The sequence below is a fragment of the Priestia veravalensis genome, assembly GCF_001457055.1.
GTDB classification, from domain to species: domain Bacteria; phylum Bacillota; class Bacilli; order Bacillales; family Bacillaceae_H; genus Priestia; species Priestia flexa.
This window is the reverse complement of the sequence record NZ_KQ758633.1, coordinates 1-57,671: the sequence shown is the minus strand read 5'-3', so window position 1 is coordinate 57,671 and position 57,671 is coordinate 1. Positions and strand designations below refer to the sequence as shown.

The following is a 57,671-nucleotide window of genomic DNA, read 5'->3' as shown; positions in this document are numbered from 1 at the left end:
AAAAAGTGAATAACAACAAAAAGCAAAGTATAAAAAACTGGAAGAGAATTAGCGTTAATTAGGATATTATACCATTTAATTGTGAAAAAAATCCCTTTATAACTACATTTTATGATATTATTAGACAGAATCGTGAAAGTGAAAGGATGTCTAATATTTGAAAACTGTAAAGTTTATTATTTTTTTAGTAGGAATAGCTTTGGTAAACTATGTTGGAGGGATACCAACAGACGCACGAAATTTATTTATTTCGCATACTATATTTTTAGCTCCTTTACTTGTCGATTTTTATGGGTTACTTAAAGTTCAAAGCTTACTGAAATGGTTTATAATATTAATTTGGTTAGCAGGTATCTTAACCATTGTATCGAATATATTAGGTGTAGCAGGAGTGTTAACTCTTGTTGAAAAGAAAGTTGTGTTTAACTCTCAATATTACATGCCATTTGACTTAAGTGTGCATGTTCACAGTTATTTGCTGATTGTGAGTTGTGTTTATACCTTTATTTTTATGGGTACAATTACTTTTGACAATATCTTTGCTTTGAACAAAAAAATAATGAAGAAACAAAAAAAGAAAACTGGAAGAGAGGAGATGGTAACAAATGTTCATCCTAGATAACGTTATGATCATCTTAATATTAGTAGCATTTTTATTTATTTTATTTACTTTTTTGACTATCTTAACGTTCAGTAGAGGATTCTTAACTGCTATTTATCTCACTTTTATATTCTTTGATATGTTCTTCAGAATGCCTTTCAAAGCAATACAATCTATGCATAATGATAGAGAAAAAATAATAAAAAATCTTGCGAAGTCTGACAAACTTTCTAATGAACATAAAGAATATATCACTTATATTCTTCAAAAAAGAAGTAGGTTGTTTGTTAGCCTTTATAAAGCTGGTGAATTTTCTTACTCCGAATTAATGGTAAGCTTAGGAACTTGGTATAAAAATCAACCTTTCAAGGTTCGTGTGAACTTTTCTAAACAAAAAAGAAAAAGTTATGAATCTAAATATATCAATAGTTTGAAGAAAGATATCACAGGTTTAGAAATAATAAGCCAGTTCAATTAATATAGCTTAGATCCTTAGAGAGCATTCCAGGAGAGTGCTCTTATTTTAATTGGAGGAAAAAGCAAAGTCCATAGGTTATTTTGTATATATAATATTGAATAAAAATCCCCATTAAGAAAAACTAAAGCACGAGTCGTATTACAAGGTTAGACTCTTTGCTTTAGTTTTGAAGTTGAATTTATTACATCGTTTGTAGTCTTGAAATCATATATCTTGTCATCTCATCTAAATTCATATTGTTAGGGATAGAAGAAATTTCTTCACTGACATCTTTATATGTAATTCTTTTGCCCGTTTGAATTTCTTCAACAAGTTTAGGAATTAAAGAGCTGACGGTCTTATAATAAACCAGGTATTCATTTTCATCTACAGTAACTATTGCGGTATTTACATTATTGTTATACATCCATACGCTTGACACTAGTTTCACCTCCTTATTTCAATTACAATATTCGACAATTAAAAGGTATTTCCTACTAATTGTTGATATAATTAAAAAGAGGGAGGTGATAAAAATGAGAGAAAACGAAAAATTTCTTTATAATGTTTCGTATTTACAAGAAAGGCTAGACGATGCTTTTAGTGATGCTAGGGCATCCTACAAAGTTCTTGAGAAACACGATTCTGATTTGAGGTATCAATTGTCTCTAACTTATATGAATATGTCTTTTCAAAGTTATATAGAGGCTAAAAGAATCTATAAAGAAGCTCATTTAGAGCATCGCGAATTCGAGGGTTTCTTTGAAGCCTATAAAAAATATAAGTTTGAGTTAAAAAAAGTTATTACTGAAAAAGATCAAAATACCTCATGGCTATATTCAAGGTATGAAACCTTATCAAAAGAGAAGAAAGAATTAGATCTCTTTATTAAAGGAGTCTTTCAAAACAGTTAATGAAAATAGGGGATAATATGAGTACAGCAGGACGTTAGAGTCATTTAGACCCAGGTGGCGCTTCACCTGTATTATGTAAAGATCCAGGGGGTACTGCTCCAACATTAGATCCTGGTGGAGTAGTGCCATCAATGGATTCAGGTGTTATTTAAATTTAATAGTTGATAAGGAGAACGCTGAGTAAATTAGTGTTCTTTTTTTGTTGAAATAAAAAACATTTTTGTATAGATTTTCATCAATTAAGTTAACGAACGTCACCTCCTTTTGATATAATTAAAGTATCAAAAGGAGGTGAACAAAGTGGACATGGAAACAGTAGAAAGACTTCTTCGGATGTTAACTTGGCTAACTGGAAGCATCGTTGGAATTATGACGATAGAGAAGGAACTAGCTGAGAGAAGAAAGAAGTCGAAGAAAAAGAAAAAGCGACGCTCTCCTAGCAAAAAGAAACGTCGCAAATAAGCAAGGGAGGTAAGGGGGCAACCCCTTCCTCTTACTAAATATTATATCATGTCCATGAAAAAATATGAAATTCTTCTCTTTTACGTTTTTAATGTCAATCTTGTTCGCTACGCATTTTGCAACAATGGATTATAATAAGCTGCATTGGCTAGACATTACAGCTTCAATTTTAGCTGTCGTGTGGTTAGTGCTGACAATTATTATAATCGTTTTAAAAAGGAGGAACGCTTGAGTTATGAGTGATTCGTTTCACATTAAGACTAGAGAACAGTTAGTGCAATTTCTAGCATCTGAGGTTGTTACGACCTCAGATGCTATAGAGATATTAGGAGTTAGTCGCCAATATGTAAATAAGTTGGTTAAGAACGGCACGATCAATCCTATACGAGAAAGCTCAAAGGAAAAGCTTTTTCTAAAATCTGATATATTAGCAAGGAAGCAAAAAATGGAGAAAAGTAAATGAATGAAACAAAGAGCATCCTGCAGCTAGGGTGCTTTTTGTTTTGCTCATTTATTAGGCGTCTAAAACTTACACCTTTTAGACGGATATTTAAGATGCTGATTTCAAACTCAAAAACCATGCTTTTTTCTCATAAAAACTATCTAAAAGTTAGTATATAATTAACTCTTGGGAAAAATAGCTTTTTTGAGGTTGGTGGAGAATTAAATGAGTGGTGAATTAGTTGGCTATGCAAGAGTAAGTTCTCTTAGTCAAGATTATGCCTTACAGGTGGAAAAGTTAGAGTTATATGGTTGCACAAAAATCTTTTATGAAAAACAACAAGCTAATGCCAAACGTCCAGAGTTTAAAAAAGCTCTCGATTATTTAAAGGAAGGCGACACATTAGTCGTCTATAAGATTGACCGCTTAGCCCGTTCAACGAGAGATTTGCATAATATCGTTCACAGTTTAAAAGAAAAAGGTGTGGGTGTTGTTTTTATTAAAGAACAAATTGATTTCTCAACACCAGCGGGTAAGCTCATGTTTACTATGTTGGGAGCAATAGCAGAATTTGAGAGAGATTTAATCAATGAACGTACAACAGAAGGACGAGAAAGAGCTAAGAAACAAGGTAAACATATAGGGCGTATAGGACAGTCTGAAAAACAAGTACAACAAGCTCTTAAATTGTTTGCTGAACGTGAGGTCAATGAATTAAGCGTTAATGACATTGTAAAGCTTACAGGTGTTCCACGTTCAACTATTTACGCTAAATCTAAACAAATAAGTAAAAAGGATGCTGATTAACAGTGTCCTTTTTATTATGTCTTATAAAATATGTGAGGTGATCAATATGAAAAACGAAGAGATTAGAAAAGTTATTGCTACTATACAAAACGCATTTAGAAATTTAGTTAAAGCTATATATGAGAAGTTCTTAAACAAGTTTAGAGAGTGGATGAACTATAAAGTAAATGTGCAAGAGCAAATACAAAAGCGGAAAGCTATGTATATGAATTGGAAGCGGTCGGTTCCTTATGATACAAGAAAGAGTAACCAAGTGTTATGCAATAAGCCAAGAGTATACATGCCAAAAGGATTGAGTCTTGGGGTAGGAATTCATTATCACAAGAATCTAAATCTATTTGGCAAAAGCTAGGGTTACAACGTGCTTGAATATAAAACAATCCAACAGAAGCGTAAGTTCTATGACAGTGGTGATTGGAAGAGAATACGTGAAAAGATAAAGAAGCGGGACAACTATGAATGCCAGGAATGTAAGCGGCATGGTCGTGTATCAATTGATATGAATGAATATAGTGAGAGTGCAAAGCGTAAGAAGATAAAGCTTGTTGTCCATCACATTAAAGAACTAGAACATTATCCAGAGTTAGCATTAGATAGGAATTAAAAGACATTGACTTATCAGTGTCTTTTTTATTTTGTATTGAATAGGAGATGATTGAGTATGTGTCATAAAATACCTAGTGCAAGACTATTTAAAAGTGGCATAATTGCTGAGCCAACTGATGATTACAACATCGAACCTGTTGTTATTAACGGTGAAACAAAGTGTAGGATTACGATTAAAGATAAGAAAAAAGAGTCATTACTGGTTAGGTTAAAGAAGTTGATTGGTATTGGCTAAGGTCAAAATTATCTACGGAGCGCCAGCATCAGGTAAAAGTACATACGCTAAACAACATATGAGCAATAATGACTTGCTGTTTGACTTTGATGACATTATGCAGAATATATCAGGGCTACCTTATCAAACTACTAATCATAATCTGATTGATTATGTTATGAAGTTTAGAGATTTGATAATTGATAAGGCAAAGCGTGATTTTAATATTGATACCATTTATATTATTACAGTATTTATATCAAAAGATTTACAGAGCAAGCTTGATGGATTAGATGTTGAGTTTATCAGAATGAGTGCAAGCATTGATGAATGCAGAGAACGATTAGCAAAGAGTAGTCGGACTGATAAAGATGAGCTTGAACAAGTTATCGAAGATTGGTTTGCTAAGTATGATTTAGAGTATCAGCAAAGTAAAACTGAGTATGTAACAAAAGAACAGAAGATGAAATTTTACAAATCAAAAGCTTGGCGAGACTTGAGGCAACAAGTATTAAAGCGGGACAACTATGAGTGCCAAGAGTGTAAGCGAAACGGTCTTGTTTATACGGATGCTCATGATCCAGAGAAACACAAGCGGTTAGATGTTGACCATATTAAAGAGATATATACACATCCCGAATTAGCATTAGAGATGGATAACTTACAAACACTTTGTATTCCGTGCCACAACAAAAAGCATAAGCGTTTCTTTTTTAGAAAAAAAGAAAACAGATGGGATGATGAGAAGTGGTAAATAAGAAAGAAGAAGCATCGGTTTTTTCAGTTCTAAGTGAATGTGTAAAAGCAATGCAAGAAATTAAATTTATATGCGAAAGAGCAAAAGCATTCAACGTTGAAGAAAAAGATGTTGATGACATTCTAGAAATTTTAAAAGGAAAAGTATAACATACCCCCCCTAAAATAATTTCATCAAAATTTTTTTGCCTGGGGAACGAGGAGGGGGCTCGATTCCGCAGATTTCTTCGCGCACATAAGGATTTTTAGAATAGATATTGAAAGGAGGGAGGGCATGGGCAAGACGACTATTAGGAAATCGTTATTGGAGCAGCTTGAAAATAGAGGTTTTTCTGGAGAAGTTTATAGAGATTTAGTCAATGATTATATGAATCTCTGGGACAACAAAAACGCTTTGCAAAAGGATATTAAAGAAAGAGGCGTTGTTTTTAAAGACCGTTCTTCTGTAGGTGTTGAGATGTATAAAAACAATCCATCTGTTAAAGATCAATTAGCGGTGAACAAACAAATGCTGCAGATATTAAAGGACTTATCTTTAAATATTCCTGTAGAAGATGATGAAGATGAAGATGATCTAACATGATTAGAAATAAGTATGTGGACCAATACATTCAATCGTATCGAGATGGAAAGATTCTTTTAAATCAGGAGAGAATCGACTTAATTACCTATCTCGAGAAGTATGTTTTGACGCGAGACGATATTTACTTTGATGAAGAACAAATCGAAAACTATATAAAATTTAGTGAGAAATGGTACTTTAAATTAGATCCGTGGGAGAAATTTATTGCACCATTTATTTTTTTATATTTTAAAGAAGATGACGAATTGTTCTTTGAGGAATTTTTTATCACAATGGGCCGTGGTGGAGGGAAAAATGGTTTTATCTCTACACTCGCTCATTATTTTATTAGTCCATTGCATGGAATAAAAAATTATGATGTGTCAGTTGTTGCAAATAGCGAAGACCAGGCAGAAATGAGTTTTAAGGAAGTTTACAATGCAATTGATGAAAGTTCGTCTTTAAAGAAACAGTTTGCTTCAACGAAGCTGAAGATAACCGGAAATAAAACAAAAAGTGTTTTCCGTTTCCGTACATCGAATGCGGGCACCAAAGATGGTGGCCGTGAAGGTTGCGTTATTTATGATGAAATTCATGAGATGGTAGACCGAGAAATTGTCGATGTATTTTCTGGTGGTCTTGGTAAGGTTCGTAACCCGCGTGAATTTTTTATAGGAACAAATGGATTTGTTCGTGAAGGATTTTACGACAAGTTAATGCTTCGTTGTAAAGATGTGCTTAGCGGAGCTGATTTAGAAGATCGAATTTTTCCGTTTATTTGTAAGCTTGATGACAAAGAGGAAGTTAACAGTGAAGATATGTGGGAGAAAGCAAACCCTGCATTTGAAAAGCCTTTAACATCCAGAGCAAAGCGGTTAATGAACAAAGTCAGAAAACAATTCCGTAACAAAGATGGACGCGTTGCTTTTATGACAAAGCGGATGAACTTCCCAGAAAAAGATTTAACAAAGTCTGTTGCATCTTGGGAAGAGATTTTAGCTACTAACCGCCCATTTCCTGATCTATCACATCGTACATGTGTAGGTGGTCTTGATTTTGCCAGTATTAAAGACTTTGCAGCGGTTGGCTTGTTGTTTAAATTCGGTGAGGACTATATTTGGAAAACCCATTCCTTTGTTCGAAAGGGATTCTTAGATACGGTTAGCTTAAAGGTCCCAATAACTGAATGGGAAGCGGATGGGCTTTTAACGATTGTGGATGAGCCGGTTATTGATATACAACATATTGTAAACTGGTTCGTTGAGATGCGTGAACGATATGGTGTAACAACGATTGTAGCAGACACCTTCAGATTAGATTTAGTGAAATCAGCATTAGAGGCTGAGGGTTTTCATTTGCTGTATATACGAAACCCTAAAGCCATTCATTCCTTATTAGCTCCGCGTGTTGAAACATTATTTGCGAAGCGCCAGCTTATATTTGGTGACAACCCATTGATGCGCTGGTATACAAACAATGTATACGTACACATAAAAAAAGACGGAAACAAAGAGTATTTGAAGAAAGATGAGTTTAAACGTAAAACAGATGGATTCCAGGCATTCATTCATGCCTTATGGCAAGCAGATAATATCATTGTTGATGAAGCAGACTTTATATTAGGGGGAATTAAGTTTTAATAAAAACAAAAAAGAGGCTTGGTTTCCCAAAACCTCCCTATAGAAAAAGCAAACAAACGTTCTTGTTAATTATATGCATAGGGGTGGAAAAAGTAAATGAATTTGCGTATCAACACGATTTACAACATGGATTGTTTGAAAGGAATGGAGTTACTACCAGACAAGTCTATCGACATGATTTTGTGTGATCTTCCGTACGGAACTACTAAGTGTAGTTGGGATGAGATTATTCCTTTCGGTAGACTTTGGGAACAATACGAGCGAATTATTAAAGATAATGGCGCTATTGTCTTAACTGCTAGCCAACCGTTTACAACGAAGCTCATCGCAAGTAATATTCGCTTGTTTCGCTATGAGTGGATATGGAAAAAAGGAAGACATTCTACAGGTTTTCCAAATGCAAACCGAATGCCTTTAAAAAACCATGAGAATATTTGTATATTTTATAAAAAGCTCCCTACTTACCATCCGCAAGGATTATTACCTTTAGTGAAAGCACGTAAGAAGTCGAGGAAAACAGTAAGCAGCATCTATGGTAAAAATGAGAAAAGCCTTTTAAATGACTACACACCTAAGTATACAAATTATCCAAAGAGTGTTTTAGATTTCCCTAGAGATAGCAAAACGTTTCACCCAACTCAAAAACCACTCACTCTTTTTGAGTATTTGATTAAAACATACACTAACCCTGGTGACGTGGTGTTGGATAATTGTATGGGGAGCTTTACAACAGCTGTAGCTTGTGACAACACCAAACGAAACTGGATCGGCTTTGAATTAGAAGAGGAATACTGCGAGAAAGGAATAGAGCGCATTAATAGCAACCGTGAACATCTAGGGCTTTCCCAAGTTGAAGTAATTAAAGTCTAAAGATTATGCAATGTAAAGGGGGTGAGGACAATTGGGTGGCTAGATGGGATTTTTAAACGAAATAGTGAACTTGGTTTTATGTTTGATGTGGAAATGTTTATTACAAAGGCAAACCGAGTTCACATGAAAAAGTTAGTTCTGGATACATGTATCGCATTTTTAGGCAGGACAATTAGTCAATCTGAATTTAGAGTGAAGAATGGTTCTTCCTATGTAAAAGACGAACTGTACTACCGGCTAAATGTCCGACCAAACAAGAACATGACAGCCAGTACGTTTTGGGAGACGTTTATTCATAAGCTTGTCTTTGATAATGAATGTTTAATTGTCCAATCGGATGACGGAGATCTTTTACTTGCAGATGACTTCCAACATATTGAGTATGCCGTATATGAGGATGTCTTTGTTAATGTCACCGTTAAAGACTATACGTTTCAGCGGAGCTTTAAACAGAACGAGGTCATTCATTTACGTTATCGAAACGAAAAGTTAACGCCTTTAATTGATAGCCTATTTACTGATTACGGAGATTTATTTGGGAGAATCTTAAATTCTCAAAAACGCAAAAATCAAATCCGCGGTACAGTAGATATGGATATGTTGGCTGCCAAGAGTCCACAGCATCAAGCAAAGCTACAAGAATTCATCGACAACATGTATAAAGCAGTTGGTGAAAAAGATGTAGCTATTATTCCTCAACAACCAGGATTTAAGTATGAGGAAAAGTCGAATGGAGGAAAAACCGGCCAAAGTGTTGATGAAATTAATAAAGTCACAAATGGTTTTTTCAATCAAGTAGCAATGGCGTTAGGGATTCCAACAAGCCTGGTGTATGGAGAGATGGCAGATGTGGAGAAGCAAACAAAAAATTATATGCTTTTTACAGTTAAACCTTTATTAAAAAAACTAGCGGATGAAGCAAACGTGAAGTTTTTTGAGAAAGACGAATATCTAGCTGGGCAAAAGATTGATATTAAATGCATTTCTTATCAAAGCATCTTCGACCTTGCTACAAGTATTGATAAGCTTATTTCTTCTAGTGCATTTACAGGAAATGAAATTCGTCAGGAGGTAGGTTATGACCCTTCCGATGATCCGAAGCTGGACAAGCATTATATTACGAAGAACTATGCTGAAATGAGTCACGATGAAGGAGGTGAGAAACAAAATGACAATGAACATTGATATTAAAGGGCCAATTATTTCTAACGATGAAGCTTGGATTTATGAGTGGTTTGAAATGGACGCTACAAGCCCGCGTATGATTATCGAGCAGTTAGAAAATGCAAATGGAGAAGATATTATTGTATCTATTAACAGCCCAGGTGGTTATGTAGATGATGGTTCAGAAATCTATACAGCTCTTAAAAACTATCCAGGATATGTAGAGACACATATTGTTGGTTTAGCTGCAAGCGCAGCTTCTTTCATTGGAACTGCAGGAGATAAAGTGTTAATTTCACCAACAGCTCAAATTATGATTCACAATGCGTCTATGGGGAACCGTGGTGATCATCGCTCAATGGATAAAGCCTCTGAAATGCTGAAAATCACAGATAGAGCCATTGTAAATGCGTATGTGTTGAAAACAGGTAAAGAGGAGCAAGAGCTATTAGACATGATGGCCAAAGAAACATGGATGGGTGCACAAGAAGCATTAGAGCATGGTTTTGTTGATGAAATTATGTTCACGAACACGAATCAGACATTTAAAGCAACAGCTTCAAGTGCTGTCACGGCAATGATTCCTCAACAAGTCATTGAGGGGTTTCGAAAAGGCAATATGAAAAAAGGACAAGGGATTACAAAAGAGGATTTACAAGCATCACTTGCTGATTTAAAGGCAGAAATCCTAAATGATTTACAGCTTCATAAAAGAAATGAACCGAAAGAGCCTACTCTTCCACCTGTTAACCAGAGGAAATTGAGTAAGCTCTTTTTAAATTTATAAAAATGGAGGAATCACCAATGACAATTAAATTTACGAATAAATCCGAAGCTCTTCAAAATGCAAAGACGAAGTTAACAGCTGCTCTTTCAAGTGAAAATAGCACAGAGCAAGAACAAACAGAAGCGTTTCAAAACTATTTTGATGCGCTGCAGCAAGAAGTAGCATCAAATATCAGTAAGCAAGTAAATAGCGAAATGCTAGATCGTTCAATTTTACAACAACGTGGCCAAAATGTTTTAACATCCGAGGAAACAAAGTTTTTTAATGCAGTTGTGCAAGACGGTGGATTCAAAGATGATTCTATTCTTCCAGAAACAACACAAGAGCGTATTTTTGAAGAGCTAGTAACGGAACACCCTTTACTTGGTGCGCTTGGACTACAAGACTTAGGAGCTGTTACAAAGTTCATTTATTCAGATGCAACAAAAGCTTATGCTTGGGGCGAGTTGTTTGGAGATATCCGTGGGCAAGTCAATGCAGCATTTAGAGAAGAATCTATTGGCCAACTTAAATTAACGGCTTTTGCTGCTATTCCAAACGATATGTTAGAGTTGGGGCCAGTTTGGGTGGAACGTTTTGTTCGTACGGTTTTAATTGAATCGTATACAGTTGGTTTAGAGTTCGGTTTTGTAAATGGCGGTGGAGCTGTTGTTAGTCAACCAGTAGGATTAATGAAAAATGTTGACCCTACTACGGGTGCCATTACAACGAAAGAATCTTCTGGAACATTAACGTTTGCTCCTTCTCAATACGGCGAAACAGTAGCTGGCGAGCTGTATGGAGTGGTAAAAGCTCTTTCCACAAATGCAAAAGGAAAAGCTCGAAAAGTATTAAACAAGATTGTAATGGTGGTCAATCCGATTGATGCGATTGGTGTACAAGCACGAAATACCATTCAAACAGCTAATGGTCAGTGGGTAATGGCTTTACCGTATAACATTCAAGTCGTTGAGTCAGAAGAGGTACCGGTTGGTAAAGCCGTATTCTTTGTGAAAGGTGAATACTTAGCAGCTATTGCTGGTGGATATAAACTTAAAAAGTTCGACCAAACGTTAGCCATTGAAGATGCAACCTTGTACACAATTAAGCAATTTGCAAACGGAAAGCCGAAAGATAACAAAACAGCATTGGTGTATGATCTTAATATTTCATTCGATACGACACCAGCTGTATAAGGTATGAGGTGATGTAATTGGCCATCACAAATGAAATTCTAATGGAATTTAAAGAACGAAATCGACTAGGGAATCATGAGGATGCGAATTTAACGCGCATCCTTTCTGCTTCCGTTACAGCTTTAAAAAGAGTTTGTGGTGATTATGATATTGAACAAGACGAAGAGTTTAAGGAGCTTGTATTTGAGCGCTCTCGTTACGTTTACAATGATGCTTTAGAATACTTTAACGATAATTTCTTAACCGAGATTAATAGTTTAAGTGTTGATAAGGTGCTAGAAACAATGACATTGGAAGATGGTGAAGAGAATGCGTGAGTTTAAATACAAGCCACCACGTCTTCATAACGGAGAGTTACGGACACCTATTCTTTTTTATAGAAATAAACCGAATGTTGGCCCACTACCAGGAGAGTCAAAGGATGAAGAGGTCTTTCGTACATTTGGAAAAGTCGACCGTGTATGGCTAAAAGACTTAGAAATGGCCAAAGCAAACGGTACATTATCAGATGTCACCATTACCATTCGAGATCCATTGACTGAATACCGTCCATCTAATTTGCACTATATTGCGATTGACGAAATCGATTATCAAAATATCAAATACAACATTAAAAGTGTACAACCCAACCTTCAAGATAGGCGGTTTATTGATATTGTCGCAGGAGTGGCAAATGTATGAGTGTGAAGGTTACAGGCCTTAACCAGCTATTAAGTACCTTAGAGAAAAAATATGGACCGGCAGCTGTCCAACGTATCAGTGACCAGGCATTAAAAGAAGGAGCCAAAGCCTTTGTTCGTGAGTTAAAGCTGCAGTTTGAATTGTTTAAAGATACAGGAGGCTCCATCGAAGAGATTACCATATCGAAGCCAATGACGATTGCGGGTGCACGAACGATTAAAGTTCATTGGCGTGGCCCAAAAGGAAGGTATCGTATTATCCACTTAAATGAGTGGGGAACGGTTAAAAATCCTAACCCAAAAGGTAAAGGAGCTATTGCCAGAGCATTACGCAATGCTGAAAAAGCGTATCAAGCAGCGCTACTCAATGCAGTAAGGAGAGGATTGTAGTGCTTTATCAACTATACGATGCATTGCTAACAAGTCCTCTTATTCAGCAAAAGGTTGAGAATCGCATTAAGTTTTATGAGTATCCACCCACTGACAACATGGAGGGTGTATATATTGTCATTGATCCATTAGCAACACCGCGTCCCGGTGATTATGCGGATAATAAGCCGATGACTGATGAATATTTCTATCAAATTGAGGTCTGGTCACAATCTTTAGAGGATACACAGCGTGTAGCAAAAGAAGTACGAATCATTATGACAGAGGTAGTCGGTTTTTCTCCATATGGAGATGGGATAGATGAATATGAACCAGAAACAGCCATTTTTCGCGATGCCAGACGCTATATAGGCAAAGAATACATTGTTGAGATATAAAAGGAGTGGAATAAATGGTTACAAAAAAGAATTATAAATCATTCACTGGTTTAACAGAGTTTCATTACGGTGTATTAAATGCAGATGAAACAGGAATTGTAGAAACTTCACCCGAACGAATTGAATTCGCTCAAGAGATTTCAGTTGATACGCCACAAGAAATTACAAGAGCCTCTGGAGATAATAAAACAGCCGAATTGGCAGTGGCTAATGGGCCTATTTCTGTTGTGACGTCCTTTCATAAAGTGCCAATGGAGGATAAAACAAAAATCTTAGGGTTAAAGACGGTTGGAAGTGGTGTAGCTTATACACCGAATATGACACCGCCTTACGTGGCTTGTGCGTTCGCTCGAACAGCTGAGGATGGTGGAACAGAATGGCTAGGGTTTGCAAAGGGACTCTTCACGATGTCTTCTATTTCTGGTAAGTCAAAAGAAGATGGATCTATTGAGTTTTCAAAAGATGAAGTAAATGGCGAATTCATGCCAAGAAAAGTAGATGGCATCGAGGATGAAGATGAAGGAACAATGTTTGTTTTTTATGATGCGAAAGGGTCAACAACGAACAGAGATTTCTTATTCAATTTAATCTTTGGTAAACCTCATCCAGATGCAACACCTGAAGTATAAGGGAGGAATTGATGATGAGCAAAGTAAAGTATGAAGTCGTACAAAAGTTCAAAGATGTTCAAGATAACGGGAAAGTTTATCAAAGAGGAGACCGTTACCCAAAGCCTCTAAATAAAAAAGTAAGTGAAGAACGATTGAATGAGTTAGCTTCTACGAGCAATAAGTTAGGACAACCCGTTATTAAAGTCATTGGAGAATAGTCAAAGCTATTCTCTTTTTTATATAAAAAATAAAAACGTAAAGGATGGATACACAATGGCAAATTTAAAACGAAATACAATTGAGCTTGTAACCGATGTGAAAGAAGGAGAAATTATCACAGAAACCTTTCTGACACCACCATTTATTCCGTTATCGGTAGTCTATCAAGCAATGGATTTAGCTGCTGAGATGCAAAAAGTGAAAGCCGATAATGAAAAAGAATTGATTGATAAACTTGTAGATTTTGTCGCAAATGAAGTGTATAAAGGGAAATTCACGAAACAAAATCTGATTGACGGTTTACATGCACCACAAGCTGTTGAAACACTTCAAGCTCAAATTGCGTTCATTGCACGAGGTCAACAAACAGATGAAACAAAAAAGTTTTTGGCGAAGAAGAACTGAGTGATGAAGATTTCACATTGGAAAAGCAAAAGGATTACTTAGATAAATTAGTCCGTTCCCTCATGAAAGAAGGAAAAGACATCAACGAAGTATTAAATATGCCTTATCACTTTGTGTTAGACCTATTGGAAGAACAAAACAAGCCGCAACGAGGAAACTCTTTCTTCGAATTAATCTAACCTTATCCATAAAACAGTTCATGCCATGAAGACTTTCTATGTTTAGAGAGTCTTTTTTTATTGGCTTTATGAAGGGAGGGTGAACAATGGAAAGAGTTGAAGGTCTTGCGATAGGACTGAATTTAGACACCTTACAACTTGAGCGAGGATTAACTGGTTTAAAAGACAAACTAAAAACCGTAGATAGCGAAATGAAGGCCAACCTTTCCGCGTTTGATCGTGGTGATAAGTCGATTGAAAAATATGAAACGCGTGTCCAAGGTCTTAATAAAAAACTAGAAGTGCATAAACGTGTTGTCCAACAAGCGAAAGTTGAATATGAAAAGATGGTTCAAGAGCATGGAGAAGGCTCTAAGCAAGCCGAAGCTGCAGCACGAACCTATAACAACCAAGCTGCCTCTTTAAACAACTTACAACGCTCTGTTACCCGTGCCGAAGCTGGCTTATTTGACTTAAAAGAAGAACAGCGACTAGCAACAAGTAATTGGGCTAAGTTCGGCCAAGAAACAGAAAAAGCAGGAGAAAAGCTGAACGGGTTTGGTAGAAGTTTAACAGACATTGGTCAATCTATGAGTATGAGCATTACTGCTCCTGTACTTGGTGCGTTTGCAGCTGTTACGAAAGGAACAGAAGAACTGCGTGGGGATTTGGCTAAATTAGATGCGAACGCCTTTAGTTCAGGGTTTAATGTGGATGTCATGCGGAAAGAGTTAGAGAAAATCAATGCTATTGCACCAGATGTGAATGCGAATGTAGAAGGTCTTTCGAACTTAATGGCTACACCGTTTAGTGAACAAGGTCTTTCACAAGCTGTTGATTTATTATCTGGTGCTTCCATTAAATTCTCTGAAACACTTAAATTTGAGGGATTAGCTGATGGATTACAAGAAACACTAGCAACCGGTGCAGCAATTGGGCCTTTTGCCGAGTTGCTTGAGCGTTCTGGCATTAACCTTGATACGTTTAACGCTGGTTTAACGGATGCCATTAAAAACGGAACAGAAGAGCAGTATGTGTTAAAAACGCTAGCTGATACCGGGCTTGGTGGTTTGAATGAAGAGTTCCGAAAAAACAACGAAGGATTGGTGGAGTCACGACAAGCTTCTATGCAGTTCCAGCAGTCCATTGCTGAGCTAGGGACGACGCTCACTCCAATTGCGACAGAAATCACACAAGGCATTACAGGTGTTGTCGATAAATTTAACAGCTTAGATAGTAGCACGCAAAATACCATTCTTGCATTTGCAGGAATAGCTGCTGTTATGGGGCCTGTTATCACATTTGGTGGCATGTTTACGATGATGCTGAGAAACATTGTATCGGGGATGGCTCCTGTCATAAGTAATATCTCAAAAGCTGGTGGTCTCTTAAAATGGTTACGGTTAGGTTTTACCGCCTTAACAGGACCAGTAGGTCTCACAATTGGAATAATCACGCTACTTGCCACCGGATTTATCGGACTCTATAAAAACTCAGAGACCTTTAGGAATGGTGTTACATCACTAGGATCCAAATTGCAAGAGTTTGGCCAAAATGTGCTAAGTTTTCTAGCGCCAGCTATTGAGTCGGTAAAACAGTTTTTTCTTGAACAGTTTTCGGTGATTAAGCAATTTTGGCAGGACAACTCTTCGACAATTATTCAAGCACTCTCGAATGTAGGAATGATGGCGTCAAAAATCTTTCAAGGGATTTCTTCTGTCATCCAGTTTATCATGCCATTTATACTTGGAATCATCAAATCTGTTTGGGGGAATATCCAAGGAGTTATTTCCGGTTCACTAAATGTCTTGATGGGCCTAGTCAAAGTTTTTTCGGGTCTTTTCACTGGCGATTTCCGAAAAATGTGGGAAGGACTGAAACAGATTTTCTCTGGAGCCATTCAATTTATTTGGAACTTCATTCAACTAAACATGTTTGGGAAAATCCTTTCTTTTGGAAAAGTGTTTGCATCCAGCTTTAAAAATGTCTTTTCGGGCTTATGGACAAACGTAAAAACGATTTTTTCAACAGGCGTATCGAACGTGAAAAACTTCGCTGTTAATGGATTTAATAGTATGAAATCCAGTGTCGGTACTATCATGACCAATATGAAAACATCAGTATCCAAAGTATTTACGGATATTGTTGATGGAGCAAAAGCTCTTCCCGGAAAAATTGGTGATGGAATCAAGTCGATGGCTGGAAAAGTAGTAAGTGGCATTACTTCACTGAAAAACAAAATGGCCGAAACGCTTGGCGAAGGCGTCAATGGAGCCATTGGTGGTGTGAACTGGGTTTTAAAGAAAATTAATGTGAAGGAGCTTCCTCTTTGGCCGATTCCGCAATATGCCAAAGGGACAGATGGGCACCCCGGAGGACTTGCGGTACTAGGTGATGGGAAAATGGAAGAATTATTTGTGACACCTAGTGGCTATATGGGGTTGTCTCCAGACCGAGATACCTTAATGAACTTACCTAAAGGTACACACGTCTTTTCTGGACCACAAACAAAACAGTTGATGGATGAAGGTACAATACCTCAATATTCTGGAGGTACAGTTGGAAAATGGTTTAAGAAGAAGGGACAACAACTTTCAGCTGGTGCTGGTAAATTGAAAGACAAAGCCATTGATACGGCTCAAGCTGGTGCTCAAAAGGTGAAAGATGTAGCGCTTGATGTGTGGTCATACCTTGATAATCCGAAAGAATTGATGAAACAGGTATTCGCAAAGTTTATTCCAAAGTTACCAAACATCGGTGGAGCATTTAATGATGTCATTGGCGGATCAGTGAAGAAGGTTAAAAGTGACTTTGTGGATTATATCAAGAAGAAAATGAAAGACTTAAATCCATTTGGTGGCGGAGCCAGTCCTAGTGGTAAGGGAGCAAAAGCATGGCGACCGGCTATTTTAGCAGCTGCAGCACGAATGAATGAGTCTGTATCTGAAAAAGAGGTACAAGGTATTATTGCTCAGATTCACAGGGAGTCCGGTGGTAACGAGAAGATTGTTCAATCATCGGCTGTATGGGATATTAACACAGCCAACGGAAACCCAGCTCGTGGATTACTGCAGTACATTCCACAAACCTTTAATGCTTACAAGATGAAAGGACATGGGAATATCTATAGCGGATATGACCAACTCTTAGCATTTTTCAATAATACACGTTGGAGAACGGACCTTCCTTATGGAAAACGAGGCTGGGGACCTAGGGGAAAACGCAAATACAAAAACGGCACAAATTTTCATGTTGGTGGAAGTGCAATGTTGGGCGATGGGTGGGAGTATGAACCATTCTTGCTTCCAGATGGACGTTTAGGCCTTAGTCCCGATGTACCAACTGTTTTTAATAACTTACCTGCAGGTACAAAAGTATGGTCGAACATTCAAGACTTTGTGCAATCGACAAACCAAAGTCAAAAAACAGATGCCATGAAGTTACTTGCGTTAGTTGGGAAAAAGCTTGAGCAACAATCTTCTGCACCATCAAATAACGCTCAAACAAGCAGCTATCAGCAATTAGCAGACCATCCGTTCATTCAAAAGATTTTAGCTGTTTTGGAAGAACAAAGTGAGATTCTAAAAGCTATCGCAATGAAAGACCCAATTATCTCAGTTCTATTAAATAATAAAGAAGTAGCCAAAGCCATTTTTAAAGACGTAACAAAACTCCAGGATGAACACAAAGACATCAAGAGACGATTTAAGGGGTGATTTGTATGGGAATGATGTTTAATGGTGAACGCAAACCCTATCTAAAGGTATTGAAAGGAAGGGAGCGTCCGGCTTGGGCGCCTCTGAAACGAAATTTATTAACAGTTCCGAATCGACCAGGTGCACGTCCTAAAAGCACCGATGTCGAACCTAGACCACTAGCTGTTCCTATTGTCATTAAAGGAGTAGATTTAGCAGACTTGCAAAAAATCAAAGAGGACTTAGCCGCATGGCTTGTGACGGATGAGCCATGTCCTTTGATTTTTGACGATGAACCAGACCGTATTTATTACGCTTACGTTGACCAAAGTATTGATTTTGAGGAAATCGTAAAACTAGGGATGGGAAAGCTGAATTTTATTTGTCCAGATCCTTATAAATACTCAAGTGTTTCTAAATATCAGCATTCCATCATTTCTGAAGGTATGTCACTTGTTACACCTTTAAATAAAGGGACAGTCAAAGCAAAGCCTATCTTTGAGATACAAGTTGACAATGACTATACACATATTGATATTTCAAATGGTGATCAAATTAATCGTATTGGTCGGATTGTGAATCTTGAAGAGTATGCTGCAGCGCGTGAAGAACTGGTTTTAAATGATAAGTTAACCTCAGCGCTTGGTTGGGCCAAAACAGAAGGGTCAGTTAATATCGATGGACGAGCTACGGGTGACATGAAATCAGACGGTTATCGGTTTATCGCTGAAAACTTCGGAACCATGTCAGAGGGCTGGCATGGGCCTTTTTATAAAAAGACATTAGGCCAAACCTTAACGGACTTTCGATTAGAGGCGATACTTGAGCTATTAAATACAGGAGAGGACAAGTTTGGGAAGGTTGAAGTGTATCTCTTAGATAACAACAACCTTCCTGTTTGTTCAGTCACTATAAAAGATGTTGATTCCGCAGGGAAGCGCATTTATGCGAATGTTCGACTAGGTGGCGGTGACATTGGCTTTAAAGATGTCATTAGTACACATGGTGAACAAGAGAGCACTTTTTGGAACTTCTACGGTATGCTTCGAATTGAAAAAGTAGGAGAACGATGGACAGGCTATGTAGCTAAAATTAATAAAGAGACAGGTCAACACACAGCTCGTGCATTTGAATTGTTTCATGATCGTGAAAAGCAGTTTTTACGACAACCAACCCAAATTGGCATTTATATTGCACAATACGGCACCCGAAAGGTGCCTTCTTTGCGTGCGGATGATGTTCGAGTCTATAAAATGAATTCGTTAACGGAAAATCAAATTCCGTATGTCGTGCGTGCTGGTGATGTTGTAACCTTTGATCATCAAAGTGAAAACATTTTAATTAATGGTGAGTCGCGTATGGATTTAAAAGCGTTTGGCGGTGAGTTTTTTCACCTTGAACGCGGTGATAATGTCATTATGACAAGTCCAGCACTTCCAACAAAAGCCATGTGGAGGGAGCGATTTAGATGATTCATGTGTTAAACAGCCAATCAGATCATATCGTTGCCTTTTTAAGTCATGGCTTAGAAGCAGCTACACATACAAGGAACAGTAATTTAGAAGAAGTTCTCACCTTTTCCTGGCCGGCTATTGATGAAAAGGCAGCTTTTATCCTGCAGCGCAATAGAGCTGTTATTGAGGATGAGGACGGTCAATATCGAGAATTTATCATTGATGCTGCAGAAAAAGACGGTGATGTACTAGAAGTTACAGCAACCGCCTCTTATTTAGATTTAAAGAAAGCCAAAGCCATTGCACCTATTACCTTAACGGGCCAAACAGCAGCGACAGCTACCTCGTATGTATTAGTCGGCACAGAATGGGAGCCAGGGGTTATTGAGCATGCTGGTGTGCGGAAGGTTGTCTTTGATAAGCACATTAATCCTTATCTAGCTTTACAACAACTTGCCTCAGAGTTTGGTTTAGAGCTTGTGTTTCGTGTTGAAATTAGTGGCAACCGCATTGTTCGTCGTGTTGTTGATTTAGTGACTCGTGTTGGGCGTTTTAAAGGGAAAGAAATTGTCTTCGGTAAAGACCTACTAGGGCTAGTTCGAAAAGAAAAGTCAGATGAGATTGTCACAGCACTTTTATGTCTTGGGCCAGAAAAAGAAGACGGTACGCGTATAACGACGACTGTCGAAGATGAAGAAGCACGGCAACGCTGGGGGCGTAATAACCAGCATCTATGGGATATTTATGAGCCGGAGTCTTCTGACCAAGATATGACGGTTGAACGGCTCAAATCGCTTGGTGAAACTGCTTTAAAAAAACGCATTAATAGTGTTGTAGAATATGAGATTTCACAAGGTGATTTAGAGTCTATTCCTGGTTATGAACATGAGCAAGTTCGCTTTGGTGATACGGTCCGTATTAAAGACCTTCACTATAAGCCCCCTTTGTATATGGAAGCACGTACGATTTCTGTTGAACGTGATTTACTAGATCCATCTGAAAAAGAGTATGTTCTTGGTGAGTTTATTGAATACACTGAGCGTGACGTATTAGCCGAATTTGATGATTTTAAGAAGAATATGCGTATACGTATTATCAAACAACCAACGCCTCCACAGGGGGCTTATAACGTTCTCTGGGTGGATACATCACGACCTGTTCATGTGTTGCATACATGGGATGGGGTGCAATGGCGCAAAGTCACGCCAACAGAAGCCAGTGAGGTCGGTGCTGAAACGCCTCAAGGTGCTCAAGAGAAAGCAGATAACAGTCGTGATGAAGCAAAAGAGTACACGGATGGTAAAGTGGTTGAAATTGGAGAAACCATTGAACAGGTTCAACAAGACGTATTTAACCGAGAACGTGTGATTAAAAGGCAACCGACTGAACCTGTTAATCCTCTATACGGAGACTTATGGGTGGATACAAGTGATCCATTACAACCCATGTACATGTGGAATGGCACAGAATGGCGTGCACTTGGTCCAACGAATGCAGATGAAATGGGTGCGGTTCTAAAAGAAGAATACGAGCAAAAGGTTCAAGAAATCATTGCGGATCTAGCCAATAAGGTACCAAATGAAAATTACTCTTCAACAGTCCAAGAGATTATGAGTTCACTAGATGGAAAAGCTGGTTTAGAGTATGTGAACGGTCAACTTTCTTCAAAAGTAAATGCAGGAACCGTTTATACCAAAACAGAAGTTGACAACGCATTGAATAGTCGTGTGTTGACGACCACCTATGAAACAGATAAAACGGGTATTGTGCAGCGTTTAGACAGTAGTGAAAACCGGTTAACAGTTAATGAAAAAGAGATTGGGTTACGTGCAAAGCAACAGGCTTTAGATACTGTGTCCCAACGTGTAACGTCAGCTGAACAAGCTATCGTGTTGCAAGATGGAAAAATTGAGCTCATGGTAGAAAAAGAAACATTCAACAACCTAAAAGGAACAGTTGAGAGCTATGGTACACGTATTACACAGGCAGAAAGCAATATCAACCTAAAAGCAGAAAAGACAGCTTTAACTACAACCAATCAGAACGTTTCAAACGCTTTGCAGTCCATTACAAACCTTCAGACGGAAATCGACTTAGCGTATGAACAAATTGCGTTACGAGCGAAACAAACCGACTTTAACACATTGTCAAATCAAGTTTCTAGTCACCAAGCTCAATTAACCGTACAAGCTAATGAAATTGCTTCAAGAGTGACACAAGATCAATTTAATGCTCTTTCTATTGGTGTACGTAACCTGGTCTTAAACTCGACTTTTAACAAAGGTTGGGATAATTGGACAGGTGTAAGTGGTGGGTTTTCTATTGTGAGCGCTGAGGCAGATAAGCCTTCAAGTAAGATAGCAAAAGTTACTACTTCGGGACTTTCAACAATCTCTATAAAGTCAGCTTATGCAAACACTTTCCTTGCGAAGAAGGGTGATACTATTACAGTATCAATGGATATAAAGGTTACTGACTTTAATCAATATGATGAAAAGAAGCCATTTATATTCGAGTTATTAGATATTAATAGAAACCGTGTTGAATATAAAGATGTTTCGCTAACTGATATGAATATTACTTCATTGCCTAACAATGAATGGGTTAGGGTTGTATATGTTCATAAAGTCCAAAATAGCTCTGTTGTTTACGGTAGAGTAAGATTGTCTTTATTTAAAAATGGAACAGTATTTTACCGAGAAATTAAAGCGGAATATGGAAATAAAAACACTAGCTGGACAGAAGCTCCAGAAGATGTTGACGAAAAGATTAATGGCTTAGATGGACGTATCTCGACAGCAGAAACAAATATCAGCCAAACAGCTACTGAGATTAAGAGTCTTGCAAAAAAGAGTGAATTAGATACTGTAAGTGGTCGCCTGGATACAGCAGAGAGCACGATTAGCCAGCAAGCTGCAGCTATTGCTCAACGTGTAACATCATCTACATTCACACAAGAAATTACAAATACGAAATCGTATGCTGACAGTAGCGCTCAAACAAAAGCAAATACGGCCGAAACAAACGCCAAAAACCATGCAAATACAAAAGCTAGTACAGCAGAGGCAAATGCAAAGAGCTATACAGACGGAAAGATTAGCACGGTTACAACACGATTGACATCTGCAGAGAGTCTAATTACGCAACAAGCAACTGAAATTCAGCAACGTGTAACCCAAACTCAATTCGACTCTCTTTCGATTGGTGGAAGAAATTTACTAAAAGGAACGAAGGATTGGTCTGGATGGACAAAAGGTGGAGGTTCACCATCTATAACGAGTCAAACATTTAAAAACTTTATTGTTCAAGAACAAATAGGGGATTGGAATTATTATTATCTAAATCAGTCCGAAATCGAACCTTTAGAAGCAGGGAAAGAGTACATTGCATCTGTATGGTTAAGAGCGTCAATTAATGAAAATAGCATATGCCCATACTTTACTAGCGAGACCAACTCGCAAGGAACGAATGTAATATTAAACACGTTGAGGGATAACAATGGTGATTATAAAGTTACTACAGATTGGAAGCTTTATACAGCAAAATTTGTTGCAATAGGAAAGCCTATGCAGGCAGGTGGATTAAGGGTTGAAGCTAATGGATTCGGCTCTTCTGGGGCAAAATTGCAAATTGCAGGTTTGAAATTAGAAGCGGGAAATAAAGCGACAGACTGGACACCAGCTCCTGAAGATATTGATGCACAAATCAATAGCGTAAGTACACGAGTCTCCACAGCGGAGTCAACTATCACACAACAAGCTGCTTTAATCGCTCAAAAGGTTTCTACAACTGATTATAATGGAAACACAATTGCTTCTAAGATTGTACAAACATCTACAGCTATTGATTTAATTGCTCGAAATTTAAATTTAACAGGACTTGTAACGTTCAATTCTTTTAATTCTGATGTTCAAAATAAAATCAATTCAGGTACAACAGCCAAAACAACTCTTGATTCTAAAGCTAGTATTTGGGACGCAAAAGAAACTCCTTCAGGCGCTCAATCCAAAGCTGATGCTGCTAAAAACAGTGCAATTGCTGTAGCTGCAAGTGATGCATCTACAAAAGCTAATAATGCAGAAGTAAATGCTAAGAATTATGCCAGTTCAGCTGTTAGTACAGTGAACGATTGGCGAGTAAGTGGTAAAACCACGATAAATGGTGGAAAGATTGAAACTAATACAATTACTGTACGTCAAATTGCTGTTGGAGATTTTACGAATTTGTGGCCTAATCAGAACTTAGATCCTAAAATCGGCAGTTTTGGTTTGCCAGCTATTATGAATGATACACATAACTATTATTCCATCCCTCTTAGTAGTCGTGACCACATTGCTCATGATATACCTATACACATGATAGCTGGTGATGAGTTTTTAATTACAGCAGATGTGTATCGGTATAAAGGTAGTGGAAGCTTGCAAGCTGGTTTTTGGGAAGGAAAACCCGATGGGAGTAATACTTCCAGTCCATGGCGAATGAATTCATGGGAAACACCTGCTCCTTATCAGCAATGGACTTCTGTGGCATGGCATCATAAAGTAACGGATTCCACGACATTTCAAGGGAAACCATACTTTCAAATTGACCAACCCTCCAGTGGTGGAGATACAGGCTATATGATTCAAAATATAAAAATCATTCGCAAACACACTGGAAAAATGGTGGTTAACGGTACAATCTCAGCCGAAAAATTAAACGTTAATAATCTTTCTTCAATTTCTGCTAACTTAGGGGTTGTAACAGCTGGAGAACTACGAAGTGTTATCATCCGAGCGTCTACCTTTGATACCTTGAGTGGGAGTGTTATTAATATTGGCAGTGGTGGTGCTGGGATTGATTTATATGACGGTTCATTCCGTCTAAAACAATCAGCTGGTCATTATTACTCGATTAACAATTCAGGACAGCATATCTTCTGGCAGGGTTCAGATCCGTTTATTCGTATTCAGAAAACACAAGACGCTGATTCTAACCCTGCTGTTCAAGGGGCCAGAGCGCAGCTTGTCTTTTTAAAAGACCGAACGGCTGTATATGCTCGTAATGCAGCCAATACGGATTATGCTGATTTTGCTGCGAATGAGTTCCGAGCGATTGGAAAGTATGTCAGCATTGCGAATGGTAATTTAGAGTCTACAACAGGCTATATGGCTGTCACTGCTGCTACTGAAAACACAGGCTCTACACAGCATGTTTATTTGCGTCCGAGTGGTTCGGGTAGTGTGCACGTACTTAGAAATACAAGTTTTAACATTGATAGTAGTAGTCCAGATTACCGACCAATTATTGTGCAAACAGTGGGTACACGTTCAACGTCTCTTTCAAAGACGAATATTCGAGAAGTAGATTTCAAAGCAACCTCTTTATTAAAAGATGTAGATGTACATGAATACCACACTATTTCTGATGTCGTTGGTGGTAATTACTTTGATAAGAAAATAGGGTTCATCACGGAAATGACACCTTCTCTTATGAAGTTTGAAAACAACATTGATTTATATACAACACTGGCTCTTGTGTGGAAACAAAACCAAGAACAGCAAGAGGAAATTGAACGCTTAGAAAAAGAGAAAAATGATATACACGATGTGTTAGGTGTCTTAATCCAAGAAGTTGACGCATTAAAAAAAGCTGTATCTGCAGTATAAAGGAGTCCCTGTTAGGGGCTCTTTTTTATACCCATAAACGAAAAAAAGGTGGAATTTAATCATGGAACAAAACCAAACAAATCAAACACAAGCGGTACAAGTTAATTCTGATTTAATTATTCAGCAATACCAAGAAGAACAGTTTCGCTTGAATACAGAGCTAATGAAGTACAAAGCGTATTCTCGACAGTTAGAAGGAACTGTTATCCAACTAGATCAAGAAGTAAAAGCTGCAGAAGAGCGTCACCAGAATCAAGTGAAAGAAACAAACAAGTTCAAAAATCAGTTAAAAAAGCAGCAAACAAATAATCGTAACAATACAAAACAACATGGCCAATCCAAGCGCTAAATAAATGTGTTTGAATGCGTCTATAACTATGCTGATGACGTTAAACTGCATAAGACCTAATCAAGGTGGAATGCAACAATGGAAGTACAAGTGAAAATGATTAACGGATTAAACTTTGAAACGATTATCGAGGAGTATAATGCACAAATTTTAGCCGAAACATTAAACAATCAAGAGTATTCAATGGTCATTATTGGTGACGTTATTGCACAACGTTATTCAGTTGTTCGCGTTATGACAAAAGTAGAGAATCCTGAAGCAAATGTTGAAATTACATTAAATGATAATACGGTTATTAAAGTGTATGTAGAAAATTATAACCCTCTAGTAGTCTTACAAAGCATTAATAGTGCTGGTGGCGGAATGGTGTCCATTGGTGAAGTTGTATTGCAAGCTTCCCAAATTGTGCGGATTATGAGAATTAAACAGGAAACAGTAGCTTAATAGATAACAAACAAAAAGAGGGGCTATTGCCTCTCTTTATTTTTATAAAAGGGTGGGGTAATTATGTTTGAAGAGCAAGTTTGGAATACACTTCTTCAAAATGGGCCATTTGCAGCATTATTTATTTGGTTATTATTTAAGGTTACAAAGGAATCAAAAGAGCGTGAAGATCGTTTAATGAGTCATGTGGAGCGTACCACAGATACGTTGCAACGTATTGAACAAAGTGTGACAGGTATGCAAGATGAAATTAAGGATATTCGTGAACAAATAGAAGGTCAATAAGTCACTGTCTCTGCAGTGGCTTTTTATATACCTAAAAACAAGGAGGAGAAAGAGAATGACTTATAAATTTCAACAGTTACCACAATTGGTTGATAAGCGAGGAAAACTACCAAGCAAAGGTTCTTACAATAAACGTGCAAATGGGGTTAAATCCATTACAACTCGTGTGTGGCATCACTCTTTAACAAAGTTATCTGCAGGTGGCTCGAACATTGTTTCCTTTGCTAACTTCCATGTAGGCACAAATGGTTGGCCCGAAATTGCATATCACCTAATCATTGATCCAAATACAATTATCAATGGAAAGGCTGCTATTTATTATTGTGTAGACATTAGTAAGCGTAGTTACCATGTCGGTAATAGTAATACAATTGGACTTGGTATTTGTGTTATTGGTGATTATCGTACAGATAAATTAAGTGTGGCTGCCATTGCATCCATTATTGACTTGCGTAATGCCTTAATTAAAGACGGTATTGGGAAATACGATAAATCGCATAATGAAATGCCAGGGTACTCGTGGAAAGCATGCTGCGTATATGATTATAACAAAGCATTTAAAGACATCTTAGAAACAATTGCACCTGGAGCAAACCAAAAGCCTTCGTTGCCACCGGACTTATATACAATTCAAGAAGGTGATACATTCTGGTCAATTGCTGAAAAAGACGGTCCAGCAGGAATTACAGTCAATGATTTAATTGCTGCTAATCCTGGTGTAGAACCAACAAAGTTAAAAGTTGGTCAAACCATTAAATTAGGAAAAGCACAGCATGCGTACACACTAGAGCCAGAAATACCTAAACAGCCGCAATCAGCTTATCAATACCCATTACCTTCAGGAGTACTTAAAAAGGGCGCACGTGGAGAATCTGTACGTCAATTACAATCGGCTTTAGCTGCATTGCATTTTTATCCCAACAAAAATGCAAAAAATAATGGCGTAGATGGTGTTTATGGTAATGACACAGCTGATGCAGTTAGACGTTTTCAGTCTGTGTATGTACCCAGACAAGTAGATGGTGTTTATGGGGCGAACACAAAAAGTAAATTAAAAGCTGTTTTAAAGTCTAAAGGTTATTAAAAACCAAAACAGGAGCTTTATAACTTAGCTCCTGTTTTGGTTTGCTTTTCATACAGTCTATACAATTAATCTAGTTTAAAAATAAACATAAAAATTATAAAGTGAATTATTATATAGGTTCCATATAACATAAAAATATTAATTTTCAATCTTTCGCATAATTTTCTTAATTTTAATGAAAGATTAACTTTACTAATTAAAGCTAGTATTACTATAAAGAAAACTAATGTAGACGCCCATCCAATATAGTTATTATTGATATATTTTTCAAAAAAATCGAACATTCTTAAAGAGACTGTTAGTACAACAAAAGTTAAGAAATTGTCATACTTTCTATTGGGTTTTACTACTTTGTGTTCATAGGAATTCTGCATTTTCATTTCTTCCATTTAGCAGTGACATCATAATATTGTACAGATTTTGGGGATGTATAGTTACTATTTTTGTAGTGAGCTAAAGTTTCATAATAGCGCCGTTGTCCTGAAACGTAAGAAGTAGAAACCCATGCACCTACATATGTGGGCCCTATAGAACTAGCCCAGCCTTGTATTTTACCTAAAGTCCAAGAACCAAAGACAGCTGATGCAATCTTTGTAGGAGCTTTTGAAACAAGATAAGCTACAATTAATTCTGCTGCCCATTTTGTTGTTGTATTTTTATATGTTACGTATTTAGGAGATATTACTGAAACATAACCTAAACCAGAGTCAGCACCAAAAGTAGTAAATGTCGGTTCAGGTGAGACAGCATTATTATACAACCCTTCTAGTTGTTCTTCAGACATCTGAACATTTCCAGTAAACTCAATATCTTTGTAGATATAAGTAAACTCTTGCTGTTCACTTTCATTAGCAACGATTGTTTCTTCTTGCTCTTTACTTTGTGCAGCAATCGGTGTTGCTGATCCTAATATTAAAGTTGAAGCTAGTGAATATGTAATTATTTTTTTCATTTCTTGCCATCCTCTAAAACTTATTATATTTATTACATATAATTACATTTTAGTATATTTTATCATGTAAATATTATTGGTAAACAGTTAATTTCGAAAAAATTAATTATTTTTAATAATTAACTCTACTGATATGAATGGAGTTAGTATTAAAGATTTAAAAAATTATCTTAAAGTGATAAAGTTAATGTAATGTAAGAATATTTTTAGGCTCGCAATGATTAAAGGTCTAGGGTTTACATCAGTGAGTAGATTGTTTAAGAAATAAAAATACGTATAAAACGTTAACTCAAGCTTTAAAAACAGAAGAATCTTATAATATAGTTTCGAGGTGTATATGTGAAGTCAAAAAAAATAGTAAATGAAAAGGTAATTACTGAAATATCATTGTATTTTTTACTAATATTAATGATATTAGGTTGGTATTTTGATAGTGCATTTTTATATGAAATATGTACTATAGTTGTGTTTATTTCTTGTATTTTACATGGTATCTATGATTGTCTTATAGCAGATAAGCTAAAAAGAGGTATTATTACGCTTGCTATAACTCTATTCTTCATAATTATTTTTATGTTCATATGAAATTATAAAAAACATTAGGAGTTAATATGTTTAAAAAAATTTTAAAATGTTATGATTACAAATTTATTTTTGCTATAGTCTTTCTGTGTTTAATTGGATTGTTAATGGTATATAGCTCTAGCATGATTACAGCTATAACACGATATGGTGTATCAGCAGATTATTTTTATCAAAAACAAAAGATAGCATTGATTTTAGGACTTTTAATTTTTTGCATCACTTCGTTCGTACCTTACAAAATATATAGCAACAAAAAGCTTTTACAATGTTCTCTACTGATTGTAATTATGCTCCTAGTTGCAGTATTAATATTTGGTCATACAGCTGGAAATGCGCAAAGCTGGTTTAAAATTGGACCATTAACAATTCAACCTTTAGAAGTTACTAAGTTAGTACTTATTATTTATTTGGCGGCTGTACTTTCAAAAAAACAAAGTTATATAAATGATTTGAAACGTTCTATTATGCCACCTGCGATGATTGTTTGTTTGATTTGTTTTCTAATAGCTCTCCAGCCTGACTATGGTGGAATTTTACTTATCTTAATTACGTGTGGATCAATTGTTGTATGCTCGGGTATAGAACTTAAAACAATTTTAAAGTTAGTATTACTAAGCATAATAATTATGTTCATTGTATTACTAATACTATTAATAACAGGAAATCTGGACATTATATTTTCACCAGTTAGATTAGGTAGATTTACAAGTTTTATGAATCCATTCGAAGAGGAATTAGGTAATGGATACCAACTAGTTAATTCTTATCTTGCTATAAGTAATGGAGGGATTTTAGGAAGCGGTCTTGGACAAAGTATACAAAAAGCTGGTTATTTGCCAGAATCACATACTGATTTTATTATGGCTGTTATTGCTGATGAATTAGGGTTTTTAGGAGTAGTGGTTGTTTTATTCCTTTTGTTTTTTATAGTATTTCGAGGTTTGAAAATATCAATTCAATGTCAAGATAGCTTTGGAGCACTTCTTGCTGTAGGTATATCAGTTATGATTGGTATTCAAGCATTTGTTAATTTAGGCGCAGTAACAGGGATTTTACCTATAACAGGTGTTACCTTACCTTTTATTAGCTTTGGTGGATCTTCTTTGGTTTTACTTTTAGGCTCTATAGGTGTAGTAGTAAATATATCTATGTTTAATAGATTTGAAAAAAAATATAAATATAAGCGCTTAGAAGTGACTTGATAAAAAAAACATATTTACAAAAACATCCCTTTAATGTAATATAATAAAAGTCTTTTTTACTATATTATATTACATTAAAGGGTGGAACAAAAAATGAAAAAAGCCAAAAAGATTTTAAGTTCTATTGTAATTATTTTTGCAATCTTAATTCCAGGAAGCTACGTATTAGCAGGTAGCAGCTCTTATACCTCAACTTATAGCATGACTGGAGGAGTTTTTGGTAGATGGATTAAAGCAGACAGTACTCCAACGGCAACTGTTAAATTAAACCCTTCATCAGGTGTTAATGATGCTAAAATCACAATTTTTTTACAAAAGAAATACAAAACTTCATACACAGATGTGGCTAAAAAAGCTGTTTCGTCTACAGTTGGTTCCTCTACGGAGCTAACTAAAGATAAAAGTGGCTCTGGAGAGTATAGAATCTATTTGCGAAATTATTCAGGCCTTCCTATGAGAGGGAGCGTTTCTATAAAATTAACATGGTGATATGAAAATAAAAACAAAATTCCTATCGTTGGAATTTTGTTTTTTATATTTAAATTTTTTAATGGAAGGGGAAAATATGACTCAATTATTAAGAGCTTTTGGTGGTTTTATTCCATTTTTTCTTTTAGTTTCTTTTATTGTATTAACAGTCTTTATAGCCATAAAGCTATTAAGAAATAAAAAAAGTAATAAGAAATTTTCATTTAGGGAGTTAGTAGTTGATTGCGGAATTATTATATCATTGATAGCTGTTTTTTTTGTTACTAATTTTTCTACTCTTTTACCTGGCATTGTTGTTTTTGATAGACAATATAATTTTGTACCTTTTATTGACATATATATTATGTTAAAAAATTCTGTTAGTTTAGACTTAGTTTTTAGAAACATCTTATTGAATATCTGTTTATTTGTACCTTTCGGATTCTTAATAACTTTTAAAATACAAAATAAATTATTAAAAGTTACTTTATTAGGATTCCTATTATCTTTTTTAATGGAGTTCTTACAATACGTTGTTCCAAGAGGTAGAATTGCAGACATTAACGATATCATAACGAACAGTTTGGGAGTTATTATTGGATATCTCTTAGCTAAACTATACCAAAAGATTTCAGCATTATAGTTGCTTTTTTAGAAATTACATGAACATTAAAAGAAGGTAAGTTATCCCTCCCTTGAACACAAGGGGAGGGGTAACTTGTGTTATGTGTTATATACTTTATGATGATAATTGTAATATTACTTGTTTTTTTAGTAAAAATCATTAAAATCTATTTTCCTATGGCTTTTGACTAACTCCATTAAGATTATTTTGATAGGGGCTATGACTTGAATTTAAAGTACTTTAATGGTGTTTAAACAAAACACGCAAATGATATATTTAAATATATCGATTCATAAAGTTAGCATCAAAATAGAGCTTATCCATCACATTATTTACAATGCCGTTAAAATACCCAAATAGATTATCAATCTTAGCTTCTTGTTTAACCTTCATCACAAGTTCTTTCACAGCTTTTAATCCAACAGTTAACTCTTGTTGTGGAGTGAACGCACGTTCTTCTGTCATATGATTAATAACACGGTTGCATTGCTTCACAACCTTCCACATTTCTGAGATTGTGGAGGACTCATTGTAAAAGCAGCTTACTAGATCAGCAAATTGTTCTGGTACCCAATGAGGCACAAAGTTTGCTTTGGAAAAAGAATTAGCAACTTTAGGTGTTAAAGCGCACGTTCTATTACGTTTATTATTAATATTTTGTTTTAAAGAAGGAGTAGTTGTTTTAATGGCCGGACACTTCTTGGACTTTTCAATAGGTGTCTTGTCGGACATTTCTTCAATTGGCTCAATCACGATGGCATTTGATGTTTGTAACATGTCTTTACTGCGTTTCATTGGAACTTGTTTAATCACCTTTAAATCCTCAAGTTTCTTCATTAAACGCTGCACAGTTTTATAAGATACTTCTAGTTTAGCTGCAATGGTATTCTTATTCATATAGCTCACACCTAATTGTTTACAGCTATGGCGTTTTAAAAGCTCTAGTAATGTGATAAGTCTTGCACGTACGTCTGCACGCTTAATAGACGTACATAGCATATCTTTATACGTTCTAACTGTTTCGTTCATTTCTTTAAGATCTGTAAATGTAGAAAGGTTGTTAAATGATTCTTCACTTGCAATAACTTCAATTCGTTTCTTCATAGGGTCCTGTCTCCTTTTTAGAAACAAAAAGCAACGATTCACCAGTGATAGCAAACCGTTGCTAATGAACCCTGTAATGTATTAAACTACATTTAAGAGTACAGCAAGTGTTTGCCTATCCTCAGTAGGCGGACGGTATAAAAAGTGCGCCAACACTTTTTATACACGCTGTGCTTTTTTGTTTTTAGTAAGCAGAAAGACTATATGTATATTATTTATGGTGGAGTACCGCCGCCAACCCAGATGCCCGCAACTTGCCCTAAAGCAGTCAGCGTAGCAGTACCGCTGCCAATTGCAGTAGCAAATAGTTGAGAAATGGATCCTACAAGCGAAATTCCTGAAAAGCCGGAGCCATCTAAGCCGGTAATCGCACCGATGGTCATGACGGTCACAGCAGCAATCTGTTCATTTAAAGGAACAACGGAAGAAATGGCTACGCCAAGGTCATTTACAATTCCGTGAGAACCCTTTGGTAAAAAGTCTCCGATAATACTCGTGAATCCCGCGTCACCTAAGTAGAAGAAGGCAGCAATAGGAATGACCGGGCCAAATACTTTAAATCCAAACTGAAATCCTTCAATTAGGTAAGACGTTGTTTTTTCTAACCCTTTGTTTTGGTGTCCGATGATGGAGATAATCATTAAGATAAAAAGCGAAGTGCCTCCAATTAAAGCTGTTGCATCCCCACCTTGCAAGTTAAACGTAAACATTGCCCACACATTTAAGGCAAATAGTATTGGAATTAAAAGTGCAAGGATTCTTTTCAAAACAAGAGGCATCTGCACCTTTTCGGTATTTTCAGCTGCTTCAATAAGAGGAGAAGCTTGAACTGGAAGTGTACCGTTCTTTAAATCTCTCTTTAAAAAGATAAAAGCCGTAACGGTTGTGACAACGCCCATTGTAATCACTAATGGAACGCTTGCTTGAATAACATCTGAAACGGGTAATCCTGCTGCATCCGCAGTGAGCTTTGGTGCTGCTTGAATGACAAAATCCCCAGAAAGAGCAATACCGTGACCAAATAGATTCATGGCCATTGCGACACCAAGCGCTGGTAACCCGGCTCTTAATGCAACAGGTAATAAGACGGCGCCTAACAGCGCAATGGCTGGAGAAGGCCAGAAAAAGAAGGAAATGATCATCATGACAAGTCCAATGACCCAATAAGCGAGAGTAGGTGTCTTAATGAAGTGAGCAAAAGGAGAAATCATCATGTCATTGATGCCCGTTGTAATAAGCGCTTTACTCATGGAAACGATAATTGAAATGATTAAAATAGTAGGCAGCAACTCTGTAATAGCATAGATAAAACTGGAAAACACGCCGCTAATCGATCCTGTTAGAGAAGAAGTAGCAGTGAATGAAAGAAGAAAGATACCAATAATACAAATGATCGTAGTATCCCGTCTAATAATCATGAATCCTAAGATAAGTAAAATAAAAGAGATGTATATCCAATGAAGAGAAACGAGGTCCATTCCCATAAAAAATCCCCCTATAGTTCAGTGTATAGTATCATATGAATGGGTGTTTTCATATGACACTGACCTAGTAGAGAGATTGGGGTATTTTAGTGGATAACATGATAGCTTGTGACGTAAGAAGGTCTTAGAAAAATAGCTGGCTGTTTATCTACTCCTTCTGATGTTCCGCGCTTTTTATGAGCTTGGTTATAGGCTTGAGACGCTTGCCAATCCGTAAAGGCTTTTTCTTCTTCCCAGGCAGTTAAAATAATATAGGTATCGTTGCTTAATGGACGCAAAACGCGAATCGCAGCAAAGCCGGGCTCTTTTTCAATTAAGCGGGCACGTTGATTAAATCTACTTTCAAATAAAGGACGTCCTTCATCTGTAACCGCAATGTTGTTCATCACCACATATTTTCCATCTGCAATCGAGCCTACGTAATCTAGCACTTCATAATTGTGACCTTCTTTAAATATTGTTTCACCAGTTGTTTCATGTAAAAGGCAGCCTTGGTCGCCTTCTTTATGAAGTAAATACAATTTTTCTTCGGGGTGTTGTTCTTTTAAGTGCTGTAAAAATTCAACAGTTCCATATGTAATAAAGAAATTCATTTTTGAACACTCCTTCTTAATTGGAAAATGCATACATTTTAAAGAGATTAATCATACTAAAATTATAAAATGTTAAACAAAAAAATACAAAAATAGATGCTCGTCCTTTAAGATGATATTGACAGGCTCATGCTTTCTTCATATGACCGCCGTACTACATACGCTATTATGCAATGAAAAGAAGAGAGGTGGTAGCATGTACAAACGAGCACTTTATATATTCTCTATCGTAGCAGGTATTTTATTATTTGCTCTGATTGGGTATATTATGATTTTGTTTTTTGGGAGCTATGTAATTGATGAGAAAAAATTCGTCATGAATTCGGCTACAAAGTTGGTTGACCAAAACGGTGATGAGATTACGAAGCTATATGTAGAAAATCGCGATCCGGTTTCAATAGAAGAGGTGCCAAAACATGTGCAAAACGCATTTGTTGCAGTTGAAGATGTCCGTTTTTATGAGCACCACGGCATCGATGTAAAAGCAATTGGGCGAGCGCTATATAAAGATATTTTAGCAGGTAGTAAAGTAGAAGGTGGAAGCACACTGACGCAGCAGCTAGCTAAAAATATTTTTTTGACAAATGATAAGTCATGGCTTCGTAAAACAAAAGAAGTAATGGTAGCTATTAACTTAGAGCAGCGCTATAGTAAACAAAAAATTTTAGAAATGTATTTAAACCAAATTTATTTTGGACACGGTGCTTACGGGATTCAAGCTGCATCTCAACTGTACTTTAACAAAGATGTATCAGAGCTTACCGTAGAAGAAGGAGCTCTTCTAGCTGCACTCCCCAAAGGTCCAAATTCGTATTCTCCTATTCTTCATCCAGAAAAGAGTATTGAACGGCGAAATGTGGTTTTAAACTCGATGCAAAAAGCGGATTTTTTAAGTGCAGAAGAGGTGGTACGACTGCAAGGACGTACGCTTAGTTTAGACGTACAGCAAAAAACGAAAAATCCTGCTTATTTAACCTATATTGATATGGTGATTGAAGAAGCAGCGGAAAAACATCATATTTCAAGCGATGATTTATTAAGAGGCGGATATACGGTAACTGTTCCGATGAACAGGGACTATCAGGAAACAGCTTATGAATTGTTCCAACAAGCTGCTTATTTTCCAGGAGTGGATGAACAAGCCCAAGGTGCTTTTGTATTAATGAATCATCGTACGGGCGGCGTTTTATCCGTAATGGGTGGACGAGACTACGTTCAAAAAGGATTAAATCGTGTAAAAGTAAAGCGTCAACCAGGTTCAACGATGAAGCCTTTAGCGGTTTATGGACCTGCTTTGCAGGAAAGCCTTTATAAACCGTATTCTCTCTTAAGTGATAAGAAGCAAAACTTTGGGCAATATAAGCCCCAAAATATTAACGGGCAGTATGCAGGAAAAGTTACAATGTATGACGCAATTAAAGACTCCAAGAATATTCCAGCGGTTTGGACCTTAAACAAGCTAGGAATTTCGACTGCAAAAGCCTATTTAACAAAGCTGGACATAGAAACGGAAGACAAGGGTCTATCAATTGCATTAGGAGGATTAACAGAAGGAGTTACGCCTCTTCAGCTAGCATCTGCCTATAGTACGTTTGCTCAAGACGGTGAAAAGAAAGAACCGTACTTTATTTCAGAAATTAAAGACCAAAACGGTGACGTGATTGCTAAGGCAGAGCAGGGTACTACAAACGTATTTTCAAACCAAAACGCATGGTATATGACGAAAATGCTAGAAGCTGTTGTCAAAGATGGAACAGCATCGGTAGGTAAGTACGAAGGAGCGCTGGCTGGGAAGACGGGATCCACTTCTTATGCTGGGGTGAAAGGAGCAACGCGTGATGCTTGGTTTGTTGGCTATACGCCAAGTGTAGTGGGAGCCGTTTGGATGGGATATGATCGTACGGATAACCAGCATTACCTTACAAAAGGTAGCTCTTATCCAAGTCAATTGTTCAAAGATATTTTGACAGAGGCAAAGCAAGAAACAGGTAAAGTATTTAAAAAACCAAAAGGCGTCAAAGATTTACCTGACCCAATCAGGCTGCCAATTATTAACTCGCTCCAGCAAGAGTTAACATTTCAACCATTTGGACTGCTGACGGTTAATCTAACGTGGGAACCTTCAGAAGATAAGCGCGTTGTCTACTATGTTTATGAAAAGCAAGGTAGTGAACGAAACGTAATTGGAAAAGTGAAAGGCAAAGGCTCATATGAAGTAGAACGCATAAATCTATTTAAATCACCAACGTACTACATCGTTCCCTATAATTCGCAAACGAAAGAAGAAGGAATGCCTTCTAATGAGGTAACACCAACATTATTTAGCGATTAAATTGTTATAGTTAGTCGATTTTTTGACATTTTGAGCAGGTGTCTATACAACGGATACAGAAATGAGTATAGTGACAAGTAGAGAAAAGAGATAAACCGCAGTTTTTATCAAACTGCGGTTAGTATTGAGGACAAGTTAGATTAGGAAAAACAAATAGTACTTGAGACGAACAGATAGAGAAAGGTGGAAGCCATGAGTCAACAACTGATGAATGATACATTTTTAAAAGCATGCCGAGGAGAAAAGACGGATCATGTACCAGTTTGGTATATGCGTCAAGCAGGCCGTTCTCAGCCGGAATACCGTGCTTTAAAAGAAAAGTATTCACTGTTTGAAATTACGCATCAGCCTGAATTAGGAGCTTATGTGACGCGCTTACCAGTTGAGCAGTACGGAGTCGATGCAGCTATTTTATATAAAGATATTATGACACCGCTTCCTGCAATTGGAGTGGATGTTGAGATTAAAACAGGTATTGGTCCTGTGATTTCAAACCCAATTCGTTCAATGCAAGATGTTGAAAACTTAGGGTATATTACGCCTGAAGAAGATGTAGCCTATGTATTAGATACAATCAAGCTTTTAACAACGGAGCAGCTGAACGTTCCTTTAATTGGATTTGCTGGTGCACCTTTTACAGTAGCTAGCTATATGATTGAAGGCGGACCTTCTAAAAACTACAATAAGACAAAAGCATTTATGTATACGGAGCCAAAAGCTTGGTTTGCATTAATGGATAAGTTAGCGGATATGACAATTACATATGTAAAAGCACAAATAGATGCTGGAGCAAGAGCTATTCAAATCTTTGATTCATGGGTTGGCGCGTTAAATGTAGCAGACTATCGCTACTTTATTAAACCAGTAATGAATCGCATTTTTACAGAGCTAAAAGAAAAGAATGTGCCGCTTATCATGTTTGGCGTAGGAGCAAGTCACTTAGCAAAAGAATGGCACGACCTTCCGCTAGATGTAGTAGGTCTCGATTGGCGTATGCAAGTTCAAGAAGCACGAGAGCTTGGCCTAACTAAAACGCTACAAGGTAATTTAGATCCAGCAATTTTACTAGCTCCTTGGGAAGTTATTGAAGAACGTGCAAAAACTATCCTTGATCAAGGAATGCAGCAAGACGGCTATATCTTTAACTTAGGACACGGTGTATTTCCACAGGTTAATCCTGAGACGTTAAAAAGGCTTACTGCTTTTATTCATGAATATTCAATAAATAGACAATAAATTGTCAAAAAAAACGGAGCCTTATTTTTTGTCTTTTTATTTTTGTTCGTGAGAAAATGTAGAAACAGACGAATTCTAACAAAGAGGTGTAAATCATGAGTAAAAAAGTCATGGGATTACTCGTAATGGCTTACGGTACCCCATATAAAGAAGAAGATATTGAAAGATATTACACGCATATTAGAAGAGGAAGAAAGCCATCTGCTGAAGCGCTTGAAGACTTAAAACAGCGCTATGAAGCAATAGGTGGTATTTCACCTTTAGCGAAAATCACCGAAGAGCAAATGCGATGTCTTGAGCAGCATTTAAATGAAATTCAAGATGAAATTGAGTTTAAGGCTTACCTTGGTCTTAAGCACATTGAACCATTTGTTGAAGAAGCAGTAGAACAAATGCATAAAGATGGGATTAAAGAAGCGGTTAGCATTGTGCTTGCTCCACATTTCTCAACGTTCAGTGTGAAATCTTACAATGGTCGTGCAAAAGAAACGGCTGAAAAGCTAGGTGGCCTGGTTATTCATTCAATTGAAAGCTGGTATAAAGAGCCTAAGTTCATTAATTATTGGGTCGAGAAAGTTAAACAAACGTTTGATTTAATGTCAGACGATGAAAAACAAAAAGCTGTACTTATCGTGTCAGCTCACAGTCTTCCAGAGAAAATCATTGCAGCTGGAGACCCTTACCCGAAGCAACTACAGGAAACGGCAGACCTTATTGCTGAAGGTGCGGGAGTTAGCAATTACGAAGTTGGCTGGCAAAGTGAAGGAAATACGCCAGATCCGTGGATTGGTCCAGACGTACAGGACTTAACACGTGATTTGTATGAGCATAAAGGATACCGTTCTTTCGTATATACACCTGTAGGATTTATTGCGGATCATCTTGAAGTGTTGTACGATAATGATTATGAATGCAAGGTTGTGACGGATGAATTAGGTGCAAACTACTATCGTCCGGAAATGCCAAATGCTAAGCCAGAATTTATTGATGCATTAGCAACAGTGGTGTTAAAGAAATTAAATAACGAATCTGAAAATCAATAAAAATAGAAGAAGCGAGCTATGACCCTAGCCGCTTCTCTTTCTATTGAATTTTAATGAAAAGGCGATGATTACATGACGGAAGCAAACAAAAAGATTGTTATCATCGGTGGTGGAATAACAGGTCTTTCAGCTGCCTATTACTTACAAAAAGTAATTAAAGAGAAAGGCTTGCCGTATGAATTTCAATTAATTGAAGCAACCCATCGATTAGGAGGGAAAATTCAAACCGTAACCCGTGATGGTTTTACAATTGAAAGAGGTCCCGATTCCTTTTTAGCACGTAAATTACCGGGCTCTAAGCTGGTAAAAGAAGTAGGATTAGGGGATGATCTTGTTCATAACTCAACCGGCCAGTCTTACGTATTGGTGAAAGAAAACCTTCATCCAATGCCAGAAGGTGCCGTAATGGGCGTGCCAACAAAGATTTCTCCTTTTGTGACAACGGGTCTATTTTCTCCGATTGGTAAACTGCGCGCCGCTGCCGATTTTGTTATTCCCAAAACAAAGCAAGAAGGTGACCAATCACTGGGCATGTTTTTTAGAAGACGCTTAGGCGATGAGGTTGTTGAAAACTTAATTGAGCCTTTGCTTTCCGGCATCTATGCAGGAGACATTGACCGTTTAAGCTTAAAATCAACGTTTCCACAGTTTTTACATGCAGAGCAGCGACATCGAAGTTTAATTGTCGGTATGAAGAAGTTTAAAGAACTTCAGCCTAAGCAAGCGGAGGATGCTAATGCAAAAAAGCAAGGTGCTTTTTTAACGTTGAAAAAGGGCCTGCAGTCGCTTGTTGATGCAATTGAAGAGCAGCTTGATCCGTTGGCGGTCGTCAAAGGAGTTAAAGTTGAAAAAGTAAACCGTATGGGTGAACGATATGATTTAACATTGAGCAATGGAAAAGAGATTACTGCCGATGCAGTCATTATCACTTCTCCTCATTTCGCTGCTCAATCGATGTTGTCGCACTATCCAATATTTGAACCACTTCGTGAGATGCCGTCTACTTCTGTTGCTACAGTAGCGATGGCTTTTCCGAAAGAAGCAGTGAAAGAAGATATTAACGGTACCGGATTTGTTGTATCTCGCAACAGCGATTATACAATTACGGCTTGTACGTGGACTCATAAAAAGTGGCCTCATTCCACTCCAGACGGTAAAGTACTACTACGCTGCTATGTGGGAAGAGCAGGAGATGAGGCAATTGTCGATCAGTCCGACGAAGAAATTGTTCAAGTGGTATTAGAGGATTTAAATCGCATTATGCAGATTACGGAAAAACCAGAATTCTATGTGGTGACGCGATGGAAAAAAGCAATGCCTCAATACACGGTTGGACATCAAGAGCGTTTAGAAGAAATCAATCAAGCTATTGAAGAACAGCTGAAAGGTTTATATCTAGCGGGAAGCTCTTATGAAGGACTTGGGTTACCAGACTGCATCGAACAAGGTGAGAATGCAGCGAAGCAAGTCTTGAAATATTTTCAAGCAGAAAAAGCGGAGCAGAAGTAAACCTGCTTCGCTTTTTCTGTAAAAATTCTCATGGAGTTGCGTCGGCTGACAGGTTTATGCTATAGTTACAACGTACGAATTGACCATAATGTTCATTTGGTCAAAAAAGAGGGGTGTATCAATTGGCAATTGATCGAAAGCAATCGGTGCTAGACGCAGCGTCAAAATCGTTTTCACTGTTTGGCTATAAGGCAACGACAATGGACCAAGTCGCTAAAATGGCGAATGTTGGAAAAGGAACTATCTATACGTTTTTTAAAAACAAAGAAGAGCTTTTTGATGAAATTGTGTCTAGAATGATTCGAGATATGCTGCAACAAGCAGAGTCAGCAATCTCTTCTGAGCGCACGTTTTTTGAAAATGCTCAAGCTGCTATTTATCGCATGCTCCAATTTCGAACAGAGCATCAGCTTATGCTCAAGCTCGTTCAGGAACAGGAAATGGGTACGTCAGCTGTAAAAGACGTGTTGGTACAGGTTGAAAACGAAATTTTGACGTATATAAAAAATAGAATTGAAGCAGCCATTGCAAAAGGTGAAATTCAAAACTGTGACCCAGAAGTGACGGCGTTTTTACTCGTGAAAATGTACATTGCGTTAGTTTATGATTGGGAAAAACAGCATAAGCCGCTATCTGAGCAGCAAATTGGTGAACTAATTGAACTGTACTTTTTGAGAGGGTTATTTACTAAATAAACAAAAGCCGGACTTCATTGAAGTCCGGCTTTTTCGTTAATCATTTGTTTGGTTATGTTCTTCTTGTTGCTTTTCTTTCTCACCTAGCTCTTGTTCACCTTTCTTCTTTAAGTCGAAGTAAGCGCGTAGAGCCGCTTGACCTAACTGTCTATTTAACGCATGTCCAGGGCCTTTTACGTAAGAAGATGGTACAACAACCGCCATTGCAACCTCTGGATTATCGTAAGGTGCGTAGGCAATTAAGTTAGAGTTACGAACGGCTACCCCTTGGTTGTAAGTCTCAGCTGTTCCTGTTTTGCCGGCAGGCTTATAGGGCTCTGAACTAAACTCATTTTTTGCAGTTCCGTTTGTCATTACGCGGCGGAATCCAGCTTTCACAGCATTGATTTCTTCTTGGCTCATCGTAATTCGGTTTAATACTTCCGGCTCAACGGATTTTTGTACACTGCCTTTAAGCTCCGTATCAAGTTCAGGCTCACGAATTTCCTTCACAAGCTGAGGCTTTAACCGGTAGCCGTTGTTGGCGATAGTAGCTGTATACTGAACGAGCTGTAGAGGCGTATACGTGTCATACTGACCAATTGCCAAATCGAGCGCTTTACCAGGTAAAGAATAGTCACTTCCAATCATCCCTGTAGTTTCGTTGTCTAGCTCAATACCTGTTGAGACGCCTAGACCAAACTGGCTGTAGTATGAACGAAGCTGATCCCACGTTTTTCGAGGAATATTAAGAGCACCATGCGGTACATAGTTTTCACCAGCCATGCTTAAAACGGTTTTATACATGTATACGTTAGAAGACTGTTCTAACGCGCGACCGATGCCAGCAGATCCAATCGGGTGAGAAGACTGCTTCTTGTCACCGCCTTTAAAGTACATCGGTGAGTCATAAAATACAGTGCCTAAGTTAATAGCTCCTGAATCCAATCCGGCTAAAATGGTTGCACCTTTAACGGTTGACCCCATTTCATAAGAGGTAGTAATATTACCGAGCGCAAAGTCTTTTACTTCTAATTTGCTACTTTTGTCATTGTAAACAAGCTGCTTCCCGCCCATAGCTAAAATTTCACCAGTATGTGGATCCATCATAATAATAAATGCACGATCTAATTTGCTAGTTCCAGGTTTGGCTGCTTTTGCATTTAGCAATCCGTTAGTCAGAATTTCTTCAATTTGTTTTTGAAGCTCCATATCAATGGTTAAGACTAAGTCGCTACCACGTTGACCTTCCGATACAATTTTTTCTTCTAAAATGTTTCCAGAGCGGTCAGTTACGTGCTGAATGCGGGCTTTTTGTCCACGCAGTACGTTTTCATACTGCTTTTCTAAGTAACTTTTTCCGACGCGATCATTTCGGCTATAGCCGTGTGATAAGTAGTATTGTAAATTCTCACGCGGCAGTCCTTCATCAGCGGACGTAATGTTACCGAGTAGCGTACTTAAGAGACTGTCATATGTATACATACGGTCCCAATAGGTTGTCACATCAACGCCAGGTAAAGTAGAGAGCTGTTCGCTAATAACGGCCATTTCTTGGTCGTTTAATCCACTTTTTATAATTTGAGGCGTTAACTCATAGCCAGTTTCCATTTTACTTTTAATCGCGATGACTTCTAAATCATCTTTTAAGGTATTGAGTTCTTTCTTAGTGATGCGCTTTAGCTGTAGAGGATAAAGGTCTTCTTCTTTCAATTTTCCTTGTTCTACTTTCTTCAAGTCGCTATCCGTAATCTTTTTCTTTGCTTCTTCTGGATTTGTTGCAATCCAATAGTCTTTCAAGTCACGCTCAGTGAGCTTAACGATATTTTTATCATCGCTTTTTTGGTCCTCATCGCCAAACACATTTGTTGTGACAGGAAGATCAATTATTTTAGCTAATGATTTTGCAATCTTTAGCTTTTCTTCTTGTTTTACGCCTTTTAAGCGGGTGTAAGTAACCGCGTTTAAAGGTTTATTGTCCACGATAACACGATCGTATCGGTCGAGCATTTTTCCTCTTGGTACAGGCGTATTAACCGTGACGTCCTCGGTTTTTTCGACTTCGCGTTTATAGCTTTCACCATGAACGATTTGGACGATTCCAAGGCGCAAAATGAGAACAGAAAATAGGATAAATACAATAAAGAATAATATATTGATGCGTAAAGAGACATGATTTCTTTTTCTTTTCTTTTGTTTCATATAAACACCTTCACTTATTGAAAATAGAGCTATCAATCTACTATCTTACATCTTAACATAATTATGTCTAAATTTGTTATTAGGTGGAATAGTTCTAAGAAATTAATCGCATCTAATTTTTTGCATTATCACAATCTGGGAAAAAAGGTTTGGGTTATTAGTCGTTTGAAATAGAGTTGGAGAGTGAAGAGCGCACGCAATGAGTAGTGATTTTTACTTAGGATTGTTCGATTTCCACGGGGCTAGTGTTGAACTTCCTCGTCACTGCGCTCTTGCGGAATTTCAATCTGTCTCGCTAATCCCGTAGGAGTCTCACAACCTTCGTTCCAATCACAGGCTTCTTGAGTAGGAAGAAACCCTTTTACTTGTTAGGTTTGGAGTAGAGAAGGAACGCGCAACGAGTCTTGATTTTTCTTCAAATTGCTTGTTTTCCATTGATAGAAGAGTTAGAGAATATGGCCAACAGTTCTTGTGACTTGAACAGGTCATCAATATTTTCCACTCTGTTGTTCAATATTGTCTCCTATTCAAATTACCTATAATCGTTACAATGGAATTAGGGTCCTGACAATCAAGGGGGTATATAAAATGAAAATGAAAAGGCTTACATTGTTATCTGGGGTATTAGCTTCATCATTGTTATTTGCAACTGCATGCTCGAATTCTGGTTCAGAGTCAACAACAAAATCAAGCGGTGGTTCAGGGGACGAAGTTGTAATTGATATGTTCCAGTTTAAAGTGGAAATTGCTGAACAGTTAAAAGAAGTAACGGATGCATATACAAAAGAAAACCCAAACGTTACGTTTAATATTCAGACAGTTGGCGGAGGCGCAGATTATAGTGCAGCTTTAAAAGCGCAGTTTGCTTCTGGTAACGAGCCGGACTTGTTTAATAACGGCGGGTTCCAAGAAGCACAAACATGGCTAGAAAAGCTAGAAGACCTTTCTGATCAACCTTGGGTTGATGATTTGTATGACGTTGCAAAAGAACCAATGACAGTTGATGGAAAGATTTATGGTCAGCCTTTAAACCTTGAAGGATATGGTTTTATTTACAATAAAGATTTATTCAAAAAAGCTGGTATAAAAGAGTTGCCAACTACATTACCAGAGTTAGAAGCAGCGTCTAAGCAGCTAAAAGCAAAAGGAATTACGCCATTTTCAAATGGATACGGTGAGTGGTGGGTATTAGGAAATCACCTGTTTAATATTCCGGTAGCTCAGCAGGATGATCCTGATGCTTTCATTAAAGGGTTAAATGAGGGTACTGCAAAGTTTGAAGGTAACGAAACGTTTAAGCAATTTATGAATTTATTTGACTTAACGCTAAAATATGGAAATGATAATCCGTTAACAACGGATTATAATACGCAAGTAACGCAGTTTGCTGCGGGCGAAACAGCGATGATGCAGCAAGGAAACTGGACTGTAAACATGATTACAAAAATCAATCCAGATATGGAAATGGGCTTTATCCCAATGCCAATTAGCGACGACAAAGAGAAAAATGATAAGTTAGCAGTTGGTGTACCAAATAACTGGGTAGTTAATAAGAACGCTCCAGAAGCTGATAAAGAAGAAGCAAAAAAATTCTTAAACTGGCTGGTAACATCTGAAACAGGCCAAAAATTCTTAGTAGAAGAATTTAAGTTTATCCCAGCATTTAAGAGCATTGATGGAAAAGGAATCGATTCTTTATCAGACGATATCTTAAAATACTCTGATGAAGGCAAAACATTATCATGGAACTGGTTTAAGTATCCAGACGGCGCTGTACAAGAAATTGGAGCAGCAATGCAGTCTTATGCAGGAGATCAAATTTCAGAAGATGAGTTCTTGAAAAAGTTAGATGAAATTTGGGCGAAAATGAAAAAATAAATGTAAAATGGAAGCCTTCTGTATGGTATAGGATAGACATATAGAAGGCTTCTTTGTGATGAAGCTGTAAAAAAAAAGTAGATTGAAAGCGCTTTTATTGTATAATGATAGCAATGCAATATAATTTATCGAATAGTAAGAAGAAGGAGGGGTGTGATGAAGGGGTGGAGCATTCGCAAAAAGCTTATTTTGTTTTTACTCATTGCGACTGTTGTACCGTTTATTATCTCAAACGTGTTCACCTATCAATATACAAAAGAAACTGTGAAAAACCGCTTTATTTCGACGAACTACCAAGTAGTCAAAAGCGGTAGTGAGGATCTGAGCACATACTTGCAGGAAATTTCTGATATTACACCGCGTTTATACGGCTATTATCCATTTATTAAAGTATTACAAGAAGGTGTAAATAATGATTTAGGGGCAAGTCAATTAGAAGTGCGAAGAACGCTATCTTATTTATTTAATACGCGACCAGAAATTAGGCAGCTTCATTTATATATTGAAAATGGACAAGATTCTTATACGGTATACAATTCTAAAATTAGCAGTCGGAAAAAGTATGAAGATATTTATTCACATTCTTATTATGCCAGGTTAAAAGAAAAACAGCAGTTTCTATCAATTGAACCTACTCATAAAGTATACAGCTACAACAATTTATCGACCATTTTAGACTCTGATCCGAAGCAAGTCATTAGCTTTCATCACATGATCAATGAAGTACCTTCTAACAACTTGTTAGGCTTTCTGTCAATAGACATTGACTTGTCTAAAATTAAATCTACTTCGGATAGCTTATACAATAAAGAAGAAGAAGACTTTTATTTAATTAATGATGATGGGATGATCATGTATTCATCAAATCAAAAAGCAATTGGAACAACACAAAAATATAAGTGGATTCACCAATTGAAAAACAAGGAATCTCATAGCGTAGAATGGGAAGATTCAAAGTTTTCTGGAGTACTCGTTTATGACAAACTAGCAGCTCCATTTGATGGATGGCATATCGTAAAGCGAATTCCTTATAGTGTTTTATATGAAGATGCAAGGAGAACCGCTCTAATAAATGTTTTAATTGGATTACCGTTTTTATTAATGATTATTATTGCTACATTGATTGTATCAGTACGATTTACAGAGCCGATTCGAATTTTAATTCAAAATATGAAAGAAGTTGAGAAAGGCTCCTTTGTGGTTCGGTTTAAAACATTAGGAAACGATGAATTTGGTATGTTAGGTCAGCATTTTAAATCCATGGTCGAAACGATTAATGATTTAATTAAGCGAAAGTACCGCTTGGAAATTGAAAATAAATCAACGCAGCTCAAAGTGTTACAGTCCCAAGTGAATCCTCACTTTTTATACAATGCATTTCAATCGATTGGCACGCTTGCATTGAAACATAAAGCGGTCGAAGTCTATAAGCTATTAACGCTTCTTTCAAATATGATGAGGTACAGTATGAATATGAAAGAAGATATTGTAACTCTTACTGAGGAAGTGAATCATGCTGAAGCATTTTTAGCCTTGCAAAAACAACGCTTTGGCTCTAAGTTTTCGTATGAATTTCAGATTGACGAAAGGTTAAAGAGGACATTGGTTCCAAAGATGATTTTACAGCCGCTTGTAGAGAATTCGTTTAAGCACGGATTTGAAACAAGAGTAGGAGATGGAAAGCTAACGATTTCAGCGTCTTTAATAAAAGAAAGCTTTATTCAAATTTGCGTAAGAGACAATGGAAAAGGAATGAATGACAAAGCATTAGCATCCTTACATGAAAGCTTAGCGATGTCTAATCAGCATACAGGAGAGCATATAGGCTTGCAAAATATTGCAGACCGCTTATTGATCTACTATGAAAATGCAGCAAAAATGGAAGTTGAAAGTAAAGAAAATGAATATTTTACAGTAACAATGATTTTACCACTTGAGCTAAACAAAGGAGATGATCATAATGAAAGTCCTGATTGTTGATGATGAAGAACACGTTCGTGAAGGAATTAAGCTCTTAGGCGACTGGGACACGCATCACATTGAAAGCATTATTGAAGCTGAAAACGGTGAGCAAGCGATTGCGCTTATAAGAGAACAAAAACCACAAATCGTTTTTACAGACATGAAGATGCCGAATATGGGTGGGATTGCCCTGTTGGAATGGATGAAAGAACATACTCCTCATACGAAAACCATTGTTGTAACGGGTTATGATGATTACCATTACATGAGGAAAGCCATTCACTTTGGGTCAACCGACTACATTTTAAAGCCTGTCGACCCTTCAATCTTAAATGACACGTTAACTAGAGCAGTTAATGAATGGCATAAAGAAGAGAACGAGCGCAAACAGCATAATAACAGCTATCAGTTAATTAATGAGATGAAGCCTATGTACCGAGACCGTAAGCTGACACAAATTATTAATAACTATGTGCTGCAGAATGCGGTGTATGAAGAGCTTGGCTTTCACTCAAACAGTGAGTATGAAGTAGCTATTATTCGAGTTGACGAAGCGACAATCCAAGCATTTGGTGGAGATCGTGACTTAGCTTATTTTTCAATTTTAAACGTGGCTAATGAGCTTTTAGTTGAAAAAGAGAATGGGGTCGCTTTTCGTTATTTATCGCAAAAGGGCGAAATCGTAATGATTTTCTGGGACCATTTCTCTGAAATCAAGCAGCTTTTGAACAAGCTACACAAAGAGATTTTCTTAGCATTCAACGTATGTTGTCCACTTGCTAAGGGGCGTCATGTTGAATCCGTTTCAGTATTGCTAGAATCCTATCAAACAGCAAAAGATGCTTTGTTAGCGAGCAACGTGCTAGCTGACAGTTGCGTTGAGTTCTATGAGAGTGCGGGTAGTTTAAAGAGAGGTAGTGTATTGTTAAATTTGATGGACTACAATACAAAGATTGTAGAAGGAATGCAAATAGGCAAAATAGATGCATTTACAACGATTTTTGATGAAGTGAAGAATGCTGTGAAGCAGGCCAATTATTTATCTTTAAAGGAGTTGTTGCATATTGAAAAAGAGTATCAGCTTCTTAGTGAACACTGGTTAAAAAAATACGAGATTTCATACAATGCGCAAAGTCACTATGAGAAGGCGCTGGCCGCTTTTTTTGATGTGAAAGGCAGATTTGACTTCGATAGATATATGAATCGAAAGCAAAGAGAGATTGTACGCTTTTTAAATATTGTGAAGCGAGATAAGCAAAAAAACAACCGCGATATTATTTATGAAATTGAGCAGTTTTTACAGATGAATTATGATCGAGACGTTAAGCTTCAGGAAATTGCAGAACGCTTCTATTTAAGCAGAGAGTACATTTCAAGAAAGTTCAAACAAGAATTTCAGGAAAACATTTCTGACTATATTGTAAAAGTTCGAATGAGCAAAGCAAAGTCCTTATTAAAAAATGAGCAGCTGAAAATCTATGAAGTAGCAAATATGATTGGGTATCAAGATGATAAATACTTTCGTAAAGTGTTTAAAAAATTAGAAGGATTAACTCCAAATGAATACCGCCAACTATCCGTTTAAAAAAAGCCTCCTTTGCAATAAAAGGAGGCCTTTTTTTAGTATGACGTCTGTCGTCAGACTTCTATTTACATAAATACACCGACAAGAATAGCCGTAATGAAGCTTGCTAATGTTCCACCAATGATTGCGCGCAAGCTGAGTTTCGAAACTTCTTTTCGTCTAGAAGGGGCTAAAGAACCTAAGCCGATAATAAGCTGTCCAATTGATGAAAAGTTCGCAAAGTTACATAAAGCAATTGAAAGAACTGCTACGGTCTTTGGCGATAGCTCATCCATCACTTCAGTTAAGCTTAAATACGCAACAAATTCGTTAGCGGCAAGCTTCGTTCCGATAATAGAAGCAGCTTGTAAAGCATCTGAGAAAGGAATACCAATAATAATAGCAAAAGGATAAAATAAATAGCTGAAAATGGTTGCTAAATCTATGTTTACAAGGCCTAGTGCCCCGTCAACCAACGCAAGAATACTAATGAAAGCAATTAAAAGACCACCGATATTTAAAGCTAGCATTACACCGCTTGCTGTTCCGTCTGCCATCGCTTCAAACACATTTGCATGATTGCTTTTTTCCATTGCTACATTTTCTTTTGTTTGAGACTCTTCTGTTTCTGGCAACATAACTTTTGCAATAATAATTGAAACAAGAGGTACGCTAAAGACAGCGATGAGCAAATATTTCATATCAATTCCCATTAAAGAGTACCCAACAAGAATTGCACCACTGGCAGAAGCTGTTCCTCCTACCATAACAGCAAAAAGCTCAGATCTTGTAAGCCTGTCAAGGTAAGGTTTTACGAGTAAAGGAGCTTCAGCAAGCCCTAAAAATGAGTTTCCAACCGCATTAAACGTTTCAACTTGCGTAGTGCCAAGAGCTTTTCCTAAGATAATTCCGACAATGCGGACAAAAAAAGGAATGATTCGTAAATAGTAAAGTGCAGACACTAAAGCTGAAATGAAGATAATAACGGTTAGTACGTTAATGGCAAAAACAGAAGTAATATTGGTGTTTTCAAAAAAACCACCGAACACAAACTGAACACCTTCATTGCTATAATTAATAACTTTTTGAATACCTAATGCCATTTTTTCAAGAAAAGTTTGACCTAGAGGTACTTTAAGAACAAAAAGTACAAATAAAATTTCGAGTGAAAGACCTACGAGAACCGTACGCCAAGGAAAAATTTTTCGATTTGTACTTAAAAGCCAGCTGACAAACAAAATTGCTACAAGTGATAGTAGACCGATAAGATAAGACATGATGGAATCCTCCTATAAAAAAACTGCTTCCTCCAAGCTATAGGAGAAAGCAGCAGTAAGTCTTACCTCATACGTACCGCTTTCCCTTATAGTCTAACAATTTACGGTTGTTAGGTAGAAACTTGCGATCCATATTATCGCGATTATACAAAGGAAGCGTATAAAAATGTGTTTTCATTCTATCAATATGACTATTGTATGACAACATTAAATTAATGTATTTTAAGAAGTTTATATATTATAAATATTCTTTTTTCATAGAAAAGCGATAACATATATGTTAGCCATCTAGTTAAAAGGGAGGGGCTAAAACATCAAATTTCCTGTTTTTAGATAAAAAAAAGGAGAGAGAATAAAAAATGAGGCCACTGAAAAACTTAGGTTTTTTAATTCCAAAACTCGTATATAAAACTAAAAAGGCTACTTTTCGTTCAATCTTTGAACGAAAAGTAGCCTTTTTCTATGTTCATTATTACTTTGATTCTTTCATTAAATTTATGATTCGTTTTAAATTGACTGTAAATATGGTCATCGCCCCTTGCATTTGCATGCCAACGAGACCCGAGGAGGATGCCACATCATACCCGTGTCTATGCTTGAGTTCACTATTCTTCGCTTCAATTTTATAGCGTTCTTTCGCCTTATCTTTGAAATATGAACTTTCTTGAAATGCCTCCTGTTCTTTGTGTTCTGTAGATTTAATCGTGACAGAGTACGTTTTCGTTTTAGCTCCTTCTTTATAACATCCGTCCTTGAATGGACATACTTTACATTTATCAATATCAAAATAGTATGTATAGCATTGATTCGCCTGCTTTTTACCGGTGCGTGCTTTTCGAATGGCCATGTGTCCAGCTTTACAAACATACATTCCCGCGTCTTTGTTAAACTCAAATTCATCCTCTTTCTTACGTGTTCCTTGTGTAATAAGTGGGTGTAATTTAGATACTAATTGTAATTCACTTTTGGTTGCATATTGAATATTATCTTTCTCTGAATAGGCAGTATCACCAATGACTGTATCAATCTCCATCCCTGTTTCGTGAGTTTTTTCAATCAATGTTTGTAGGTATTTTCCGTCACTTTTTTCACCAGTTGTAACTACTGCAGCTGTAATAATTCGTTCTTCATTCATCGCAATATGTGTTTTATAGCCAAAGAAAGAGGTATCGGCTGTTTTATGTCCAATTCGTGCATCCGGGTCTTGGGAAGATTGCAGGTTCTCTTGATGATCTTCCACAATTTCTTTTAAGTAGTTGAGCTTTTCTTTTACTTTTGGATATTCAGAAATAGCTTCTTCTTTTTCCACAGCTTGAATGACCTTTTGACAGTAGTCAAGTTCATCGGATAAGTCTTCTGTGGTTGCCTTCGGAGGAAATTTTTCTTTCATGCCTTCATCGATTTGATAGACAGCTTTGCGGAGTAGTTTTGACTTCTCCGCTAAAAATTCTTTCGGTGATTTCTGGTTAAATCGAGCTTTTGTGTGCGTAGCGTCAACAATAATAGATTTACTTTTAATAAGCTCCTTCTCTCGTGCAATTTCTACTGTTTTTTGAATGAGCATGTCGAGTAATTCTACATCTTTTAGGCGTAATTTTCGAAATTTCGTTAACGAACTTGGATTAATCACAGGATCTTCTGGCGCCATATCAAGGAAGTATTTAAAGGACATATCGTACTTTGAACGTTCCACAACATCTACATCTGATAAGTCGAAAATGGTTTTTAGCAATAAATATTTGAACATACGAATTGGAGGCACTGCATTGCGACCGTTATCGAGACAATATTTATTTTGTAATTCCTCCAAAACAAACGAAAAATCAACAAGTCCATTGATCTGACGGAGCATATTATCTTTCGGTACGACGATATCGTAAATGGCCATGAACGGGCTAAGGTTAAGAGATTGTTGGTTTGAAATCATCCGGGACACCACCTAGAATTAATACAACTATTATACATGAAAATAGCGAAGGCTTCCTCGATTCCATCGAGGAAGCCTTCGCAAAATCTAGTCTATATGGACTTTTTCAGTGGCCTCTAAAAAATCGCTCTCCTTTTTTGGATTAGCCTAATATTATGGCATTTATTACAAAAAAACTATGAATTTATGCGGGTGTTAATGATATTATGAAGTAGTTGAAATTTAACCTAGGGGATGAAGTAACTGGATGAAACTATCTCAGTTAGAAAAGGAGATTCGTGCTTTACAAGATATTATCTATCGCTTGGCAAAGGAAACGAATGAGTACTCTTATGGCACGATTCTAAAAGTTAGCCAGGAGTTAGATAAAAAAATTTTTTTGTATCAAAAATTGAAGAATTCATGTGATTAAATGAATAGTTTTCTTTCTCTGTAAGCAAAATGAGTATGCGCGGCTCAACTAAAATTGCTTAAATACGTTAGAAAAAGGTCTTTATTTGTTTGATAATTGAAAAGAATAGCATAAATACTGAAGGTTATGTCAAAAAGGCTCTGTTATAAAACAGAGCCTTTTTGACGTAACCGCTTACTATTTCATAACATCTACACAGTTATCGCATTTATTTCCATAGCATTCATGCTGCTCTTCAATCTCTTGACCGCATTCTAAGCACTTTTTAGTTGGTAGTTTTTTGAAAAAATCAGACATTTTTTCTAACATCTCCATCGCCTCCGTTTGTTTGTTATTAACATTGTATTATAACAGTTTTATTTTGGCAACTGTGTTTTAGAACAAAAATAGCCCTTTTTTATAAAAAAATGTAATTTGTTATATAACAGTTAGTTATCTGTCAATTCTTGTTTCATCCTTTTTTGTTTAGATTTTAAATGGACCTGGGGTATACTAGGGCTAAAGGCATTCAGAAAGGGAGGACAACTTGGATGAAAGTAACAGTTGTTGGTTTTTGGGGTGGATACCCTGGCGTGTCAGAAGCAACCTCTAGTTATTTATTTGAACATGATGGCTATAAGTTGTTAGTGGATTGTGGAAGTGGAGCACTTGGACAGTTGCAAAAGTACGTAGCTCCACAAGAACTTGACGCAGTTATTTTATCTCACTATCATCATGATCATGTTGCTGATATTGGCGTACTTCAATATGCTCGGTTAATTCAATCTTACTTAGGAAATGATGTGAAAGAATTACCTATTTATGGACATACATACGATCAAGCAGCGTTTGAAAAGCTGACACATTCTGGCATTACAAAAGGGGTTTCTTATAACCCTAATCAATCGCTAGAAGTTGGACCATTTACCATTACATTTTTACAAACAAAGCATCCTGTGACATGCTATGCGATGCGAATTTCTGCTGGAGATAAAGCTGTCGTGTATACAGCAGATTCTAGCTACATTGATGCGTTCGTGCCTTTTTCACAGCAAGCTGATTTAGTAATCTGTGAATGCAACTTCTATGCTCACCAGAATGGAAGCGGGGCAGGGCATATGACGAGTACCGAAGCAGGGAAGTTAGCACACGGTGCTAACGCGAAAGAACTAATGCTAACGCATCTGCCACACTACGGAGAAGTAGAACAATTAGTAGTAGAAGCAAAAAACGAGTTTACAGGGAACGTTTTTTTAGCAAGTTCAGGATTACAATGGAATAAGTAGGAGGATAAAAGAAAAATGTTATACATTAACAATGGAGATATACATGACCCAAGAATTAATCTAGCAATCGAGGAGTATGCGCTTAAGCATTTAGATATTAACGAAACGTATTTATTATTTTACGTGAATGAACCGTCTATCATTATTGGTAAAAATCAAAATACAATTGAAGAAATCAATACGAAATACGTAGAAGATCAAGGAATTCATGTTGTTCGCCGTTTATCAGGTGGAGGTGCTGTGTACCATGATTTGGGTAACCTCAACTTTAGCTTTATTACGAAAGATGATGGGGAAAGTTTTCATAATTTCAAGAAATTCACGGAGCCTGTTATTGAAGCATTAGCAAAACTGGGAGTAAACGCAGAATTAAGTGGCCGTAATGATATTTTAGCCGAAGGACGTAAAATTTCTGGGAATGCACAGTTTTCAACAAAAGGTCGTATGTTTAGTCATGGAACGCTTTTATTTGATTCTGAAATTGAAAATGTTGTATCTGCGTTGAAAGTAAAAAAAGATAAAATTGAATCCAAAGGTATTAAGTCTATTAGAAGTCGCGTAGCAAATATCAGTGAGTTTTTAACGGATAAAATTACCGTAAATGAATTTAAACAGCTTATCTTACGCTACATTTTTGATGGAGAAGAAAATATTAAAGAATATAAGCTGACTGAAAAAGATTGGGAAAAAATCAACGAAATTTCGAACGAGCGTTATCAAACGTGGGAATGGAATTATGGGAAATCACCAAAATTTAACGTGCAGCATGCTCACCGTTTTCCAGTTGGACAAATTGATGTGCGCTTAGAAGTAAGCAAAGGTACCATTACACAATGTAAAATTTATGGAGACTTCTTTGGAGTAGGAGATGTTAGTGAAGTCGAAGAAAAGTTAACGAACATCCGATACGAAAGGTCGAGTATTGCAGCAGCATTAGAAAATGTTGATGTGAAGCACTATTTTGGGAACGTTGAAAAAGAAGAGTTTATTGATCTTATTTATTAAGAGCGTAAAGCAGGCTAGAAAAGAACTTAATTCTTTTCTAGCCTGCTTTTTATTTATATAGTAAGAAGCTATAAAAAGTAAGAGAACTATAAGAGCTGCAGTAATCGTTTGTAATGGAGAAAATTTAAAGTCAGTCTTATCTTTATAAGAGTCTTGTCAACGATAGATAAAAAAAGTATAATATAGTAAGAAAGTTTCCAATATTACGCCTAAATAATGAATGGTTATTCATTCATTATGGCGAGAGGAGGAGAATAATTGAATTTGTCGTTACAGCTTCATACCACTGCGAAGCAGTATCCTGAAAAGATTGCATACGTGTTTTTGGATGAGGAAGTCACTTATGCTGATCTTGATACCTCTATCACTTTATTTGCAAACGGTTTAAAAAGGTTAGGAGTTCAAAAAGGAGACCATATTGCATTATTACTTGGAAACTCACCGCATTTTATTATTGGATTATATGGTGCTTTAAGAGTTGGCGCTACAGTTATTCCGATTAATCCAACCTACACGAAAGGGGAAATCACGTATGTTTTACAGAACAGTGATGCAAAGGTAGCTATTACGCTTGATCTTTTAGTACCTTTGTTGGAAGAAATGAAAGCAGAAATATCTGCGCTTGAGCATTTGGTTGTTTGTGAGAGTAGCCTTCAAAAAGAACACAATTTTCTATCTTCAAATGATATTCATTCGTTTTCATCTATTGTACAACACCAAGACGTTACATATAAATTCCCAACACTTGATGAAGATGACACAGCTTTAATTTTATATACTTCTGGAACAACAGGTAAACCAAAAGGCGCTATGCTTACTCAGAAAAACGTCTATCAAAATGCTAAAGACGTCGCTGATTATTTAAGTATTAATGGCGAAGATCGAGTAGTAGCTGCATTGCCAATGTTTCATGTTTTTTGCTTAACTGTTGCGCTGAATGCCCCGCTGATGAATGGGGGCACAGTTTTAGTGATGCCTAAATTTAGTCCAACTATTTTCTTTCAGCTTGCGGAAGAGAAAAGAGCAACAATTTTTGCTGGTGTGCCAACGATGTATAACTTCCTTTTACAATCGAATAAGGGTGCTCAAGAAAAAGTGAAGACGCTACGTTTATGCATATCTGGGGGAGCATCAATGCCGGTGGCTTTATTAAAAGAATTTGAAAAACAATTCGGAGTGGTTGTTGCCGAAGGATATGGCTTATCAGAAGCATCTCCGGTTACGTGCTTTAATCCGATTGATAAAGAGCGTAAGCCTGGTTCTATTGGAACTTCCATTATGAATGTCGAAAATAAAGTAGTTGATGAAATAGGAAGAGAAGTTCCCGTAGGAGAAGTGGGAGAGTTAATTGTTAAAGGTGCAAACGTCATGAAGGGTTACTATAAGCTGCCGGAGGATACAGCTCATGCACTTCGAGATGGGTGGTTGTATACAGGTGACTTGGCTCGTATGGACCCCGAAGGTTATTTCTATATTGTAGATCGCAAAAAAGATATGATTATTGTAGGTGGATATAACGTGTATCCAAGAGAAGTGGAAGAAGTGTTGTATTCACACCCTAACGTTGTAGAAGTGGCAGTACTTGGTGTTCCAGATCCTGTATTTGGTGAACAAATTAAATGTTACGTTGTAGTTAAAGATGCTGCTGTTAGTGAACAAGACCTACTTGATTACTGTCAACTTCACTTAGCGAAATATAAAATTCCAAGTAGCATTACGTTTTTAGATGAGTTGCCGAAAAATGCTACAGGGAAGATTTTGCGAAAGGCTTTACGAAAAGAGTTATTAGGAAAGTAAATAAAAAATTGAAAGCGATTTCAAAATAGGGGGGTACTATGGAATCTATTGTGTATGATAAGGATAAACAAGTCGCCACAGTTATTTTAAATCGTCCGGAAGCGATGAACGCATTTAACTACGACATGCTATGTGAACTAGAGCAGGTGGTAGAAAAAGCTCGTATTGATCCAGATGTGCGAGTGGTGAAGTTTATCGGTGCAGGGGAAAGAGCATTTTGCGTGGGAGCAGATTTAAAAGAAAGAAAAACACTTACTGACCAAGAAGTAAAGCGGAATATTTTTAAAATTGGTGAAGTGTTTTCTAAAATTGAACAGCTTCCACAACCTACGCTTGCCGTCATTAACGGTTATGCTTTTGGTGGAGGAATGGAGTTGGCTTTAGCCTGTGACTTTCGATTTGCTGCAGCGGATGTAGGACTTGGATTAACTGAAACAAGCTTGGGAATTATCCCTGGTGCTGGTGGAACTCAAAGATTGCCTCGCATTGTTGGAGAAACAAAAGCACTTGAGCTAATTCTAACAGCAGAGCGGTTACTAGCACAGGAAGCAGAAAAGGTTGGATTAGTGACAAAGGTTAGTCCACTCTATGAATTAAACGATGTTGTTGACGGTTTTATTAGCCGCATATTAGCAAATGCACCAATTGCTTTGCAACAAGCAAAGTTTGCTATTAAAGAAGGAATGAAAGTAGATTTGCAGACGGGATTGCAAATTGAACGGAAAGCGTATGAGTTAACGATTCCAACAGAAGATCGTATTGAAGCTTTAACAGCTTTTGCAGAGAAAAGAAAGCCTGTCTTTAAAGGAAGATAAATAGAATGAAAGAGAACTGTCGATAGCGGCAGTTCTTTTTCTATGGAAAGGGATAACGGGAAACCTCCCTATATAAAGTAAAAGAACCCAATAATTTTGTTCTAAATTTCAGAATGAAACCTACAATAATAATAGCTGATAACTGTTTGTACACTTTTGGATGGTTTTAAAAGGAGCATTCCTGTTAGAAGGATTTTCGGGGACTTGAACAAAAAAGAGCCCTCTTGGTATGATACGGGGTGTCAAATCATAGCGCGAATTGACCCCTAACTTAGTTAACCAAGGAGGACTCCAAAGTGGATTTTAAACAAAATCAGAAAATAAATCAAGTCACCGAGAATACACTCGTAGTAGGAATTGACATTGCCAAGCGAAAACATTTTGCTTGCTTTGTAGATGATCGTGGTCGGGTGCTCCAAAAATCTTTCCCAGTATTACAGTCTAGTGATGGCTTCCAGTGTTTTTATCAACGTATTTTAACTGCAATGAAAGAATACGAAAAAA

Annotated in this window: 57 protein-coding genes, 1 pseudogene and 1 riboswitch; of the genes and pseudogenes, 49 read left to right on the top strand and 9 right to left on the bottom strand. The window is 36.9% G+C overall.

Features of this window, described 5'->3' with window-relative positions:
* Positions 1-157 precede the first annotated feature (157 nt).
* Together AS180_RS05365 and AS180_RS05360 are read left to right on the top strand one after the other, a co-directional pair.
* On the top strand, positions 158-622 hold the full coding sequence (locus AS180_RS05365) for a hypothetical protein (protein WP_025907759.1): 465 nt from the start codon (positions 158-160) through the stop codon (positions 620-622).
* Positions 606-1,079: a hypothetical protein gene (locus AS180_RS05360; protein ID WP_025907758.1), complete on the top strand. Its 474-nt coding sequence runs from the start codon at positions 606-608 to the stop codon at positions 1,077-1,079. The genes AS180_RS05365 and AS180_RS05360 overlap by 17 nt, the downstream gene beginning before the upstream one ends.
* A gap of 181 nt (positions 1,080-1,260) precedes the next feature.
* Here AS180_RS05360 and AS180_RS05355 read toward each other — a convergent pair whose 3' ends face one another.
* A complete protein-coding gene (locus tag AS180_RS05355; RefSeq protein ID WP_025907757.1) occupies positions 1,261-1,500 on the bottom strand; it encodes a hypothetical protein in 240 nt (79 codons plus the stop codon).
* 94 nt (positions 1,501-1,594) lie between these two features.
* Here AS180_RS05355 and AS180_RS23480 point away from each other — a divergent pair, with 94 nt between their 5' ends.
* The 30 genes and pseudogenes from AS180_RS23480 (at position 1,595) to AS180_RS05220 (ending at position 27,256) form a co-directional block, all read left to right on the top strand.
* On the top strand, positions 1,595-1,972 hold the full coding sequence (locus tag AS180_RS23480) for a hypothetical protein (RefSeq protein WP_025907756.1): 378 nt from the start codon (positions 1,595-1,597) through the stop codon (positions 1,970-1,972).
* 300 nt (positions 1,973-2,272) lie between these two features.
* On the top strand, positions 2,273-2,434 hold the full coding sequence (locus AS180_RS22285) for a hypothetical protein (RefSeq protein WP_153301199.1): 162 nt from the start codon (positions 2,273-2,275) through the stop codon (positions 2,432-2,434).
* 235 nt (positions 2,435-2,669) lie between these two features.
* Positions 2,670-2,897 (top strand): helix-turn-helix transcriptional regulator, encoded by a 228-nt coding sequence (locus AS180_RS05345; protein WP_062686523.1) that lies wholly within the window; start codon positions 2,670-2,672, stop codon positions 2,895-2,897.
* 204 nt (positions 2,898-3,101) lie between these two features.
* Complete coding sequence (locus tag AS180_RS05340; RefSeq protein ID WP_062686522.1) at positions 3,102-3,683, top strand: recombinase family protein; 582 nt, start codon at positions 3,102-3,104, stop codon at positions 3,681-3,683.
* 46 nt (positions 3,684-3,729) lie between these two features.
* Entirely contained in the window at positions 3,730-4,035 is a 306-nt protein-coding gene (locus tag AS180_RS05335; protein WP_062686521.1) for a hypothetical protein, read from the top strand.
* 9 nt (positions 4,036-4,044) lie between these two features.
* Positions 4,045-4,278: pseudogene (locus AS180_RS05330) on the top strand (HNH endonuclease); the annotation flags it as partial.
* A gap of 66 nt (positions 4,279-4,344) precedes the next feature.
* A complete protein-coding gene (locus tag AS180_RS05325) occupies positions 4,345-4,524 on the top strand; it encodes a hypothetical protein (protein ID WP_062686520.1) in 180 nt (59 codons plus the stop codon).
* A gap of 442 nt (positions 4,525-4,966) precedes the next feature.
* A complete protein-coding gene (locus AS180_RS05320; protein ID WP_062686531.1) occupies positions 4,967-5,257 on the top strand; it encodes an HNH endonuclease in 291 nt (96 codons plus the stop codon).
* A complete protein-coding gene (locus AS180_RS22280; protein ID WP_156413447.1) occupies positions 5,251-5,409 on the top strand; it encodes a hypothetical protein in 159 nt (52 codons plus the stop codon). Before AS180_RS05320 ends, AS180_RS22280 begins: the two co-directional genes overlap by 7 nt.
* Before the next feature lie 124 nt (positions 5,410-5,533).
* Positions 5,534-5,842 carry a P27 family phage terminase small subunit gene (locus AS180_RS05315; RefSeq protein WP_061785156.1) on the top strand — a complete coding sequence of 103 codons (309 nt, stop codon included), beginning with the start codon at positions 5,534-5,536 and terminating at the stop codon, positions 5,840-5,842.
* Positions 5,839-7,461 (top strand): terminase large subunit domain-containing protein, encoded by a 1,623-nt coding sequence (locus tag AS180_RS05310; protein ID WP_062686519.1) that lies wholly within the window; start codon positions 5,839-5,841, stop codon positions 7,459-7,461. Before AS180_RS05315 ends, AS180_RS05310 begins: the two co-directional genes overlap by 4 nt.
* Before the next feature lie 96 nt (positions 7,462-7,557).
* Entirely contained in the window at positions 7,558-8,331 is a 774-nt protein-coding gene (locus AS180_RS05305; protein ID WP_061785158.1) for a DNA-methyltransferase, read from the top strand.
* A gap of 21 nt (positions 8,332-8,352) precedes the next feature.
* On the top strand, positions 8,353-9,516 hold the full coding sequence (locus tag AS180_RS05300) for a phage portal protein (RefSeq protein WP_090752729.1): 1,164 nt from the start codon (positions 8,353-8,355) through the stop codon (positions 9,514-9,516).
* Entirely contained in the window at positions 9,500-10,282 is a 783-nt protein-coding gene (locus tag AS180_RS05295) for a head maturation protease, ClpP-related (RefSeq protein WP_062686518.1), read from the top strand. Before AS180_RS05300 ends, AS180_RS05295 begins: the two co-directional genes overlap by 17 nt.
* A 17-nt stretch (positions 10,283-10,299) precedes the next feature.
* Positions 10,300-11,457, top strand: coding sequence for a phage major capsid protein (locus AS180_RS05290; protein WP_062686517.1), 1,158 nt, complete (start codon positions 10,300-10,302; stop codon positions 11,455-11,457).
* A 41-nt stretch (positions 11,458-11,498) separates the two neighbouring features.
* Entirely contained in the window at positions 11,499-11,774 is a 276-nt protein-coding gene (locus tag AS180_RS05285) for a hypothetical protein (RefSeq protein WP_061785174.1), read from the top strand.
* Complete coding sequence (locus AS180_RS05280) at positions 11,767-12,138, top strand: hypothetical protein (protein ID WP_061785161.1); 372 nt, start codon at positions 11,767-11,769, stop codon at positions 12,136-12,138. Before AS180_RS05285 ends, AS180_RS05280 begins: the two co-directional genes overlap by 8 nt.
* The gene (locus AS180_RS05275; RefSeq protein ID WP_061785162.1) at positions 12,135-12,527 is read left to right on the top strand and encodes an HK97-gp10 family putative phage morphogenesis protein; all 393 of its coding nucleotides are present in this window, start codon (positions 12,135-12,137) and stop codon (positions 12,525-12,527) included. The genes AS180_RS05280 and AS180_RS05275 overlap by 4 nt, the downstream gene beginning before the upstream one ends.
* Positions 12,527-12,904, top strand: coding sequence for a hypothetical protein (locus AS180_RS05270; RefSeq protein ID WP_061785163.1), 378 nt, complete (start codon positions 12,527-12,529; stop codon positions 12,902-12,904). Before AS180_RS05275 ends, AS180_RS05270 begins: the two co-directional genes overlap by 1 nt.
* Before the next feature lie 14 nt (positions 12,905-12,918).
* On the top strand, positions 12,919-13,533 hold the full coding sequence (locus tag AS180_RS05265) for a major tail protein (RefSeq protein WP_062686516.1): 615 nt from the start codon (positions 12,919-12,921) through the stop codon (positions 13,531-13,533).
* Positions 13,534-13,547: 14 nt separating this feature from the next.
* Entirely contained in the window at positions 13,548-13,733 is a 186-nt protein-coding gene (locus tag AS180_RS05260) for a hypothetical protein (protein WP_061785165.1), read from the top strand.
* A gap of 55 nt (positions 13,734-13,788) precedes the next feature.
* The gene (gene gpG, locus AS180_RS05255; protein ID WP_025906991.1) at positions 13,789-14,139 is read left to right on the top strand and encodes a phage tail assembly chaperone G; all 351 of its coding nucleotides are present in this window, start codon (positions 13,789-13,791) and stop codon (positions 14,137-14,139) included.
* A 17-nt stretch (positions 14,140-14,156) separates the two neighbouring features.
* Positions 14,157-14,318 (top strand): phage tail assembly chaperone GT, encoded by a 162-nt coding sequence (gene gpGT, locus AS180_RS22275; RefSeq protein ID WP_153301196.1) that lies wholly within the window; start codon positions 14,157-14,159, stop codon positions 14,316-14,318.
* An 86-nt stretch (positions 14,319-14,404) separates the two neighbouring features.
* Positions 14,405-18,013, top strand: coding sequence for a hypothetical protein (locus tag AS180_RS05250; protein ID WP_062686515.1), 3,609 nt, complete (start codon positions 14,405-14,407; stop codon positions 18,011-18,013).
* A 5-nt stretch (positions 18,014-18,018) separates the two neighbouring features.
* Positions 18,019-19,464, top strand: coding sequence for a distal tail protein Dit (locus AS180_RS05245; protein ID WP_062686514.1), 1,446 nt, complete (start codon positions 18,019-18,021; stop codon positions 19,462-19,464).
* Complete coding sequence (locus AS180_RS05240; protein ID WP_062686513.1) at positions 19,461-25,094, top strand: phage tail spike protein; 5,634 nt, start codon at positions 19,461-19,463, stop codon at positions 25,092-25,094. Before AS180_RS05245 ends, AS180_RS05240 begins: the two co-directional genes overlap by 4 nt.
* A 61-nt stretch (positions 25,095-25,155) precedes the next feature.
* Positions 25,156-25,443, top strand: coding sequence for a hypothetical protein (locus AS180_RS05235; protein ID WP_025906985.1), 288 nt, complete (start codon positions 25,156-25,158; stop codon positions 25,441-25,443).
* A gap of 78 nt (positions 25,444-25,521) precedes the next feature.
* Complete coding sequence (locus tag AS180_RS05230; protein WP_025906983.1) at positions 25,522-25,887, top strand: hypothetical protein; 366 nt, start codon at positions 25,522-25,524, stop codon at positions 25,885-25,887.
* Between the two features lie 63 nt (positions 25,888-25,950).
* Positions 25,951-26,172, top strand: a complete 222-nt coding sequence (locus AS180_RS05225; protein ID WP_025906981.1) for a BhlA/UviB family holin-like peptide — start codon at positions 25,951-25,953, stop codon at positions 26,170-26,172.
* Between the two features lie 55 nt (positions 26,173-26,227).
* Positions 26,228-27,256: a peptidoglycan-binding protein gene (locus tag AS180_RS05220; protein ID WP_025906979.1), complete on the top strand. Its 1,029-nt coding sequence runs from the start codon at positions 26,228-26,230 to the stop codon at positions 27,254-27,256.
* Between the two features lie 376 nt (positions 27,257-27,632).
* On the opposite strand, the gene AS180_RS05210 is transcribed toward AS180_RS05220, so the two are convergent.
* A complete protein-coding gene (locus tag AS180_RS05210) occupies positions 27,633-28,208 on the bottom strand; it encodes a hypothetical protein (protein WP_025906975.1) in 576 nt (191 codons plus the stop codon).
* Positions 28,209-28,819: 611 nt separating this feature from the next.
* On the opposite strand from AS180_RS05210, the gene AS180_RS05200 reads away from it, so the two are divergent.
* From AS180_RS05200 to AS180_RS05190, 3 genes are all read left to right on the top strand, one after another.
* Positions 28,820-29,995, top strand: a complete 1,176-nt coding sequence (locus AS180_RS05200) for an FtsW/RodA/SpoVE family cell cycle protein (RefSeq protein ID WP_025906972.1) — start codon at positions 28,820-28,822, stop codon at positions 29,993-29,995.
* A gap of 93 nt (positions 29,996-30,088) precedes the next feature.
* Complete coding sequence (locus tag AS180_RS05195) at positions 30,089-30,484, top strand: hypothetical protein (RefSeq protein WP_025906969.1); 396 nt, start codon at positions 30,089-30,091, stop codon at positions 30,482-30,484.
* Between the two features lie 61 nt (positions 30,485-30,545).
* Positions 30,546-31,106: a VanZ family protein gene (locus tag AS180_RS05190; RefSeq protein WP_081801794.1), complete on the top strand. Its 561-nt coding sequence runs from the start codon at positions 30,546-30,548 to the stop codon at positions 31,104-31,106.
* Positions 31,107-31,364: 258 nt separating this feature from the next.
* On the opposite strand, the gene AS180_RS05185 is transcribed toward AS180_RS05190, so the two are convergent.
* The 3 genes from AS180_RS05185 to AS180_RS05175 all read right to left on the bottom strand — a co-directional run bounded on the left by AS180_RS05185 (position 31,365) and on the right by AS180_RS05175 (position 34,269).
* On the bottom strand, positions 31,365-32,192 hold the full coding sequence (locus AS180_RS05185) for a hypothetical protein (RefSeq protein WP_025907621.1): 828 nt from the start codon (positions 32,190-32,192) through the stop codon (positions 31,365-31,367).
* A gap of 215 nt (positions 32,193-32,407) precedes the next feature.
* Positions 32,408-33,676 carry a membrane protein gene (locus AS180_RS05180; protein ID WP_035319851.1) on the bottom strand — a complete coding sequence of 423 codons (1,269 nt, stop codon included), beginning with the start codon at positions 33,674-33,676 and terminating at the stop codon, positions 32,408-32,410.
* A gap of 86 nt (positions 33,677-33,762) precedes the next feature.
* Positions 33,763-34,269, bottom strand: coding sequence for an antibiotic biosynthesis monooxygenase family protein (locus AS180_RS05175; protein ID WP_025907622.1), 507 nt, complete (start codon positions 34,267-34,269; stop codon positions 33,763-33,765).
* Between the two features lie 196 nt (positions 34,270-34,465).
* Here AS180_RS05175 and AS180_RS05170 point away from each other — a divergent pair, with 196 nt between their 5' ends.
* The 5 genes from AS180_RS05170 (at position 34,466) to AS180_RS05150 (ending at position 41,084) form a co-directional block, all read left to right on the top strand.
* Positions 34,466-36,601, top strand: a complete 2,136-nt coding sequence (locus AS180_RS05170; protein WP_025907623.1) for a transglycosylase domain-containing protein — start codon at positions 34,466-34,468, stop codon at positions 36,599-36,601.
* A gap of 192 nt (positions 36,602-36,793) precedes the next feature.
* Positions 36,794-37,837, top strand: coding sequence for a uroporphyrinogen decarboxylase (gene hemE, locus AS180_RS05165; RefSeq protein WP_025907624.1), 1,044 nt, complete (start codon positions 36,794-36,796; stop codon positions 37,835-37,837).
* A gap of 95 nt (positions 37,838-37,932) precedes the next feature.
* A complete protein-coding gene (gene hemH / locus AS180_RS05160) occupies positions 37,933-38,880 on the top strand; it encodes a ferrochelatase (protein ID WP_025907625.1) in 948 nt (315 codons plus the stop codon).
* Between the two features lie 72 nt (positions 38,881-38,952).
* On the top strand, positions 38,953-40,389 hold the full coding sequence (gene hemY, locus AS180_RS05155) for a protoporphyrinogen oxidase (protein WP_025907626.1): 1,437 nt from the start codon (positions 38,953-38,955) through the stop codon (positions 40,387-40,389).
* 122 nt (positions 40,390-40,511) lie between these two features.
* Positions 40,512-41,084, top strand: a complete 573-nt coding sequence (locus AS180_RS05150) for a TetR/AcrR family transcriptional regulator (RefSeq protein ID WP_025907629.1) — start codon at positions 40,512-40,514, stop codon at positions 41,082-41,084.
* 36 nt (positions 41,085-41,120) lie between these two features.
* Here the strand turns inward: AS180_RS05150 and AS180_RS05145 are convergent, their stop codons facing one another.
* Positions 41,121-43,265: a peptidoglycan D,D-transpeptidase FtsI family protein gene (locus AS180_RS05145; protein ID WP_025907631.1), complete on the bottom strand. Its 2,145-nt coding sequence runs from the start codon at positions 43,263-43,265 to the stop codon at positions 41,121-41,123.
* A 588-nt stretch (positions 43,266-43,853) separates the two neighbouring features.
* Here AS180_RS05145 and AS180_RS05140 point away from each other — a divergent pair.
* The 3 genes from AS180_RS05140 (at position 43,854) to AS180_RS05130 (ending at position 48,690) form a co-directional block, all read left to right on the top strand.
* A complete protein-coding gene (locus AS180_RS05140; protein WP_025907633.1) occupies positions 43,854-45,143 on the top strand; it encodes an ABC transporter substrate-binding protein in 1,290 nt (429 codons plus the stop codon).
* 156 nt (positions 45,144-45,299) lie between these two features.
* Complete coding sequence (locus AS180_RS05135; protein ID WP_025907635.1) at positions 45,300-47,123, top strand: sensor histidine kinase; 1,824 nt, start codon at positions 45,300-45,302, stop codon at positions 47,121-47,123.
* Entirely contained in the window at positions 47,104-48,690 is a 1,587-nt protein-coding gene (locus AS180_RS05130) for a response regulator (protein ID WP_062686511.1), read from the top strand. Before AS180_RS05135 ends, AS180_RS05130 begins: the two co-directional genes overlap by 20 nt.
* 65 nt (positions 48,691-48,755) lie before the next feature.
* Here the strand turns inward: AS180_RS05130 and AS180_RS05125 are convergent, their stop codons facing one another.
* Both AS180_RS05125 and AS180_RS05120 read right to left on the bottom strand, forming a co-directional pair.
* On the bottom strand, positions 48,756-49,946 hold the full coding sequence (locus tag AS180_RS05125; protein WP_062686510.1) for a NupC/NupG family nucleoside CNT transporter: 1,191 nt from the start codon (positions 49,944-49,946) through the stop codon (positions 48,756-48,758).
* Between the two features lie 69 nt (positions 49,947-50,015).
* A riboswitch (purine riboswitch) is annotated at positions 50,016-50,117 on the bottom strand.
* A 301-nt stretch (positions 50,118-50,418) separates the two neighbouring features.
* Positions 50,419-51,873, bottom strand: a complete 1,455-nt coding sequence (locus tag AS180_RS05120) for an IS1182 family transposase (protein WP_062686509.1) — start codon at positions 51,871-51,873, stop codon at positions 50,419-50,421.
* A 247-nt stretch (positions 51,874-52,120) separates the two neighbouring features.
* On the opposite strand from AS180_RS05120, the gene AS180_RS21540 reads away from it, so the two are divergent.
* Positions 52,121-52,285 (top strand): Spo0E family sporulation regulatory protein-aspartic acid phosphatase, encoded by a 165-nt coding sequence (locus AS180_RS21540; protein ID WP_076513299.1) that lies wholly within the window; start codon positions 52,121-52,123, stop codon positions 52,283-52,285.
* 177 nt (positions 52,286-52,462) lie between these two features.
* On the opposite strand, the gene yhfH is transcribed toward AS180_RS21540, so the two are convergent.
* Positions 52,463-52,594, bottom strand: a complete 132-nt coding sequence (gene yhfH, locus AS180_RS21535; RefSeq protein ID WP_064484053.1) for a protein YhfH — start codon at positions 52,592-52,594, stop codon at positions 52,463-52,465.
* Between the two features lie 221 nt (positions 52,595-52,815).
* Between yhfH and AS180_RS05115 the strand changes: the two genes are divergently transcribed.
* The 5 genes from AS180_RS05115 to AS180_RS05095 all read left to right on the top strand — a co-directional run.
* Complete coding sequence (locus AS180_RS05115; protein WP_025907640.1) at positions 52,816-53,550, top strand: MBL fold metallo-hydrolase; 735 nt, start codon at positions 52,816-52,818, stop codon at positions 53,548-53,550.
* A 15-nt stretch (positions 53,551-53,565) separates the two neighbouring features.
* Positions 53,566-54,555, top strand: coding sequence for a lipoate--protein ligase (locus AS180_RS05110; protein WP_025907641.1), 990 nt, complete (start codon positions 53,566-53,568; stop codon positions 54,553-54,555).
* 258 nt (positions 54,556-54,813) lie between these two features.
* Entirely contained in the window at positions 54,814-56,352 is a 1,539-nt protein-coding gene (locus AS180_RS05105) for a fatty acid--CoA ligase family protein (RefSeq protein WP_025907642.1), read from the top strand.
* A 38-nt stretch (positions 56,353-56,390) separates the two neighbouring features.
* Complete coding sequence (locus AS180_RS05100) at positions 56,391-57,167, top strand: enoyl-CoA hydratase-related protein (RefSeq protein ID WP_025907643.1); 777 nt, start codon at positions 56,391-56,393, stop codon at positions 57,165-57,167.
* Positions 57,168-57,463: 296 nt separating this feature from the next.
* A partial coding sequence (locus AS180_RS05095; RefSeq protein ID WP_139109143.1) for an IS110 family transposase occupies positions 57,464-57,671 on the top strand: 208 nt, incomplete at its 3' end.

Coding starts and splice junctions, on each gene's coding strand:
- AS180_RS05200 (WP_025906972.1), top strand. CDS start 28,820: ATGTTTAAAAAAATTTTAAAATGTTATGATTACAAATTTATTTTTGCT.
- AS180_RS05195 (WP_025906969.1), top strand. CDS start 30,089: ATGAAAAAAGCCAAAAAGATTTTAAGTTCTATTGTAATTATTTTTGCA.
- AS180_RS05120 (WP_062686509.1), bottom strand. CDS start 51,873: ATGATTTCAAACCAACAATCTCTTAACCTTAGCCCGTTCATGGCCATT.
- AS180_RS05235 (WP_025906985.1), top strand. CDS start 25,156: ATGGAACAAAACCAAACAAATCAAACACAAGCGGTACAAGTTAATTCT.
- AS180_RS05295 (WP_062686518.1), top strand. CDS start 9,500: ATGACAATGAACATTGATATTAAAGGGCCAATTATTTCTAACGATGAA.
- AS180_RS05290 (WP_062686517.1), top strand. CDS start 10,300: ATGACAATTAAATTTACGAATAAATCCGAAGCTCTTCAAAATGCAAAG.
- AS180_RS05305 (WP_061785158.1), top strand. CDS start 7,558: ATGAATTTGCGTATCAACACGATTTACAACATGGATTGTTTGAAAGGA.
- AS180_RS05190 (WP_081801794.1), top strand. CDS start 30,546: ATGGAAGGGGAAAATATGACTCAATTATTAAGAGCTTTTGGTGGTTTT.
- hemE (WP_025907624.1), top strand. CDS start 36,794: ATGAGTCAACAACTGATGAATGATACATTTTTAAAAGCATGCCGAGGA.
- AS180_RS05275 (WP_061785162.1), top strand. CDS start 12,135: ATGAGTGTGAAGGTTACAGGCCTTAACCAGCTATTAAGTACCTTAGAG.
- AS180_RS05125 (WP_062686510.1), bottom strand. CDS start 49,946: ATGTCTTATCTTATCGGTCTACTATCACTTGTAGCAATTTTGTTTGTC.
- AS180_RS05100 (WP_025907643.1), top strand. CDS start 56,391: ATGGAATCTATTGTGTATGATAAGGATAAACAAGTCGCCACAGTTATT.
- AS180_RS05250 (WP_062686515.1), top strand. CDS start 14,405: ATGGAAAGAGTTGAAGGTCTTGCGATAGGACTGAATTTAGACACCTTA.
- AS180_RS05180 (WP_035319851.1), bottom strand. CDS start 33,676: ATGGGAATGGACCTCGTTTCTCTTCATTGGATATACATCTCTTTTATT.
- AS180_RS05175 (WP_025907622.1), bottom strand. CDS start 34,269: ATGAATTTCTTTATTACATATGGAACTGTTGAATTTTTACAGCACTTA.
- AS180_RS21540 (WP_076513299.1), top strand. CDS start 52,121: ATGAAACTATCTCAGTTAGAAAAGGAGATTCGTGCTTTACAAGATATT.
- AS180_RS05345 (WP_062686523.1), top strand. CDS start 2,670: ATGAGTGATTCGTTTCACATTAAGACTAGAGAACAGTTAGTGCAATTT.
- gpG (WP_025906991.1), top strand. CDS start 13,789: ATGGCAAATTTAAAACGAAATACAATTGAGCTTGTAACCGATGTGAAA.
- AS180_RS05325 (WP_062686520.1), top strand. CDS start 4,345: ATGTGTCATAAAATACCTAGTGCAAGACTATTTAAAAGTGGCATAATT.
- AS180_RS05340 (WP_062686522.1), top strand. CDS start 3,102: ATGAGTGGTGAATTAGTTGGCTATGCAAGAGTAAGTTCTCTTAGTCAA.
- AS180_RS05315 (WP_061785156.1), top strand. CDS start 5,534: ATGGGCAAGACGACTATTAGGAAATCGTTATTGGAGCAGCTTGAAAAT.
- AS180_RS05220 (WP_025906979.1), top strand. CDS start 26,228: ATGACTTATAAATTTCAACAGTTACCACAATTGGTTGATAAGCGAGGA.
- AS180_RS05240 (WP_062686513.1), top strand. CDS start 19,461: ATGATTCATGTGTTAAACAGCCAATCAGATCATATCGTTGCCTTTTTA.
- AS180_RS23480 (WP_025907756.1), top strand. CDS start 1,595: ATGAGAGAAAACGAAAAATTTCTTTATAATGTTTCGTATTTACAAGAA.
- hemH (WP_025907625.1), top strand. CDS start 37,933: ATGAGTAAAAAAGTCATGGGATTACTCGTAATGGCTTACGGTACCCCA.
- AS180_RS05110 (WP_025907641.1), top strand. CDS start 53,566: ATGTTATACATTAACAATGGAGATATACATGACCCAAGAATTAATCTA.
- AS180_RS05210 (WP_025906975.1), bottom strand. CDS start 28,208: ATGAAAAAAATAATTACATATTCACTAGCTTCAACTTTAATATTAGGA.
- AS180_RS05245 (WP_062686514.1), top strand. CDS start 18,019: ATGGGAATGATGTTTAATGGTGAACGCAAACCCTATCTAAAGGTATTG.
- yhfH (WP_064484053.1), bottom strand. CDS start 52,594: ATGTTAGAAAAAATGTCTGATTTTTTCAAAAAACTACCAACTAAAAAG.
- AS180_RS05230 (WP_025906983.1), top strand. CDS start 25,522: ATGGAAGTACAAGTGAAAATGATTAACGGATTAAACTTTGAAACGATT.
- AS180_RS05130 (WP_062686511.1), top strand. CDS start 47,104: ATGAAAGTCCTGATTGTTGATGATGAAGAACACGTTCGTGAAGGAATT.
- AS180_RS05280 (WP_061785161.1), top strand. CDS start 11,767: ATGCGTGAGTTTAAATACAAGCCACCACGTCTTCATAACGGAGAGTTA.
- hemY (WP_025907626.1), top strand. CDS start 38,953: ATGACGGAAGCAAACAAAAAGATTGTTATCATCGGTGGTGGAATAACA.
- AS180_RS05115 (WP_025907640.1), top strand. CDS start 52,816: ATGAAAGTAACAGTTGTTGGTTTTTGGGGTGGATACCCTGGCGTGTCA.
- AS180_RS05265 (WP_062686516.1), top strand. CDS start 12,919: ATGGTTACAAAAAAGAATTATAAATCATTCACTGGTTTAACAGAGTTT.
- AS180_RS05285 (WP_061785174.1), top strand. CDS start 11,499: ATGGAATTTAAAGAACGAAATCGACTAGGGAATCATGAGGATGCGAAT.
- AS180_RS05145 (WP_025907631.1), bottom strand. CDS start 43,265: ATGAAACAAAAGAAAAGAAAAAGAAATCATGTCTCTTTACGCATCAAT.
- AS180_RS05360 (WP_025907758.1), top strand. CDS start 606: ATGTTCATCCTAGATAACGTTATGATCATCTTAATATTAGTAGCATTT.
- AS180_RS05170 (WP_025907623.1), top strand. CDS start 34,466: ATGTACAAACGAGCACTTTATATATTCTCTATCGTAGCAGGTATTTTA.
- AS180_RS05260 (WP_061785165.1), top strand. CDS start 13,548: ATGAGCAAAGTAAAGTATGAAGTCGTACAAAAGTTCAAAGATGTTCAA.
- AS180_RS05185 (WP_025907621.1), bottom strand. CDS start 32,192: ATGAAGAAACGAATTGAAGTTATTGCAAGTGAAGAATCATTTAACAAC.
- AS180_RS05135 (WP_025907635.1), top strand. CDS start 45,300: ATGAAGGGGTGGAGCATTCGCAAAAAGCTTATTTTGTTTTTACTCATT.
- AS180_RS05335 (WP_062686521.1), top strand. CDS start 3,730: ATGAAAAACGAAGAGATTAGAAAAGTTATTGCTACTATACAAAACGCA.
- AS180_RS05310 (WP_062686519.1), top strand. CDS start 5,839: ATGATTAGAAATAAGTATGTGGACCAATACATTCAATCGTATCGAGAT.
- AS180_RS05140 (WP_025907633.1), top strand. CDS start 43,854: ATGAAAATGAAAAGGCTTACATTGTTATCTGGGGTATTAGCTTCATCA.
- AS180_RS05320 (WP_062686531.1), top strand. CDS start 4,967: ATGAAATTTTACAAATCAAAAGCTTGGCGAGACTTGAGGCAACAAGTA.
- AS180_RS05225 (WP_025906981.1), top strand. CDS start 25,951: ATGTTTGAAGAGCAAGTTTGGAATACACTTCTTCAAAATGGGCCATTT.